At 52.0% G+C, this 57,671-nt stretch carries 39 protein-coding genes, 2 tRNA genes, 6 rRNA genes and 2 pseudogenes (2 of these 49 running past the window's edge); 28 read left to right on the top strand and 21 right to left on the bottom strand.

Annotated features, from left to right (window positions below; all coding sequences use genetic code 11):
* The 11 genes from ubiE to ACSHSR_RS02380 all read left to right on the top strand — a co-directional run.
* On the top strand, positions 1-545 hold the 3' portion of the coding sequence (gene ubiE / locus ACSHSR_RS02430; RefSeq protein ID WP_025011572.1) for a bifunctional demethylmenaquinone methyltransferase/2-methoxy-6-polyprenyl-1,4-benzoquinol methylase UbiE. The gene continues 211 nt to the left of window position 1, outside the view; only the last 545 of its 756 coding nucleotides appear in the window; the start codon falls outside the window, past its left edge; it ends in the stop codon at positions 543-545.
* A gap of 1 nt (position 546) precedes the next feature.
* Entirely contained in the window at positions 547-1,179 is a 633-nt protein-coding gene (locus ACSHSR_RS02425; RefSeq protein ID WP_479631215.1) for a ubiquinone biosynthesis accessory factor UbiJ, read from the top strand.
* Positions 1,176-2,825, top strand: a complete 1,650-nt coding sequence (ubiB, locus tag ACSHSR_RS02420) for a ubiquinone biosynthesis regulatory protein kinase UbiB (RefSeq protein WP_025011571.1) — start codon at positions 1,176-1,178, stop codon at positions 2,823-2,825. Before ACSHSR_RS02425 ends, ubiB begins: the two co-directional genes overlap by 4 nt.
* Before the next feature lie 59 nt (positions 2,826-2,884).
* The gene (gene tatA / locus ACSHSR_RS02415) at positions 2,885-3,130 is read left to right on the top strand and encodes a Sec-independent protein translocase subunit TatA (RefSeq protein ID WP_028781364.1); all 246 of its coding nucleotides are present in this window, start codon (positions 2,885-2,887) and stop codon (positions 3,128-3,130) included.
* Positions 3,131-3,136: 6 nt separating this feature from the next.
* Complete coding sequence (gene tatB, locus ACSHSR_RS02410; protein ID WP_028781365.1) at positions 3,137-3,544, top strand: Sec-independent protein translocase protein TatB; 408 nt, start codon at positions 3,137-3,139, stop codon at positions 3,542-3,544.
* 10 nt (positions 3,545-3,554) lie between these two features.
* Positions 3,555-4,310, top strand: coding sequence for a twin-arginine translocase subunit TatC (tatC, locus tag ACSHSR_RS02405; RefSeq protein WP_025011570.1), 756 nt, complete (start codon positions 3,555-3,557; stop codon positions 4,308-4,310).
* A gap of 48 nt (positions 4,311-4,358) precedes the next feature.
* Positions 4,359-4,862 carry a hypothetical protein gene (locus ACSHSR_RS02400; RefSeq protein ID WP_479631214.1) on the top strand — a complete coding sequence of 168 codons (504 nt, stop codon included), beginning with the start codon at positions 4,359-4,361 and terminating at the stop codon, positions 4,860-4,862.
* The gene (locus tag ACSHSR_RS02395) at positions 4,859-5,662 is read left to right on the top strand and encodes a TatD family hydrolase (RefSeq protein WP_109247129.1); all 804 of its coding nucleotides are present in this window, start codon (positions 4,859-4,861) and stop codon (positions 5,660-5,662) included. The genes ACSHSR_RS02400 and ACSHSR_RS02395 overlap by 4 nt, the downstream gene beginning before the upstream one ends.
* Positions 5,655-7,556 (top strand): sensor domain-containing diguanylate cyclase, encoded by a 1,902-nt coding sequence (locus ACSHSR_RS02390; RefSeq protein WP_123117031.1) that lies wholly within the window; start codon positions 5,655-5,657, stop codon positions 7,554-7,556. Before ACSHSR_RS02395 ends, ACSHSR_RS02390 begins: the two co-directional genes overlap by 8 nt.
* Positions 7,553-8,563, top strand: coding sequence for a porphobilinogen synthase (gene hemB, locus ACSHSR_RS02385; protein ID WP_025011566.1), 1,011 nt, complete (start codon positions 7,553-7,555; stop codon positions 8,561-8,563). The genes ACSHSR_RS02390 and hemB overlap by 4 nt, the downstream gene beginning before the upstream one ends.
* Before the next feature lie 203 nt (positions 8,564-8,766).
* Positions 8,767-9,303, top strand: a complete 537-nt coding sequence (locus ACSHSR_RS02380; RefSeq protein ID WP_028781367.1) for a thioredoxin family protein — start codon at positions 8,767-8,769, stop codon at positions 9,301-9,303.
* A gap of 86 nt (positions 9,304-9,389) precedes the next feature.
* Here ACSHSR_RS02380 and ACSHSR_RS02375 read toward each other — a convergent pair whose 3' ends face one another.
* Together ACSHSR_RS02375 and rhlB are read right to left on the bottom strand one after the other, a co-directional pair.
* Positions 9,390-10,319 (bottom strand): Ppx/GppA phosphatase family protein, encoded by a 930-nt coding sequence (locus ACSHSR_RS02375; RefSeq protein WP_144168506.1) that lies wholly within the window; start codon positions 10,317-10,319, stop codon positions 9,390-9,392.
* Entirely contained in the window at positions 10,320-11,633 is a 1,314-nt protein-coding gene (rhlB, locus tag ACSHSR_RS02370) for an ATP-dependent RNA helicase RhlB (RefSeq protein WP_025011564.1), read from the bottom strand.
* 153 nt (positions 11,634-11,786) lie between these two features.
* Here rhlB and trxA point away from each other — a divergent pair, with 153 nt between their 5' ends.
* The 3 genes from trxA to ACSHSR_RS02355 all read left to right on the top strand — a co-directional run bounded on the left by trxA (position 11,787) and on the right by ACSHSR_RS02355 (position 15,041).
* A complete protein-coding gene (trxA, locus tag ACSHSR_RS02365; RefSeq protein ID WP_025011563.1) occupies positions 11,787-12,113 on the top strand; it encodes a thioredoxin TrxA in 327 nt (108 codons plus the stop codon).
* A gap of 212 nt (positions 12,114-12,325) precedes the next feature.
* Positions 12,326-13,591 (top strand): transcription termination factor Rho, encoded by a 1,266-nt coding sequence (gene rho, locus ACSHSR_RS02360; protein ID WP_025011562.1) that lies wholly within the window; start codon positions 12,326-12,328, stop codon positions 13,589-13,591.
* Between the two features lie 124 nt (positions 13,592-13,715).
* Positions 13,716-15,041 (top strand): IS4 family transposase, encoded by a 1,326-nt coding sequence (locus tag ACSHSR_RS02355; RefSeq protein ID WP_479631213.1) that lies wholly within the window; start codon positions 13,716-13,718, stop codon positions 15,039-15,041.
* A gap of 41 nt (positions 15,042-15,082) precedes the next feature.
* Here the strand turns inward: ACSHSR_RS02355 and hemE are convergent, their stop codons facing one another.
* Complete coding sequence (gene hemE / locus ACSHSR_RS02350) at positions 15,083-16,147, bottom strand: uroporphyrinogen decarboxylase (RefSeq protein WP_028779575.1); 1,065 nt, start codon at positions 16,145-16,147, stop codon at positions 15,083-15,085.
* 634 nt (positions 16,148-16,781) lie between these two features.
* Here hemE and ACSHSR_RS02345 point away from each other — a divergent pair.
* Positions 16,782-17,264, top strand: coding sequence for an Rsd/AlgQ family anti-sigma factor (locus tag ACSHSR_RS02345; protein WP_025009241.1), 483 nt, complete (start codon positions 16,782-16,784; stop codon positions 17,262-17,264).
* A 116-nt stretch (positions 17,265-17,380) separates the two neighbouring features.
* On the opposite strand, the gene acnB is transcribed toward ACSHSR_RS02345, so the two are convergent.
* Complete coding sequence (acnB, locus tag ACSHSR_RS02340) at positions 17,381-19,978, bottom strand: bifunctional aconitate hydratase 2/2-methylisocitrate dehydratase (protein ID WP_479631212.1); 2,598 nt, start codon at positions 19,976-19,978, stop codon at positions 17,381-17,383.
* 392 nt (positions 19,979-20,370) lie between these two features.
* Here acnB and hxpB point away from each other — a divergent pair, with 392 nt between their 5' ends.
* Positions 20,371-21,033, top strand: coding sequence for a hexitol phosphatase HxpB (hxpB, locus tag ACSHSR_RS02335; RefSeq protein WP_107352325.1), 663 nt, complete (start codon positions 20,371-20,373; stop codon positions 21,031-21,033).
* A gap of 55 nt (positions 21,034-21,088) precedes the next feature.
* Here the strand turns inward: hxpB and ACSHSR_RS02330 are convergent, their stop codons facing one another.
* The 9 genes from ACSHSR_RS02330 to ampD form a co-directional block, all read right to left on the bottom strand.
* On the bottom strand, positions 21,089-23,143 hold the full coding sequence (locus tag ACSHSR_RS02330) for a M13 family metallopeptidase (protein ID WP_101060241.1): 2,055 nt from the start codon (positions 23,141-23,143) through the stop codon (positions 21,089-21,091).
* 151 nt (positions 23,144-23,294) lie between these two features.
* Positions 23,295-25,511 carry a patatin-like phospholipase family protein gene (locus tag ACSHSR_RS02325; protein ID WP_062793714.1) on the bottom strand — a complete coding sequence of 739 codons (2,217 nt, stop codon included), beginning with the start codon at positions 25,509-25,511 and terminating at the stop codon, positions 23,295-23,297.
* An 88-nt stretch (positions 25,512-25,599) separates the two neighbouring features.
* On the bottom strand, positions 25,600-30,042 hold the full coding sequence (locus ACSHSR_RS02320) for an EAL domain-containing protein (protein ID WP_479631211.1): 4,443 nt from the start codon (positions 30,040-30,042) through the stop codon (positions 25,600-25,602).
* A 171-nt stretch (positions 30,043-30,213) separates the two neighbouring features.
* Positions 30,214-31,644 (bottom strand): dihydrolipoyl dehydrogenase, encoded by a 1,431-nt coding sequence (gene lpdA, locus ACSHSR_RS02315; protein WP_025009237.1) that lies wholly within the window; start codon positions 31,642-31,644, stop codon positions 30,214-30,216.
* Between the two features lie 157 nt (positions 31,645-31,801).
* Entirely contained in the window at positions 31,802-33,781 is a 1,980-nt protein-coding gene (gene aceF, locus ACSHSR_RS02310) for a dihydrolipoyllysine-residue acetyltransferase (protein ID WP_208135280.1), read from the bottom strand.
* Positions 33,782-33,794: 13 nt separating this feature from the next.
* The gene (gene aceE, locus ACSHSR_RS02305; RefSeq protein WP_475623891.1) at positions 33,795-36,461 is read right to left on the bottom strand and encodes a pyruvate dehydrogenase (acetyl-transferring), homodimeric type; all 2,667 of its coding nucleotides are present in this window, start codon (positions 36,459-36,461) and stop codon (positions 33,795-33,797) included.
* Between the two features lie 72 nt (positions 36,462-36,533).
* Positions 36,534-37,286, bottom strand: a complete 753-nt coding sequence (gene pdhR, locus ACSHSR_RS02300) for a pyruvate dehydrogenase complex transcriptional repressor PdhR (protein WP_475623890.1) — start codon at positions 37,284-37,286, stop codon at positions 36,534-36,536.
* Between the two features lie 274 nt (positions 37,287-37,560).
* Complete coding sequence (gene ampE / locus ACSHSR_RS02295) at positions 37,561-38,412, bottom strand: beta-lactamase regulator AmpE (protein WP_025012050.1); 852 nt, start codon at positions 38,410-38,412, stop codon at positions 37,561-37,563.
* Positions 38,413-38,465: 53 nt separating this feature from the next.
* On the bottom strand, positions 38,466-39,044 hold the full coding sequence (ampD, locus tag ACSHSR_RS02290) for a 1,6-anhydro-N-acetylmuramyl-L-alanine amidase AmpD (protein WP_186265262.1): 579 nt from the start codon (positions 39,042-39,044) through the stop codon (positions 38,466-38,468).
* Positions 39,045-39,202: 158 nt separating this feature from the next.
* On the opposite strand from ampD, the gene nadC reads away from it, so the two are divergent.
* From nadC to ACSHSR_RS02240, 10 genes and pseudogenes are all read left to right on the top strand, one after another.
* Complete coding sequence (gene nadC / locus ACSHSR_RS02285; protein WP_025012052.1) at positions 39,203-40,063, top strand: carboxylating nicotinate-nucleotide diphosphorylase; 861 nt, start codon at positions 39,203-39,205, stop codon at positions 40,061-40,063.
* Between the two features lie 867 nt (positions 40,064-40,930).
* Positions 40,931-41,347 (top strand): pilin, encoded by a 417-nt coding sequence (locus ACSHSR_RS02280; RefSeq protein ID WP_208192727.1) that lies wholly within the window; start codon positions 40,931-40,933, stop codon positions 41,345-41,347.
* Between the two features lie 65 nt (positions 41,348-41,412).
* Positions 41,413-43,119 (top strand): type IV-A pilus assembly ATPase PilB, encoded by a 1,707-nt coding sequence (gene pilB / locus ACSHSR_RS02275; protein ID WP_335922355.1) that lies wholly within the window; start codon positions 41,413-41,415, stop codon positions 43,117-43,119.
* A gap of 158 nt (positions 43,120-43,277) precedes the next feature.
* Positions 43,278-44,546, top strand: a complete 1,269-nt coding sequence (locus tag ACSHSR_RS02270; protein ID WP_208192725.1) for a type II secretion system F family protein — start codon at positions 43,278-43,280, stop codon at positions 44,544-44,546.
* A 75-nt stretch (positions 44,547-44,621) separates the two neighbouring features.
* On the top strand, positions 44,622-45,536 hold the full coding sequence (locus ACSHSR_RS02265) for a prepilin peptidase (RefSeq protein ID WP_144164451.1): 915 nt from the start codon (positions 44,622-44,624) through the stop codon (positions 45,534-45,536).
* Entirely contained in the window at positions 45,537-46,148 is a 612-nt protein-coding gene (gene coaE, locus ACSHSR_RS02260; RefSeq protein ID WP_025012056.1) for a dephospho-CoA kinase, read from the top strand.
* Positions 46,145-46,885, top strand: coding sequence for a cell division protein ZapD (gene zapD, locus ACSHSR_RS02255; RefSeq protein WP_028779562.1), 741 nt, complete (start codon positions 46,145-46,147; stop codon positions 46,883-46,885). Before coaE ends, zapD begins: the two co-directional genes overlap by 4 nt.
* A 44-nt stretch (positions 46,886-46,929) precedes the next feature.
* Positions 46,930-47,142 carry a DNA gyrase inhibitor YacG gene (gene yacG / locus ACSHSR_RS02250; protein WP_025886789.1) on the top strand — a complete coding sequence of 71 codons (213 nt, stop codon included), beginning with the start codon at positions 46,930-46,932 and terminating at the stop codon, positions 47,140-47,142.
* On the top strand, positions 47,142-47,540 hold the full coding sequence (gene mutT, locus ACSHSR_RS02245; RefSeq protein WP_335899326.1) for an 8-oxo-dGTP diphosphatase MutT: 399 nt from the start codon (positions 47,142-47,144) through the stop codon (positions 47,538-47,540). The genes yacG and mutT overlap by 1 nt, the downstream gene beginning before the upstream one ends.
* A 77-nt stretch (positions 47,541-47,617) precedes the next feature.
* Positions 47,618-47,884, top strand: a pseudogene (locus ACSHSR_RS02240) (transposase); the annotation flags it as partial.
* Positions 47,885-48,336: 452 nt separating this feature from the next.
* Here ACSHSR_RS02240 and rrf (ACSHSR_RS02235) read toward each other — a convergent pair.
* The 4 genes from rrf (ACSHSR_RS02235) to ACSHSR_RS02220 form a co-directional block, all read right to left on the bottom strand.
* Positions 48,337-48,452 (bottom strand): 5S ribosomal RNA (gene rrf, locus ACSHSR_RS02235).
* A 37-nt stretch (positions 48,453-48,489) separates the two neighbouring features.
* Positions 48,490-48,565 (bottom strand) — tRNA-Val (locus tag ACSHSR_RS02230).
* 90 nt (positions 48,566-48,655) lie between these two features.
* Positions 48,656-51,548, bottom strand: a 23S ribosomal RNA gene (locus ACSHSR_RS02225).
* Positions 51,549-52,031: 483 nt separating this feature from the next.
* Positions 52,032-53,576: ribosomal RNA gene (locus ACSHSR_RS02220) — 16S ribosomal RNA — on the bottom strand.
* Between the two features lie 856 nt (positions 53,577-54,432).
* On the opposite strand from ACSHSR_RS02220, the gene ACSHSR_RS02215 reads away from it, so the two are divergent.
* On the top strand, positions 54,433-54,918 hold the full coding sequence (locus ACSHSR_RS02215; RefSeq protein WP_123115555.1) for a helix-turn-helix domain-containing protein: 486 nt from the start codon (positions 54,433-54,435) through the stop codon (positions 54,916-54,918).
* Positions 54,816-55,253 (top strand): annotated as a pseudogene (locus ACSHSR_RS02210) (transposase); the annotation flags it as partial. The gene ACSHSR_RS02215 and the pseudogene ACSHSR_RS02210, both read left to right, overlap by 103 nt.
* A 173-nt stretch (positions 55,254-55,426) precedes the next feature.
* Here ACSHSR_RS02210 and rrf (ACSHSR_RS02205) read toward each other — a convergent pair.
* From rrf (ACSHSR_RS02205) to ACSHSR_RS02190, 4 genes are all read right to left on the bottom strand, one after another.
* Positions 55,427-55,542: ribosomal RNA gene (gene rrf, locus ACSHSR_RS02205) — 5S ribosomal RNA — on the bottom strand.
* A gap of 40 nt (positions 55,543-55,582) precedes the next feature.
* Positions 55,583-55,658, bottom strand: a tRNA-Thr gene (locus ACSHSR_RS02200).
* Positions 55,659-55,708: 50 nt separating this feature from the next.
* Positions 55,709-55,824, bottom strand: a 5S ribosomal RNA gene (gene rrf / locus ACSHSR_RS02195).
* Between the two features lie 230 nt (positions 55,825-56,054).
* Positions 56,055-57,671, bottom strand: a 23S ribosomal RNA gene (locus tag ACSHSR_RS02190) (it continues 1,276 nt past the right edge of the window).
* The 16S, 23S and 5S rRNA genes sit together here with 2 tRNA genes alongside, the layout of an rRNA operon.

Here is a 57,671-nt window from a genome sequence, read left to right as displayed (position 1 = left end):
CCGGTGGTACCGGTGATTTGACCGCCAAGTTCTCTCACCTGGTGGGTGACAAGGGTCAGGTTATCCTGGCGGATATCAATGATTCCATGCTCAAAGTCGGTCGCAGCAAGCTGCGCGACAAGGGCATAGTGGGCAACGTCAGTTATGTACAGGCCAACGCCGAAGCACTGCCCTTCCCGGACAATCACTTCGATATCATCACCATCGCCTTTGGCCTGCGTAATGTGACCGACAAAGACGCGGCGCTGCGCTCCATGCAACGTGTGCTCAAGCCAGGCGGTAAGTTGTTGGTATTGGAGTTTTCCAAGCCACAGCATGAGATCATGCGTAAGGCCTACGATCTGTATTCATTCAAGATCCTGCCAAAGATGGGTCAGCTGGTTGCCAAAGATGCCGACAGCTACGAATACCTAGCCGAGTCCATCCGTATGCACCCGGATCAGGAAACCCTGAAACAGATGATGCAAGATGCCGGCCTGGAGCAGGTGGATTACATCAATATGACCGACGGCGTAGTGGCTCTGCACCGAGGCTATAAGTTCTGAAATGAATGAGCTGAGCCTGACATCCCAGTGGCGGCTGCTGTGCTGCGCCGCTCTGGAGATGGCGCTAGAGAAAGTCACCGACCAAGCCGAGGGCGAATATGCCCGGTTGAAATCGCTGCACGGTAAAGTCCTGTGTCTGCAACTCAGTCAACTGAACTGGCCGCTTTATTTAGTGTTTGCCAAAAAAATTCAGGTGCTTTCCAGCTATGAAGGTGAGGCAGCGGTCACCGTCAAAGCCGATGCCACCACCCTCTACCGCCTGGGCGAAGGCGAAAGCCTCACCGAGCTTATCAAACAAGATAAGCTGGTAATCGAAGGGGAACTCGCCTTGCTGCAAACATTCAGCCATTTTCTGCAGCAGGTCAGGTTTGACTTTGCCGAGCCTTTGTCCCGGTATCTGGGCGATGCCCCGACTCATATATTGTTAAGTGGTCTGCAGCGAGCCAAGGCAGATTTAAGCCGGGTTTTTAACAAGACCCAATCCCATCTGGCGCAATTAACCACCGAAGAGTACAGATTAGCCCCTCATCGGCTTGAATTTATTCACCATTGCGACAAAATTGACGAGCTTGGGGCCGCCACGGACGCTCTGGAACAACGACTCGCCAATTTGAAGGACAAGAAAAGCCCATGAGTTTCGCCAGTATCAAGAGAGGATATCAGGTTATCAGCATTGCCCTGCATTATGGTTTGGACGAGCTGTTGCCGAAAAAGTTGACCCCTTGGTACTTCAAACTCTGGCGCCGTAGTCTGTTCTGGCTGCGTAACAAACATAAATCCAAGGCCGGTGGTGAACGGCTGAAACTGGCCATGCAAGAGTTGGGGCCGGTTTATATCAAGTTCGGCCAGATGCTCTCCACCCGTCGCGATCTGCTCAGCGATGAATGGGCCCATGAATTGGCCATGTTGCAGGACAGAGTCCCGCCATTTGACTCCAAGCTGGCGCGGGAAGCCATTGAAGCCGAACTCAAGGCCCCCATAGAAACCCTGTTTGACGACTTTGACGATACCCCGCTGGCCTCGGCATCAATTTCCCAAGTGCACACGGCAACGCTCAAGTCCAACGGCAAGCCTGTGGTTCTCAAGGTATTACGCCCCAATGTAGAGCAAAACATTCTCGCCGACCTGCAGCTGATGAGCCAGAGTGCCAATCTGCTGGAAACCATTCTCGGCCCGGATAATCGCCTGCGCCCGGCCGAAGTGGTGGAAGACTACCGCACTACCATTCTGGGAGAGCTCAACCTTAAACTGGAAGCGCTCAACACGGTCAAGCTGCGCAACAATTTTATCGACTCCAACGCCCTCTATATTCCCTATGTTTATGAAGAGCTGTGCTATCCAAGGCTGATGGTGATGGAGCGCATCGAGGGGATCCCGGTTTCGGACGTTGCCGCGCTCAAGGCCCAGGGTACCAACCTCAAGCTACTGGCCGAGCGTGGGGTGGAACTCTTCTTTACCCAGGTATTTCGCGATAACTTTTTCCACGCCGACATGCACCCGGGCAACATCTTTATTTCCCGCGAGCACCCGGAAGATCCTTTCTATATTGGTCTGGACTGCGGCATCATGGGAACGCTCAACGACACGGATAAACGCTATCTGGCGGAAAACTTCCTTGCCTTCTTTAACCGTGATTACCGCCGTATCGCCCAGCTGTATGTGGAATCAGGTTGGGTTTCGGCCGATACCGACATTCAGGCCTTCGAGCAAGCAGTCAAAGTGGTGTGTGAACCTATGTTCAACAAGCCGCTGGATGAGATCTCCTTCGGCCATGTGCTGCTGGAACTGTTCCGTACCGCTCGCCGCTTCCACATAGTGGTACAGCCACAGCTGGTCTTGCTGGAAAAGACCTTGCTCTATATCGAAGGCTTGGGACGTCAGCTCTATCCTCAGTTGGATCTGTGGCAAACGGCCAAGCCTTTCCTCGAACAGTGGATGGCCGAACAGGTCGGTCCAAAGGCAATGTTCAAAAAAGTGCAAACACAATTGCCCTTCTGGTCTGATAAACTTCCAGAGTTTCCGGAGCTGATATATGACAATCTGAAGCTGGGGCGAAATCTCCTTGGAGCTCAGCAGCAGATGTTGGACAAATATCTGAAGCACCAGCAGAAAGCGCACAAGAGCAATTATTTGTTAATCACATCCGCAATTTTGTTGATCTGTGGCACGATTTCACTCAGTCAGGACGCTACACTGTGGCCTTCCTATGTCAGTATGGGAGCCGGAGCAATCCTGTGGTTTATTGGATGGCGATCCAGGCCCAAAATTAAGAAATTTTAATTAGTACATTTTAATTAAAGGTTCATAATTGAACCAAGATTATCTAAGAGGAAACCTTCATGGGTGGTATCAGTATTTGGCAACTTCTCATCATCGCGTTAATTGTAGTGCTGCTGTTCGGCACCAAGAAGCTGCGTTCACTGGGCGGCGACCTCGGCGGAGCAGTCAAGGGATTCAAGAACGCCATGTCCAGTGACGATGACAAGAAGGCCATCGAGGACACTTCTGCACAGAACACTCAGGCAGACCCCAAAGCACAGGCGGCTGATAAGAAGCCAGAGTCCAAGGACAAAGAACAGGCGTAATTCCCTATGTTCGATGGTATCGGCTTTATGGAGCTGCTGCTCATCGGGGTATTGGGGCTGGTCGTTCTCGGCCCCGAACGTCTCCCGGTAGCGGTACGTTCAATTACCGGTTGGATCCGTGCCATGAAACGCATGGCCAATTCGGTCAAAGATGAACTTGAGCAGGAGCTCAAGATCGAGCAGTTACATGCAGACCTGAAGAAGGCCGAGAGCAAGGGCCTCAGCAATCTGTCTCCCGAACTGCAGGAGTCTATCGACCAACTGAGAGAGGCGGCCCAATCGGTCAACCGTCCTTATCAGGTTGAAGACAGCAAATCTCCAGCCCAGGAAGCACCCAAGGCAGAAGCCGCTGTCGAGGAGAAGACACCTGCCACCGAGACGGCTCCCAAGCCGACAGGTACTGACACTAAATAATGGGTAAAGCATGTCGCAACAGCAGCCATTAATCAGCCACTTGCTGGAACTGCGCACTAAACTGCTCAGAGCTATAGCAAGTGTGCTCATCGTGTTTATCGCCCTGGTTTACTGGGCAAACGACATCTATCACTACATGGCGATCCCATTGATGCAGTCACTGCCGGATACCGGCAGCATGATTGCAACGGATGTGGCCGCACCGTTTTTCGCTCCCTTTAAACTGACGCTGGTACTGTCTTTTTTCATTGCTGTACCCTATGTGCTGTATCAGATCTGGTCCTTTGTTGCGCCCGGACTGTATAAACATGAAAAACGTCTGGTAGTCCCGCTATTGTTCAGCAGTACTCTGCTATTTTATTTGGGGATCGCCTTTGCCTACTATGTGGTGTTCCCGGTTGTATTCGGTTTCTTTACCAGTGTGGCTCCGGAAGGGGTTCAGGTTGCGACCGATATCAGCAGTTATTTGAGCTTTATTCTGAAGCTGTTCTTTGCCTTTGGTTTGGCATTCGAGATCCCGGTCGCCGTGATTTTGCTGTGCTGGGCCGGTGTCACCACTCCGGAAGACCTAAGAGCCAAACGCCCCTATATCGTTGTCGGCGCTTTTGTGGTGGGCATGTTACTGACACCTCCGGATGTTATTTCTCAGACTATGCTGGCCGTGCCAATGCTGTTATTGTTTGAGGGCGGACTCTTGGCTGCCCGTTTTTACAGCAAGGCTTCGGATGAATCAGACGAGGACGAGACCGAAGAAAAGCAAGCGTAATCAGCGGGCAGCAAGGGTAAAAACAAGAATAAAAGAAGGATGATATTCATGCGTTTAACCTGGATTGCTGCCTCTACTGCTGCACTGCTTTGTTTTCAGGCTCAGGCCGGAATAGAACAGCAATTGGCTCAGTGTGCCTCCCTATCTGACAAGCTTGACCGGCTCATCTGTTACGATGAGCTGGCTGCCAAAGTCACCCATGCAAAAGTCACCCCTACAGAGGCTGCAGTGGTTGCCGCTGCGCCTGCGGCCAAGAGTGTCCAGGCCGATCCTGTGGCCGACTTCGGTGCCGACAACCTGGAATCCACTATCCAGGCCAGCAAGAAAAACGAAGTTGCGAAGATTTTCCTGACCATCAGCAAGGTCGGTAAAGACCCCTATGGTGCCCTCAAGATCAGCTTCAGTAACGGTCAGGTTTGGAAACAAACCGACAGCCGCAATTTCCGCCTGGAATCCGGGCAGAAAGTTTATATCGAAAAAGCCGCCTTAGGCTCATTCCTGTTGGGAACTGAAGGGCGCAACAGCACTATCAGGGTCAAGCGTCTGCAGTGAATCAATACCTGGATATCGCTGTCAATCTGATTGGCAGCCACCTGGAACAAGATCTCAATCGAGTTATCAATGAAGCGGCGGACCAAGGTGTCTCGCCGCTTATCCTTATTGGCAGCCATCTGGATGAAAGCCGAAGTTGCATCCAGGTTTGCCGACAATACCCCAAAAAAATCTACACCACAGCTGGTGTCCACCCCCATCATGCCAGCCAGTGGCAGACAGAGAGCGCCGCCGAACTGAGGCAACTGGCCAGGCAACCTGGAGTCGTTGCCATAGGGGAATGCGGTCTGGACTACAACAGGGACTTTTCGCCGCGCCGGCAGCAGCGCCAGGCTTTTGAGGCCCAGTTGACACTGGCGGCAGAACTACAATACCCGGTACTGATGCACCAGCGCGATGCCCATGATGACTTTTTGGCTATTTTGGACGACTATCTGGAAGCACTACCGGCGGCGCTACTGCACTGCTTTACCGACGGCCCCAAACAGGCCGAGGACTATATTGCCAGAGATCTGTACCTGGGCGTGACAGGTTGGGTTTGTGATGAACGCCGGGGGCAGGACTTGGTAAACGCCCTGCCCTTGATCCCGGATAACAGATTATTGCTGGAAACCGACAGTCCCTATCTACTGCCACGCAGCATGAGACCCAAGCCCAAATCCGGCCGCAATGAGCCCAAATATCTGCCTTATATAGCCCAGGCTGTCGCCGACATCCGCGGTCAGTCGCTGGACAGTCTGGCACGCCAGTGCTATAGCAACAGCTTGCGTTTCTTTAAGCTGGAGAGCACCCATGGCTAATGCTTACTCTGTACTGCTGCTCTTCTGTAGTTTGCTATCTCTGGCGGTTAACGCCGAGCCCAGCGTCGAAGTTTCAGCCTCAAAGGGGCTGGATTCGGACTTGCGCCCCAGTGCCCGAGTAACAGAGCAAGGCCCAGATAGTCGCCTCAGCCAGGTGCTCAACCTGCCGGATTCAGCCTGGCACCCAGCGAATGACTACAGCTTTGTCGACATGGGAACCGATGGCCTCTGGTTCAACTTTAGCCTCTACGCCGATGAACCCGGCAGTTTCAACAGAATATTGGCCTTCAATAACCCCAGTATGGACAGGCTGGAGGTTTACCACTACGTCAATGGTCGTCTCAAACGTCAGTTGACTCTGGGAGATACCCAACCCTTTGGCCACAGAAGCATATTGAGTACCGACTTCCTCTACGCCTTTGACATCAGGCAGCAGGAACAGCACCAATTTTGGTTGAAGCTGACCACGGCCGGCAGCAGCTATCTGCCTATTCACCTCTGGGAGCCATACGCGCTACTGCAAAGCCATGAAACCCGCAATATGCTCAATGGCATACAGTTAGGTGCCCTGGCCGCTATAGGCTTGTTTGCACTGTTCATTGCAGTGACTACCCGCTCCTTCAGTTACAGCTATTACGCCGGTTATGTGCTCACAATGACCCTATTGGTTGCCTGCATCAATGGCACGGCATTTCGCTACCTATGGCCCAATGTGCCACAGTTGCAACAGTATGTGATCCCTTTGTTGGTTCCTCTGGTTATCGCCTTTGGGATCCTCTTTACCGAGAAGGTATTACAGCTCAAATATCACAGCATTCGCATGTTGAGGGCCTGTCGCTACACGGCGGCCTGCGCCATACTGCTGATGTTCGCGACTGTGCTTATCGATTATGCACTCGCCATCTATATTGAGATAATCTCAGTGATGTCAGTGAGTTTAATGTTGCTGATTTTCAGTATCCTGCAAGCGATGCGTGGCAATAAACTCGCCAAGCTCTACACCGTCTCCTGGAGTGGAATGACGCTGGGGATCTTCGTCTCCTGTCTCATGTATCTGGGTCTTATCAAACTGCCCTTGATGCCACAAACGCCAGTGTTATTGGGGCTCACTTTCGAAGTGGTGTTTATGGCAGCAGTGCTGGCAATACGCTACAACGATGAGCGCAAGGCCAAGCAAAGAATTCAGCAGGAAGCCCTGAAACAGGCAGAGCGGATCCGCGAAGCCAGGGAAGAAACCCTGAGGATGGAAGCCGAGAGCAACGAGAAGCTGGAGCGTATGGTGCAAGAGCGCACTCTGGAGCTGGAAATCGCGCTCAGAGAGCTGAACGAAGCCAACCAGAAGCTCACCGAGCAGGCCACAATAGACAGCCTTACCGGAGTTAAAAATCGTTCCACCTTCGACAAGCGTCTGCAGGCCGAAGGGCGGATCAGCCGTCGGCAACAGACGCCGCTGGCACTGCTGATGCTGGACATAGACAGGTTCAAGACCATTAACGACAAACATGGCCATCTGGCCGGCGATCAAACCCTTAAGAGTATTGCCGATACCCTCAAGAATATCCTCAGGCGTCCAAGTGATCTGGTATCACGTTTTGGCGGTGAGGAGTTTGCTATTATATTGCCCAATACTGATACTAGCGGGGCCTTGAGAGTGGCAGAACAGATACGTCACGCCATCTCGGCCTTGGATGTCAGTTGGGATAAACAGACTATCCCTCTGACGGCAAGTATCGGCGTCAGCGTCGCCATCATAGAGTCGGACATGCACATCACCCAGTTGCTGGAGCAAGCCGACAAGGCGCTGTATCGTGCCAAGAATTCAGGTAGGGATCGGGTCTACGCCTTCGATCCCGAGCAAGATACCCTTTCAGATCCAGCCAGGAGCCCAAAGTGAACATAATTACCAGTGCCTACCCACAGCGTCGTATGCGCCGTATGCGCAAGCATGAGTTCAGCCGCCGCCTGATGGCTGAAAACCAGTTGACGGTCAATGACCTCATCTACCCCATGTTTGTGCTCGAAGGCAACAAACGTACCGAGTCGGTGGCCTCCATGCCAGGCGTTGAGCGTTACAGCATAGATCTGCTGCTCAAGGAAGCCGAAGAGCTGGTAGAGCTGGGGATCCCCTTGATTGCCCTATTCCCCGTCACGCCGGCGGAGAAAAAGTCCCTGATGGCCGAAGAAGCCTACAATCCCGATGGTTTAGTGCAAAGGGCCGTTCGTGAGCTCAAGGCAGAGTTCCCTCAGCTGGGCGTGATGACAGATGTCGCGCTGGACCCCTACACCACTCATGGACAGGACGGCATCATCGATGAGACAGGTTATATTATCAATGACGTCACTACTGAAATTCTGGTGAAGCAGGCGCTGTCCCACGCCGCTGCCGGTGCCGATATGGTGGCTCCTTCAGACATGATGGATGGTCGCATAGGCGCCATACGTCAGGCACTCGAAGCCGCCGGCCATGTCAACACCCAGATCATGGCCTACAGCGCCAAGTATTCTTCTAACTATTATGGCCCCTTCCGCGATGCAGTCGGCTCTGCAGGCAACCTCAAAGGCGGCAACAAACACAGTTATCAAATGGATCCGGCCAACTCGGACGAAGCACTTCATGAAGTCGCCCTAGATATCCAGGAAGGTGCCGATATGGTAATGGTGAAGCCAGGCATGCCCTATCTGGATATAGTGCGCAGAGTCAAAACCGAGCTGGGTGTACCAACCTTCGCCTATCAGGTCAGCGGTGAATACGCCATGCATATGGCAGCAATTCAAAACGGCTGGCTGGCAGAAAAAGCCATAGTGATGGAATCTCTGTTGTGCTTCAAACGCGCAGGCGCCGATGGCATTCTCACTTACTTTGCCAAGCAAGCCGCCCAATGGTTGAAAGACGCCAAGTAAATTGAACTCCAAAGCCGCCTTCAAGGCGGCTTTTTTGTATTTGCCCCATTCCCGGTATGAGTTAATTCCCCCGCTGACTCCCCTGTTGGTTCAGATCAAAATTATTTAGTGATCTTGCTAACATACATAGTGTTTGTCTCTTTGCCATATCCCTCACCAATGGTTGAATCAGGGTATGGAGTCACCCCACCCGAGGTAGTATGATGCACCAGAATGTAAAAGCGTTACTCGCCACCACCGCGTTATTCTTCAGTTGCCAGGTTATGGCCAATGGCGGTTGTGGTTTCGAAGACAAACAGGAAGGCTTTATCGCCACCTGCAGCGAGGAGAAACAGGAAGTGATCTTAACGGGCGCAGTCGAAGCACAGAAACTGGTGACAGAATTACCCGAATTCAGCAGTGGCTACCAGAGTTATCAGGTAGAGACAGATGCCTTGGCTCCAATAAAAGCCGTCGATAAAGCTACAGAAATTGTAGTCATCATAGGTACCTGGTGCCCGGACTGCCACAGAGAAACACCACGCTTTATCCGTATCATGGAGCAAGTGGCCAACCCTAATATCCAGGTGCGTTATATCGGGGTAGATCGCCAGAAAAAGGATCCGGAGGGCCTGGCCGCCCAATATGACTTCCAGCGGATCCCAACCTTTATTGTGCTTCAGGATGGCAAAGAGATTGGCCGTATTGTTGAACGCCCGGAAGTCTCTCTGGAGCAGGATCTGGCCAAGATCCTTAAGTAATCTTTCAAGCCACTAGGCCGGGTAACCTATGGTGCACTCGGGCCGTAGCAGCCAAAAATGAGAAAAGGACCTGGTGAAGGTCCTTTTTACTGTGCCGGTGCTAAAGACTGCCTTTTGGCCAACATCTGCAACACCCCTTCGCGCAAAGCGCCGCCGGATAAATGCAGGCGTTCAATACCCAGCAGTTCAAACAGCGCCAGCAGAATAGCGATACCAGATGCAAAGGTCGGTGCCCGCTCGGGACACAGGCCGCTGATCCCATTCAGAGTCAGGCTCTCCTGAGCCAATAACTCCTGCTTCAGTGATTCCAATACCGTCAGGGTCAGAGTTTCCGATTCCTGCCTGTGTTGCAACACTTCAACCACTGACTGTACTGCTCCGGAAGCACCGACCACCGAATGCCAGCCCAGCGCTTTCAAAGTCGATTTGTGTTCAGCCAAGGCCAGATCCACCCTGTCTCGCACATCGTCAAAGTCCAGCGGTTGCAGGGGAGCTGAGGTGAAAAAGCATTGATTGTAGGTGACACAGCCTATGGGCAGGCTGGTTTTAAACAGCACCTTTTCACCGTCACCCACAATAAACTCGGTACTGGCGCCACCTATATCTATCACCAGGCGTCGCCCTTCACCATGAGTGGTCGCCACCATGCCTTGATAGATAAGTTCGGCTTCGCGCATACCACAGATGATCTCTATCGGGTGACCTAATATTTGCAAAGCACGACGATTGAATTCATCGGCATTGCTGATACAGCGAAGGGTTGCGGTAGCAATGACGGCCACATTGGCATCATCGACTTGATGCTCGACGAGCATATTGGCAAACATGGCCAGGCAATCGAGGCCACGTTCGAATGCCGCCAGGTTGAGACTGCCATCGGCCTCGATTCCCTCGGCCAACCTCACCTTACGTTTGTATTTGGCGAGAACCTTGGGCTGGCCGCCGACAGTGCGGGCAACCAGCATATTGAAGCTATTGGAGCCAAGGGTTATGGCTGCGTAGGCGGGTTTCGGCATTCAGGAATGTCTGCGGGTCCTGTCGTGACGAGGCGGACGACCGCCGCTACGATGGGCTCCCTGAGGACGTCCCTGGCCACGATCACGGGTATTACGTGGTCCGGCATGCTTACGATGAATACGAACCGGTGCTGGAATATCATCGAGCAAGGCTTCGGCATCGTAAGAGGTTACCGGAATCGAGTGCTTGATATAGTCTTCGATAGCCGGCAGGTTGAGGGCGTATTCTTCACAGGCAAAGCTGACTGAAACCCCTTTGGCACCGGCACGTCCGGTACGACCGATACGGTGAACATAGTCTTCACAGTCATCAGGCAGGTCGAAGTTATAGACATGGGACACATCAGAAATATGCAGGCCACGGGCCGCTACGTCTGTGGCCACCAAAATATCCAGATCACCCTTGGTGAACAACTCCAGGATCTTAAGACGTTTCTTCTGCGGCACATCACCGGTCAGCAGACCGACTCTGTGACCATCACCTTCGAGCCAGCCCCAGAGGTTCTCACACTGATGCTTGGTGTTGGCAAAGACTATCGCCTTATCCGGCCAATCTTCTTCAATCAGGGTAAGCAACAGTGGGATCTTGTCCTTCATCGAAGGATAGAACAGCTCTTCCTTGATGTTTTTTGAGGTCTTCTCTTCCGGTGCAATTTCGACTTTGACCGGATCATTCATATGATCATAAGCCAGCTCCTGCACCTTCATCGACAGGGTTGCCGAGAACAGCATGTTGAGCCTGTCTTTGGCATCCGGCATGCGGCGGAACAGGAAGCGAATGTCCTTGATAAAGCCCAGATCGAACATGCGATCCGCTTCATCCAACACTACGGCCTGAATGGCACTGAGGTTGATAACCCCTTGACGCACGTAATCTATGATACGTCCTGTAGTACCAATCAGGATATCCACGCCCTTGTCCAGCACCTTGCGCTGGGCATCATAGCCTTCGCCACCATAGACAATCCCCACCTTGAGTTTGGTGTGTTTGGACAGCAAGGTGGCATCTTTGGCTATCTGAATCGCCAATTCCCGGGTTGGTGCCATGATGATGGCTCTGGGCTGATTAAGTTGGCGTTCTGCGGGGATGTCGGTAGAAAGTAAGTGGTTAAAAGTTGCTACCAGAAAGGCCAGGGTCTTGCCCGTACCTGTCTGCGCCTGACCGGCGATATCTTTACCCTGCAAAAGTACCGGCAGGGAAAGCGCCTGAATAGGCGTACAATATTCGAAACCGTTTTCTGCAAGTGCCTGAATTACTTCAGGATGGAGTGGCAGTTCGGCAAATTTTTGTTGGGATAAATGTGTTTCGCTCATAGCGCAAGCATACCAGTTAGGGTTGCAATAAGATACTCGATCGTTTGAAATAGCGACAAGAAAAAAACGGTGACTTGAATTGCCGTTAATCCAACCCAATATACAGGTTAAGCCATTAACAGACCAGCAATGGCAACCCAACTGGAGAACATCATGAGCGATAAAATTGTGTACCTGAGCGACGACAGCTTTGAAAATGACGTCCTGAAATCAGAACTGCCTGTATTGGTAGACTTCTGGGCCGAGTGGTGTGGCCCATGCAAGATGATCGCTCCAATCCTGGACGATGTTGCCGAAGAATACGCCGGCAAACTAACCATCGCCAAATTGAACATAGATCAGAACAACGCTTCACCTGTTAAATACGGTGTTCGCAGTATCCCTACTCTGCTGTTGTTCAAAAACGGTGAACTGGTTGCCAATCAGGTTGGCGCCCTGTCCAAGACTCAGTTGAAAGAGTTCATCGACGCCCAGATTTGATCACTCAAATCAAATAAGTGACACCCGGCACGCCCCGAAATAAAAATGTGCCGGGTTCAGTTAAACTTCTGGACGCCCTGTCCTGATAGTGCTACTTTAATAACCAGATTCTTTCTACTAACCCACTTCTCGCTGTTCAATCAACATCCATCAAGTCCAATTTGAGAGATTGAGCGCGTAAGCTTTGTCGCGTGAAACAAGACCCACCAAAAATGAATTTAACTGAATTAAAAAACAAGTCTATTGCAGACTTAGTCGCACTGGCCGAAGAAATGAAGCTGGAGAATATGGCTCGTGCCCGCAAGCAGGATATCATCTTCTCTATATTGAAAGCCCACGCCAAGAGTGGTGAAGACATCTTCGGTGGAGGCGTTCTGGAGATACTTCAGGATGGTTTTGGTTTCCTGCGCAGTGCCGATGGTTCGTATCTGGCCGGTCCCGATGATATTTATGTCTCTCCAAGCCAGATACGTCGTTTCAACATGCGAACGGGTGACACTATTTTTGGCAAGATACGTCCCCCAAAAGAAGGCGAACGCTATTTTGCTCTGCTGAAAGTCAACGAAGTTAACTTCGACAAGCCTGAAAACTCCCGCAACAAGATCCTGTTTGAAAACCTTACCCCACTGCATGCAGAAGAACGTCTGCGTATGGAACGCGGTAACGGTTCCACCGAAGATATCACCGCCCGAATTCTGGATCTCTGCTCACCCGTGGGTAAGGGCCAACGTGGTCTGATTGTTGCGCCACCCAAAGCCGGTAAGACTCTGCTGCTGCAGAATATTGCCCAGTCCATCACCTACAACAACCCTGAAGTGGTGTTGATGGTGCTGCTGATCGACGAACGTCCTGAAGAAGTGACTGAAATGCAGCGTCTGGTTCAGGGCGAAGTGATCGCTTCCACCTTCGATGAGCCTGCAAGCCGTCACGTACAAGTTGCAGAGATGGTTATCGAAAAGGCCAAGCGCCTGGTTGAGCACAAGAAAGACGTAGTGATTCTGCTGGACTCTATCACCCGTCTGGCTCGTGCTTACAACACAGTTGTGCCTTCATCAGGCAAGGTACTGACAGGTGGTGTAGATGCCAACGCACTGCACAGACCCAAGCGTTTCTTCGGTGCAGCCCGTAATATCGAAAATGGCGGCAGTCTGACCATTATCGCCACTGCGCTTATCGATACCGGCTCCAAGATGGACGAAGTAATTTACGAAGAGTTCAAGGGTACAGGTAACCAGGAACTGCATCTGTCACGCAAGGCCGCCGAGAAGCGAGTGTTCCCTGCCATTGACTTCAACCGCAGTGGTACCCGCCGTGAAGAGAAACTGACTACACCGGATGAGCTGCAGAAGATGTGGATCCTGCGTAAGATCCTCAATCCAATGGATGAAGTCAGCGCGATGGAATTCTTGATCGATAAGCTGGCAATGACCAAGACCAATGAAGAGTTCTTCACTGCGATGAAACGCACCAAGTCTTGATCGACTGACTAGTAAACCATAAAAAAGCCACTCCAAGAGCTAATGCCGATCAGTTAAGACAGATCGCTTGACGATCTCACTGAAAGGATCAAAATCCGATGACCCCATGTCATCGGATTTTTTTATGCAACTTTCAGAAGCTTTGGCGCGTACTCATATCAATCGTCTTACCGAATTCACCTGTCTGGCCGATGTACTTGAGCCTGAGTTAATTCAGTCGTGCCTTGATTCACATGGTGTTGCCAGTTTAAGGCGACGTAAGTTACCTATGGATGCCATGATTTGGGCGGTGATTGGTATGGCTCTGTTCAGAGGCGAGTCCGTCCGCTCACTCATCAATAAGCTTGATATCGTCTTACCGCAAGAGGTGGATTACGTTGCGCGCAGTGCTGTCACGCAAGCGCGCAAGCGGCTGGGCTCTGACGTTGTTCAGGATGTGTTTAAGCGAAGTGCCAAGACCTGGCATGAAAGAGCAGAACATCCGCATTGGTGTGGGCTCAACCTCTACGGTGTCGATGGTATCGTATGGCGAACACCTGATAGTGAGCAAAACAATCAGGTGTTCGCCAAAACCGCCAACGCTTCTGGTGATGCTGCCTATCCTCAAATTCGCATGGTTTGCATGATGGAGTTAAGTAGCCACTTGGTATTGAACAGTGCCTTTGATTCTGTTGCTGTCAGTGAAATGAGTTTAGCCGCTGAACTGATATCAAGCATACCTAATAACAGCCTGACGCTGTTTGACAGAGGCTTTTATTCGTTGGGACTTTTGCACGCCTGGCAACAGGCTCAACCGAACAGCCACTGGCTGCTGCCGTTGAAGAAAGGGACGCAATATGAAGTGGTACGCTCTTTAGGAAAACACGACCAACTGGTGCAGTTAGCCACCACGCCTCAAGCCAGAAAGAAGTGGCCTATGCTACCTGACAATATTGAAGCTCGCTTACTGACAAAGACGATAAAAGGTAAGTCGGTTTCCATTTTGACCTCATTAACGGACCCATTGCGTTATCCGGGGGCAGAGATAGCGGATTTATATGCCCATCGATGGGAGATAGAAGTGGGCTATCGGGAGATGAAGCAGCATCTTCTGGAGAGTCGCTTTACGTTACGCAGTCAATTGCCAGAGCTGGTTATCCAAGAATTGTGGGGAGTACTGTTGGCCTATAACCTCATCAGATACAAGATGGTGTTGATGGCTAAGAGCTTACCGTCGTTACATCCGAACCAATTAAGCTTTAGAGATGCATCGAGTTATATCATTTTTAAACTGACTCAGCTGTCATCTCAAATGCCTGGGAATGTTCCGAGAGAGGTCTTGGACATAGTGCGTAATGCGAGGCAGTTCAAGCTTGATGGGAAACGGGATAGAGCCTATCCACGTGCGTTAAAAATGAGTAAAAACAAGTATCCCATTAAGCCTAAGAAAAATGCCGTTCACACTAAGTGAACGGCATTACCGCAATGCGGGCTTTTTTATTGAGCGAATGCTTACTTGTGGTACTGGGCAGACAGCTCGTGTACCGACTTGACGAAGGCTCCGGCGTGCTCAGGATCCACATGCTGGTGGATGCCATGGCCCAGGTTGAATACATGGCCCGTACCTTGACCATAGCTGGCCAGGATCTGTGCCACTTCCTCACGAATACGCTCAGGAGATGCGTACAGAGTCGATGGGTCCATATTGCCCTGCAGGGCCACCTTGTCACCCACACGCTTGCGGGCATCGCCAATGTCTATGGTCCAGTCCAGACCCAGAGCATCACAGCCGGTTTCAGCCATGGCTTCAAGCCACAGACCACCGCCTTTGGTAAACAGGGTCACTGGTACCTGACGGCCTTCGGCATGACGATTCAGACCATCGATTATCTTCTGCATGTAACGCAGTGAGAACTCGCGATAGGCCGCATGAGACAGCGCGCCGCCCCAAGAGTCAAAGATCATCACGGCTTGAGCGCCGTTGGCAATTTGGGCGTTCAGATACAGGGTTACGGAATCTGCCAGCTTGTCCAGCAGCATGTGCAGGGCGGCAGGCTCGGCATACATCATCCGCTTGATCTTTTCGAAGGCCTTGCTGGAACCACCTTCAACCATATATGTGGCCAGTGTCCATGGTGAACCGGAGAAACCGATCAATGGCACTTCACCCTTGAGTTCACGGCGAATGGTGCTGACGGCCTTCATCACATAACCGAGCTCATCTTCCGGATCCGGTATAGCCAGCTTCTTGATGGCTTCAATGGTGTCGGTTGGACGCTCAAAGCGAGGGCCTTCACCGGCTTCGAAATACAGGCCCAACCCCATGGCATCAGGCACAGTCAAAATATCGGAAAACAGGATTGCCGCATCCAGTTCAAAACGACGCAGCGGCTGCAGGGTAACTTCACAAGCCAGTTCGGCATTACGGCACAGCGCCATAAAATCACCGGCTTCGGCGCGGGTAGCGCGATATTCTGGCAGATAGCGGCCAGCCTGGCGCATCATCCAAACTGGGGTAACATCAACAGGTTGCTTGAGCAGCGCACGTAAATAACGATCGTTTTTTAATTCTGCCATTGGGCTTATTCCTACTCCGATTGAGATCTGCTGGGGCGGTAGTTTAGCATTTGCGGCTGTATTGTAACCTGTGTCTGAGTATTTATGTGACCACAGGCATGGATAAATACTATTCCAGTGAGAAGTTTGCGTACTGCCAAGCCATCCAGGCCGCTCCACAGGCAAGCCGATAGGCACCAAGCCATGGGTGTGAACCAAAAGCAGTAATCAAACAGATAAACGGAATACAGGGGAACTTGATGAAGCTCAAGACTTGCCGACACAATCGGCACGGGATCACATTCTCACAACAAAAGTATAAAGATTGAGGCGTCAGACTAATGTCTTATGACAGAAAAAAGTTGCACAGGTTCCCACCCTTTGGTATAAAAAGTCTGCGCTAGCAAGAACAATCAAGAAGCTCGTCACATCGAGCCTGTTAAAACTTTCCTCGCCCAGCTGTAGTTTCTACCGCTGGGCTTTTTATTTCCCATTCCGCGCCTGAATACACAATTTAACATTTGAGTTGTTTTTGTATACAAAACAACTGGTTTGTCCATGTGTAAAAAAGTCGTCTACACACCAAAAAGAGTTGATCACTGGCTAACTTGTCACCTAAATTAGGAACAAGTGCGGCGATAAGGATGAGAAGATCATGCTGAAACAACTTGAACAGGCCGAGCAAAAATGGGGCGGAGCCAATGCTCTGGTGGATCAATGGTTGAACAACCGCAGAAAGTTACTGGTTTATTACTGTAAGTTGGCCGGACTGGCTCCTTATGAAAACCGTGACAAGTCCCTGCCCTGTGTCGATCAGGTTCGCAGCTTCTGCAATCTGCTGGTGGATTATGTCTCGGAAGGTCATTTCGAAGTCTTCAACAAGGTAGTCGACGCCTGTGACGAACAGGGACAATCGAACAAGGCACTGGCACAGCAGTTGCTGCCCAAGATTGTCGAGACCACAGATCAGGCCCTGGACTTCAGCGACAAGTATTCCGAGCTGGAAAGCGACGATCTGCTCTACCAGCTGGATAAAGATCTCGCCGAACTGGTGCACGCCCTGGAGACCCGCTTCCAGTTGGAAGACAGAATGTTGGAAGTGCTGCACAATAAGAAGTTGGCGCCGACCATCAACTGATCCCTTAACGAGTCTGCAGCTTATCGCCGTTCCTTGCGCCTTATTGCACTCGCTTGCAGCTCGTTTCAGACACAAAAAAGCCAGCTCTATGAGCTGGCTTTTGTTATTGCGATAACTTAAACCGCTGACAGGAAGATCACTTCACCGGCCTTCTTGGTGTAAGACTCCAGTTGGTCGAAGTTCAGGTATCTGTAGGTATCGGCCGCTGTTGCGTCCAGCTCCTTGGCATATTCCTGATACTCTTCAGGGCTTGGCAAACGTCCCAGCAGCGCTGCAACGGCAGCCAGCTCGGCAGAGGCCAGGTACACATTGGCACCTGTACCCAGACGGTTCGGGAAGTTACGGGTAGAAGTCGAAACGACAGTCGCGCCTTCGGCAACCCGTGCCTGGTTACCCATACACAGAGAACAACCTGGGATCTCGATACGGGCACCGACGCGGCCGAAGATACCGTAGTAACCTTCTTCGGTCAGCTGATCCTTATCCATTTTGGTTGGTGGAGCAATCCACAGACGAGTAGGCAGCGTCTTGGCGAACTTGTCCAGCATCTTACCCGTGGCGCGGAAGTGACCTATGTTGGTCATACAGGAACCGACAAACACTTCATCAATCTGGGTGTTGGCTACCTGAGACAGCAACACGGCGTCATCGGGATCGTTCGGAGCACACAGAATAGGCTCTTTGATCTCATTCAGATCGATCTCAATAACCGCTGAATACTCGGCATCCTTGTCGGCTTCCATCAGTTCAGGGTTCGCCAACCACTCTTCCATGCCCTTGATACGACGTTCTATGGTACGACGGTCGCCGTAGCCTTCGGCAATCATCCACTTGAGCATGACTATGTTGGAGTTCAGATACTCGATGATAGGATCTTTATCCAGCTTGATGGTACAACCGGCGGCAGAACGCTCGGCAGACGCATCAGACAGTTCGAATGCCTGCTCAACCTTGAGGTGCTCCAGACCTTCGATTTCGAGAATACGGCCGGAGAAGATATTCTTCTTGCCCTTCTTCTCAACGGTCAGCAGACCCATTTCGATGGCCTTATGCGGAATCGCATGCACCAGATCACGCAGAGTGATACCAGGCTGCATCTTACCCTTGAAGCGCACCAGCACAGACTCAGGCATATCCAGTGGCATAACACCGGTAGCGGCGGCAAAAGCCACCAGGCCGGAACCGGCTGGGAAAGAGATACCGATTGGGAAACGGGTGTGCGAGTCACCACCTGTACCTACGGTATCAGGCAGCAGCATGCGGTTCAGCCAAGAGTGAATAACACCGTCACCTGGACGCAGGGAAACACCGCCGCGGTTCATGATGAAGTCAGGCAGAGTGTGGTGAGTATTTACGTCAACAGGCTTGGGATAAGCGGCAGTGTGACAGAAAGACTGCATGGTCAAATCGGCGCTGAAACCGAGACAGGCCAAGTCTTTCAACTCGTCACGTGTCATAGGGCCGGTAGTGTCCTGAGAACCGACAGAAGTCATCTTGGGCTCACAGTATTGACCAGGGCGGATACCTTCTACGCCACAGGCCTTACCTACCATCTTCTGCGCCAGGGTGTAACCCTTGCCGGTATCGGCAACGTCACCTGGACGCACGAAGACATCGGAGGCTTCCAGACCCAGAGCTTCACGGGCCTTGTCGGTCAGACCGCGGCCGATGATCAACGGAATACGGCCACCGGCACGCACTTCGTCCAGCAGCACATCAGTCTTGAGTTTGAATTCAGAAATAACTTCGTCGCTATCGTGACGGGTCACTTTACCGGCATAAGGGTAGATGTCGATAACATCGCCCATCTCCATATTGCCCACATCCAACTCAATCGGCAAAGCACCGGCATCTTCCATGGTGTTGAAGAAGATAGGGGCTATCTTGCCACCGAGGCAGAAACCACCGGCACGCTTGTTGGGCACGAATGGAATATCATCGCCCATGAACCACAGCACAGAGTTGGTCGCCGACTTACGGGAAGAGCCTGTACCGACCACGTCGCCCACATAAACCAGTGGGAAGCCCTTGGTCTTGAGTTCTTCAATCTTCTTGATTGGGCCTACTACGCCTGGCTGATCCGGCTCAATACCGTCGCGGGCGTTTTTCAGCATCGCCAAGGCGTGCAGTGGGATATCGGGACGTGACCAGGCATCAGGAGCCGGAGACAGGTCGTCGGTGTTGGTCTCGCCTGTGACCTTGAATACGGTCAGAGAGATTTTATCGGCCAGCTTGGGGCGGCTGAGGAACCACTCGGCATTGGCCCAGGACTCAACCACTTGCTTGGCATAGGCGTTACCCGCCTTCATCTTCTCAACCACATCGTGGAAGGCATCGAACATCAGCAGGGTATGAGACAGAGCCTTGACCGCCAGCGGGGCCATCTGCTCGTTGTCCAATTGGCGGATCAGGGGTTCGATGTTGTAACCGCCCTGCATGGTACCCAAGAGTTCCAGCGCACGCTCGGCGCTCAGGATTGGGGATTTCACCTCACCCTTGGCAACGGCATCCAGGAAACCGGCCTTAACATAGGCGGCTTCGTCAACACCTGGGGGAATACGATTTTCGAGCAGGTTAAGAATAAATTCTTCTTCGCCTGCAGGTGGGTTTTTCACTAATTCAACAAGCTCAGCCACTTGATGTGCATCCAATGGCTTAGGGACTACGCCCTCAGCAGCACGCTCTTCGACGTGTTTACGATATGCTTCTAGCACGGCAACATTCCTCTTTGTTAGGCGCTCTTACGACTGCACGTCTTCATGAATGAAGCTGACAGCCCCACAGGATCGACCCGTAAATTCCGGCCTGCAGTATACTACAGCTTTGCAAAAGTATGAATGAGATCACACTAAGGCAACTGAGAAATCGTGGCAAAATCCCAAGGTCGGCGACACACTAAGCCCCTCATTAAACAAAGGAAATTAGACAATAGTTTGAAAAAATGATTTTTTCATTTAAATACAAATAATTAGATTGTAGTAATCGAATTAAATTCAAACGCCTTCAGCCAAGCATCTCCTAATCTCCCCTGCCGGGATAATTTTGCATCCCGGGGCCGCTTTTCGTTATCCTGCGTCCAAATCCGCGCCGTTTTTGAGACTTTTCCATGCAAGCACCCGCAATACAGGCCGTTATTTTTGATATGGATGGGATATTGATCGACTCAGAGCCCGTCTGGCAGCAAGCCGAGTATCAGGTTTTGCAGCAGCTGGGGATGACTGTCAGCCGTGAAGCCATACAGCAAACCACTGGCCTGCGAATCGATCAGGTGGTGGACTTCTGGTTACAGCGCTTTCCCAAGGTCAAAGTAGAACCTCAATATATCGCCGATCAAATCATAGCGGCGGTAATCGCCTATATCCGCCGCGATGGCAAACCCATGCCTGGTGTTGTCGATGCCCTCAGCGCCTGCCGCAGCCGAGGCCTGAAAGTGGGCCTGGCCACCTCTTCCTCCTGGGATATTATCGATGCCGTGCTTGGCAAACTCGCCATCACAGAAGCCTTCGATGCGATACAATCGGCTCAGGATTTTCCACTCGGTAAACCCCACCCTGAGGTTTATCTCTTCTGCGCCGCCAAACTGGCACTGCCACCAAGCCGCTGCCTGGCGGTGGAAGACTCTTTCAATGGCCTGATAGCCGCTCGCGCCGCCAATATGCAGACCTTGATAGTCCCGGCAGCCGAGCAGCGCCAGGATCCCCGCTGGGCTGCGGCGCATCATCAGCGTGATAGCCTGGAAGCCCTGCCGGCACTGCTTGATACCCTGTAAGTCCGAATACAACAGAGCCAGGCATCTGCCTGGCTCTGTTTTCTGGTAATCCGCCTTACCAGATCTTCACTCTGTCCTCTTCCGACAGATACATCTTGTCAGTCGGCTTGAGGTCGAAGGCTTTGTAGAAACCTTCCACGTTGCGGGGAGTGCCCATGGCGCGGTAGTGGCTGGGTGAATGCGGGTCAGTCAGCAGACGACGTCCCAGCTCCTCGTCACGGTAGTTGCGGCGCCACACCTGTGACCAACCGACGAAGAAACGCTGATCGCCGGTCAGGCCGTCCATTACCGGTGCTTCTTTACCGTTGAGGCTCAGGTGATAAGAGCGCAGGGCAACGGTCAAGCCACCCAGATCGCCTATGTTCTCGCCCAGAGTCAGGTCACCGTTGACGAACTTGCCGGGCAGAGCTTCAAACTGGCTGTACTGGGCAGACAGCTGCGCGCCGCGCTTCTGGAACTCTTCGCGGTCTTTGTCTGTCCACCAGTTGCGCAGGTTACCGTCGCCGTCATACTTGGCGCCCTGATCATCAAAACCATGGCTGATCTCGTGGCCAATCACCGCGCCTATGCCACCATAGTTCACCGCGTCATCGGCTTCCATGTTGAAGAAAGGCGGCTGCAGAATGGCGGCCGGGAACACGATTTCGTTCATCACAGGGTTGTAGTAGGCGTTCACCGTCTGCGGTGTCATGTGCCACTCGCTGCGATCGATTGGCTTGCCCAGCTTAGCCAGCATGTCCTGGTATTCGAAACGGGCATAACGCTGGTAGTTACCCACCAGATCGTCAGCCTTGATCTCCAGATTGCTGTAGTCTTTCCACTTGTCCGGATAACCTATCTTGTAAGTAAACTTGGACAGTTTTTCCTGAGCCGCTTTCTTGGTCTCAGGTGTCATCCACTCCAACTCATCGATGCTGACTTCAAAGCCCTTGATCAAGTTCTTGATCATCGACTCCATCCGCGCCTTGGCTTCCGGCTGGAAGTGACGGGCAACGTATTCTTTACCCACCAGCTCACCAATCACTTGATCGGCGCCATCGACGGCCCGCTTCCAGCGTGGTTTTTGCTCCTGAATACCCATCAAGGTTTTGCTGTGGAAATCAAAGTGCAGATCGACAAACTGCTGGCTCAGCAAGCCGGCATAGGAGTCCACCAGATGGAATGCCAGGTAGTCTTGCCAGGCTGAAACAGGGAACTTGCCGAACTCGGCGCCCAGCTTCTCAAAGTAGGAAGGTTGACGCACTATCACGTCCTGGGTCTTGCCGGTGAGACCGGCAGCTTTGGCGAAACCGTCAAAGTCAAAGCCGCCCATCAACTGCTGCAGCTCTTTCAGGCTCATCTTGTTGTAGGCCTTGTTGGCGTCGCGAGACTCGACCCGGCTCCACTGGCTCTGGGCAATAAAGAGTTCAATGTTGGCGACATTGGCTGCGGCGGCATCTGCGTGAGGGTAACCGGCGGCGCTCATCAGATTGCGGACATATTCACGCATCGCTTCGCGGTTGGCGACAAACTTGGGATCGTCCTTGAGGTAGTAATCACGATCCGGCAGTGTCAGGCCACTCTGGTACAGGTAAACCCCGTACTGGCTGGAATTCTTGGCATCGTTGTTAACGTAAAAACCAAAGGGAATGCCGGAGCCATCGGTCAGCAGTTTGCCCATCAGCGCGGCAATATCGGCGTGGCTGGCGGTTTTGGCGATATCTGCCAGTTGCCCCTTGAGCGGCGCAATCCCCAGTTGGTCAGTCAGAGTGCTATCCATATAGGCGGCATAGAAATCGCCTATCTTCTGCTCCACTGAACCTTCGGCCTTATTGGGCTTGGCGGCGGCTTCTTCGATAATCTGTTTCAGGGCTGCCTGGCTTTCTTCATAAAGAACAGAGAAAGCACCATAGTTGGATTTGTCGGCCGGGATAGGCGTAGTGGCCAACCACTTACCGTTGACGCTGTAGTAGAAATCGTCCTGATGGCGAACCTGATGGTCAAAGTTTTCCAGCTCAATACCGGAGGCCTTTTTCACTTCTACTTGCGACTGCGGCGCTTGCTGGCTGGCACAGGAAGCCAGACCAAGGCTGAGGGCGATGCCCAATGCCAGGGTGCTTATTTTGCTCATTTTCTTCCCCGAATTTGTGATTGTTCAGATAGTTATATTGTTACAAAGATACCAGTTTCAAACCTTAGCACTCCCTGTGACCAGTCTGTAGTGGATTTTTGTAAATATCTATGAACACTACAGAGCGGGTCACAGACGGGCCAGGCCCGCATTAGAAGTTTTTGCCGATAAACAGGTAGACAGCATTTTCGCCATTATCGCTGAAACCAAAGCCCAGTGCCGCCGGCCCCAGTTGGGTATCTGTGCCCAGGAACAGGCTGCTGGAATAGATGAGATCGTTAAACATCACATGTTCATCCAGCCCCCAGACATTACCCGCTTCCAGACTGGCCCCCAGGTATAGAGGGAAGTCCTTCATCCCCAGCGCATCACGGCCGAGATCATACTGATAGATAAAGGCACCAAACACCTTCTGGGCGCCGGCAATAGAGTTCTTGTGGTAGCCGGAAAGATTAAGGAAACCGCCGAGGTCGGAGACATAGAGAGTAAAGTTGCCATCTTTATCCACGGTTGAATAAGAGGCCTTACCGACGAAGGAATGATTGCCGACACTGACCACCCCTTTCCAGTCTGCTTCAATCTGCAGCGAGTGCTCGGGATCTGTCTTGAAGTCGCCCTCCTCATACTCCTCATTGCGCAGGTAGATATTCAGGGTGAAGCGATTGCCCGAGGTGGGGAAGCTGATGCTGTCCAGAGTGTCGTAGCCAAACTTGAAATAGGCGCCGTAAGTGTTGAACTTGAGATCTTCAAAGAAGGCCTCGTTGGACACCACCCCCGACTCACCTGTCAGCCCCAGCTCAATCCGGCCCTGTTTGACATAGTTGTACCCCAAACCCAGGTCGATTCTGTGGCTCTTGCGATCCAACTCGAAGTAGAGTTTGTTGGCATCAAACAGATCCCAGCTCTTGATCTCGTACTGGTAACGGGCGCGGGCATAAAACTGCTGATCCCGGTCCAGAGGTTGATAAAACTCGGTGCCGAGCAACTTCTCGAAGCCCATTTTCACTTCATTGCGCCACTCACCGCCATTTTCGGTCAGGTCTGTCATGGTCAAAGCAGCATCCAGAGTCACTGCCGAGTCCAACGAAAAATCGTCTTCCCAGTTAAAACCAAACTGGAAGTAGTTGGGGCCCCAGGACTTGGCCTTGGTGGTCACGGTTAACACCCGGCCTTCATCTGTGTCCTGAAACTCGGCGCTGACCCGCTCGAACTTGTTCAGCGAGTAAAGCCGGGCAATGCTTTCGTTCAACTGCTGCTTGGTGACTCTGTCACCCACCTCGATATCCAGTATGTCATCCAGCAGCGAATCACTGACTTTGGACTGATTGTTAAGGACTATGCGGGTAACGGGCCTCTCCAGATTATCGAGCCAGTCACGACTGGCGTCGCGCTTTTGCTGCACATAAGCACGGTATTCCTCGGGAGGCACCGCCAGTTGGCTCAACCTGGCCGTATGCTGCACCGCGGCCGTCACCCCGGCTTCCAGCGCCTTGGGCATATCGGCAAAGTCTGTGGTGCTGAGCTTATCTATGGCCGGACGGATCAGGATATCGTCTTTGGTCAATAAGGCCTTTTGCCGCTCTGTACTGGCATTGGTCAGCATGGTGGACAACTGGTTCAACACGGCTATGGTGCCGTTGAGCTGATCCTTTTTCACCAATGGCGATCCAATATCGACGGCAATAATGACATCCGCGCCCATGGCCTTGACCACATCCACGGGCATATTGTTGGCAATGCCACCATCCACCAGCAACTTGCCATCGATTTCAGCCGGTTGCAGCGCTCCCGGCACCGTGGCCGAAGCCTGCATCGCTTCCACCAAGCTGCCACTGCTGATCACCACAGGCAGACTGGTTTCCAAGTCGGTGGCCACTGCTCGGTAGGGAATGGACAATTCGTTGAAACTGTTGAACTCCCGCACCAGATCTGTGGTGTTGCGATACAGCTGCGACATGGTTTGCCCGAGGAGCACGCCACTCGGCGACTGTACTTCACCGCCGCGGATCCCCAGGTTAAGCGGAATATTGTATTGATCTCTTTGCTGCTTATCACGATAGCTCATGGCCTGGCGTGGAATGGTATCCGAATACCCCTTGGACCAGTCTTCATTCATCATGATGGTTTCAATTTCAGTGGCACTGTAACCCAGCGCATAAAGGCCGCCGACATAGGCGCCTATGCTGGTACCGGCGACATAGTCGACCGGGATATTGTTGGCCTCGAGCATTTTGAGAACCCCGACATGCGCCGCGCCCTTGGCACCACCGCCACTGAGAACCAGGCCCACTTTGGGACGTTCGGCCGCCACGGCAGCCACACTCAACAGAGTGCCTATCAAAACCAGTAAGCGCAGAGAGGTCTTCATACCTAGCAAGAGTTCCAGAATTAGAGTCGGCATATTCTAACAAAGAATTTACAGTAAAGAGAAAGTTCCAAGTGAGTATAAGCAGCGATTATTGGTGGTGCGTCTCGTAAAACCAGGATGCCAGTTCGGCGGCCGGCACAGGTTTGGCAAAGTAATAGCCCTGAATGATGTGGCAGCCTCTGTGAGTGACCTGTTGTAACTGCTCCCGGGTTTCCACCCCTTCGGCCACGACCTTGAGCCTGAGGTTACGGGCCAACTCGACAATACTGCTGACAATCGCCTGATCGGCACTGTTGCCGGCAATATCCTTGAGGAAGGAGCGATCTATCTTCAGAGTGTTGACTTCAAAGTGGCGCAGATAAGCTAAAGATGAGTAGCCGGTACCAAAGTCATCGATAGCGACTTCTATGCCGTGGGCTCTCAGCTGTTTCAAATGCTGACGGGCAATGTGCAGCTCTTTCATCAACACCCCTTCGGTGATCTCCAGCGCCAGATATTCGGCCGGCATCCCGGTTTCTTCGAGGATATTGAGTACGCCACTGATAAATTCCGGGTGACGGAAATGCACGGCGCTGACATTCACCGACAACTTGAATGGCTCGGCCGCACTCTGACTCCAGCGGGCACCATCCTCACAGGCCTGACGCAGCACCCAACGGTCGATGGCCACAATCAAACCACAGGACTCGGCCACCTTGATGAAAATATCCGGCCGCACAAAACCTTCGCTCGGATGATGCCAGCGCAGCAAGGCCTCCATGCCGATAAACTTTTGCTGCTCCTTGACGTCAAACTGGCCCTGATAATAGAGCTCAAACTCGCCCTGCTCTATGGCGTGGCGCAACATGGCCTCCAATTTCAAGTGGTACAGCGCCTCGGCATTACGCTCACTCGAGTAGTATTGGAAGTTGCCGCGCCCCTCTTCCTTGGCATGATACATGGCCTGATCGGCGTTCTTGATCAGCGCCTCCGGCTGCCTGGCATCGTCGGGCCAGATGCTGATCCCTATACTGGTGGAAATAAAAAACTCCCGTCCATAGAGTTCGAACGGCTGAGCTATTTGCGCCAACAGGCGCTCACATAGACGGTTGAGCTTATCTATCTCGGCTTCATTCACCAGGATCACAAACTCATCACCTCCGAAACGACACAGCACCTGCTCCTGATCCATCACAGACTGCAGCCTATTGGCGGCCTCCACCAACAGGGCATCCCCCATACTGTGGCCGTAAGAGTCGTTGACATGCTTGAACCTGTCCAGATCCAGAAACAGCAAGGCCAGTTTCTGCTGTTTGTCATCGGCTCTGTCTATCGCCTGCTGCAAGCGGTTGGCAAACAGCGAGCGATTCGGCAAGCCGGTCAGCACATCATAGTTGGCCAGACGGCGCAGATCGGCTTCGGTGCGTTTCCGCTCTGTGATGTCGGAGAACACCACCACATAGTGCTGCACCCGTTCCTTGAGATCCTGCATAGAGGAGATATTGAGCCACACGGGACAACGCGACCCGGCCACGCCGACAATTTCCAGCTCGCCGGTCCAGGATTCCACCCCTTGCAGCAGAGTGGCGACTTTGTCTTTGTGGAAGTTTTCGCTAACCACCAACTCGCCAAAGTGTCGTCCTTGCAGGCTATGTCTATCCTGACCCACTATCGACTCAGCCGCTCTGTTGGCTACCTTGATGACCTCATCGGCATCCAGAATAAACACCCCTTCAGAGGTGTTTTCAAACGCCTGAGCCAGCAACTCGACTTCGTCTTCCAACTGGCGCTTGATGGTAATGTCGGAGTAAATCCCGGCAGCCTTGCTGACCTTGCCGGAAACCGGATCATGACTGACAGGCCTGCCGCGCACCCTGAGCCAGCCCCAACTGCCATCACGGCGGCGATAGCGGTATTCAGACTCGAACCTGTCGCTCTCTCCTTCGACCATCTTGTTCCATTCATCCAGCGCAGTGGCCTGGTCGTCCGGATGCACCGGCAGCTTGTCTATGGCGATAAGAATAAAGTCTTCGTCACTGCCCAGCACGCCACCGCGATTATCCAGATGAAACAGGCCTGTATCGCGACGCCACTCCCAGAGATCCGATTCACTGCCCCTGAGCGACTGCCTCAGCCTGTCATCGCTCTGGCGCAGCGCCAGGTTCATGGTCATAAAACGCCGCACCTGGCGCTGACGCAGCAAGACTATGGTGAACACCATAGCCAATAATGCCACCACCAACAGACCTTTGAACCAACGACTCTGCCACCAGAACAGGTCAACAGTGAAAGGGAAACGGAAGGGTTCCGACTGCCAGATACCGTTATTTTGGCTAAGCACCTCCAGCTGGTAGGCACCGGGGATCAACCCTGAAAGGTTGATCTGTGACTGATTTTCCAGCAGTAAATAGTTCAGCTCATCCTCGCCAGGACGTCGTAAACGGTACTTGAGGCTGATAGGCGCATCGTCCAGATAATCCATACTGGTCAACTGAAAGCTGAGCATTCTGGCACCCGGGGCAATGAGCTGTCCCGGCGTAGGCACCAAACTCAGCTCTGTCTTGTTGTCATAGTAGGCGGCAATGGATTCGAGAATGGCGCCGTGCCTTGGAATACGGTTTACCAAAGAATCGACATCCAGCAACATCACTCCATCCGGAGTGCCCACATAGAGCCCATGCTGTGGTTCATAGAAATAGGCCCCTTCGTTGAGCTCCTTGCCCAGCAAGCCATCGTCGTCGTTGAATACCTTGATTTCACCACTGTGTTTGTCCTGACGGATCAGCACATAGGTACAACCAACCATACGGTAGTCGCCGGTATCCTGCAGGAAAAATACGGTATTGCAGTCCAGTTGCCACTCTTGCGTCAAACGGCGGATCTTCATGGTCTGCAAGTCCAGCTCTATCAGGCCTCCCTGACGGGTAGCCAGCCAGAAGCGGTCTGGGCTCAATTCCAGCAGTTGGCTCACCGTGGGCATATGCGGCAAGTCATCAAATACTGTCGCCAACGAGCGAAAACCGCCGCCCTGCTCCAGATAACCGAACGACTTGTTGCCACCGACCCACAAACGTTCGCTGCTGTCGCGGTAAACGCTATAAATAATCGGATTACTGCCGCTGTATTCGGCGCCGGGCAAATTCCTCTTATTGATGCTGCCCTGCTCCTTGTCCCACTCATAGAGACCATTGCTGGTTGCAAACCACCAGAGATTGCCCTCATGCAGGGTATTGAGCACTGTCTTATGACTCAGGGACTGCCCGCTGCCGCTCCACTCTCCCAAGGGTTGCCCTTCGAGAGTCTGCTTATTCATCACAAACAAACCATTGGTGGAAGAAAGCAGCAGGTGTTCTGAATCCAGATTATCTATCTTGTAGATGCTGTCATTGACCTCCATCCCTCTGGGAACCGCCGTTTTTGTCTGCTGAGTCTTGCGGTTAACGGCAATCACGCCCGAGTCGGTTCCCAGCCACAACATCTCGTCGTCGGCCAATATGGTCCACACCATTTCATCACTGAGCTTATAGGGTTCAGAGGCGCTGAAACTATCCAGTAAAAACTCGGGGGAGTCGGCCACCACAGCCAACGAGTGTCCTGTACCACCGACCCAGATCAAACCATTGCTGTCCACCTGCAGGGCGTTGATGTATTCGATACCGGCCCTGAGCTTTAACTGCTCTTTGAACTGTTTTAATTTGCGGGTGCGCGGAGACCATTTCAGCAACCCCTGCTTGCTGGCAATCCACAGGTTACCCTTGAGATCTTCGGTGATCACACTGGTGAAAAAGGGAATTTCGGCCACGGCCTCTATGCGGTTGCTTTCAAGGTTAACCCGATAGAAGCCTTTACTGGCCGCCATCCAAATCTGGTTGTTACTGTCGAGGAACAGGGCGTTGAGGCGGCCATAACTGCCCTGCCATGACAAGCGCTGTTTGACGCTGCCATTTTGCGATCTCAGCTCCACACCATAGGCGTTACCTAGCAGCAAATCACCGTTCTCAAGCTGCAGAATTTGACTCCATAGCAGGTCACTGTCGTAGGGTAGGTCAAACAGTTTCTGCAGCTGTTGCAGGTCCTGATTCAAGCGCCAAACCTGGCCTTTTTCGGTTAACAACAGCCAGTCACCGGCCGCCGATTTCAAACTCTTCATTAGGCCGCCACCCTGATACTCGGGGAACAACTCATCGCTGCCAAACTGACGGAAACGGTTATCGGCTATATGGTAGAGGTAGGCATGAGACAGAGTGCTCACCAACATCTGCTGTTGCCCGAGAGACTTGACCAGGGGCAGATATTCATCGGCCATCCGCGACTCCAGGCCGTCACGGTCCAAACGGCGGATATTGGCGTTACTGAGGCGATACAACCCCTGCTCGGTGGAGAGCCAGATAAATCCCCGCTCATCCATACTGATGTCGAGAATACTGGTATTGATCAAGCCGTCTCTGGAGGAGAACACTCTTTTAACCAACTCATCGGCATATGCCGGTGCTGCCCCCAAACAAAGGCAGAGCAATAACCCAAGACCTGCTGTTATTAGTTTTCTTATCATCGGCTGATGAATAACCTTGGTGACCAATCTTGAATGTACCAGCTAGGCCGCTGAATTTCATCTTGCAAACAACAATTCATTTACATACCCGAGCCAAAGCACAAAAAAATCGGGCCCAGTCAACTGAGCCCGATTTCAATACTTCCTGGGGACAAACGCCCAATCAGCAGATTACTTTTTCTTTTTTGCCTTTGGGTTAGGCAGATCTGTGATTGAACCTTCGTAGATCTCGGCTGCCAGCCCTACAGACTCGTGCAGAGTCGGGTGAGCGTGGATGGTCAGCGCCAGATCTTCGGCATCACAACCCATTTCGATGGCCAGGCCGATTTCACCCAGCAACTCACCGCCGTTGACACCCACAATGGCGCCACCGATCACTCTGTGAGTCTCTTTGTCGAAAATCAGCTTGGTCATACCTTCGCTGGCATCGGAAGCGATAGCACGGCCGCTGGCTGCCCATGGGAAGGTCGCCGTTTCGTAAGCTATGCCCTGCTCTTTGGCTTCTTTCTCAGTCAGACCAACCCAGGCCACTTCAGGATCTGTGTAAGCGATAGATGGGATGACTTTAGGATCGAAGAAGTGCTTCATACCGGCAATCACTTCTGCAGCCACGTGGCCTTCATGCACACCTTTGTGAGCCAGCATTGGTTGACCCACGATATCGCCCACGGCGAAGATGTTGGCCACATTGGTACGCAGCTGCTTGTCGACATTGATAAAGCCACGCTCATCAATCTTGACCCCAGCCTTGTCGGCATCGATCAGCTTGCCATTGGGAGTACGGCCAATGGCCACCAGCACTGCGTCGTAACGCACTGGCTCGGCAGGCGCAGCCTTACCTTCCATAGACACATAAATACCGTCTTCTTTGGCTTCAACCGCTGTCACCTTGGTTTCCAGCATCAGGTTGAATTTCTTCTTGATCTGCTTGGTAAAGACCTTAACCACGTCTTTATCGGCCGCTGGGATCACCTGGTCGAACATTTCAACCACGTCGATTTCACTGCCCAGAGACGAGTAAACAGTACCCATTTCCAGACCTATGATACCGCCGCCCATGACCAGCATCTTGCCTGGGATCTCTTTCAGTTCCAGTGCATCGGTAGAGTCCCAGATACGTGGATCTTCATGAGGAATGAAAGGCAACTGAATTGGGCGAGAGCCGGCAGCTATGATGGCGTTGTCAAAGTTAACCACTGTGGTTTCACCGTCGGCACCTTTCACTTCGAGGCTGTTGGGGCCAGTGAACTTACCGAAACCGTTAACCACCTTCACTTTACGCATCTTGGACATACCGCCAAGACCATTGGTCAGTTGGCCGATCACTTTCTCTTTAAAGCCACGCAGCTTGTCGAGATCGATCTTTGGCTCGCCGAACACGACACCGTGATCCGATACCGCCTTGGCTTCTTCAATCACTTTGGCTACATGCAACAGGGCTTTGGAGGGAATACAACCCACATTCAGGCATACGCCACCCAGAGTGCTGAAACGCTCAACAATCACTGTCTCCAGGCCTAAATCTGCCGCGCGAAAAGCCGCAGAATAGCCAGCAGGGCCAGCACCTAATACCACTACCTGAGTTTTGATTTCGTTACTCATTTTTTCCTCTGATTTCTTTCATTCCGTTGGGGACTGCCAGCCCAACCTGCGATGCGCCAGCTCGAAAGTGCTTGTCTCGTAAGGTGGGCGCATTTTAACCCGTGTTTGACACTGATCACAATAAACAAAAGGCCGCCCCGAGGGGCAGCCTGTTGTGTTAGAGGATCATTGTACGAATATCGGACAAGATACCTGACAGAGTGACGCTGAAGCGCGCCGCCAGGGCCCCGTCGATCACCCGGTGATCATAAGACAGTGACAGTGGCAACATCAGCCTTGGCTCAAACTCTTTGCCGTTCCACTTGGGCTTGATCTCAGACTTGGACACCCCGAGAATCGCCACATCCGGATAGTTGACGATAGGCGTAAACGCGGTACCGCCGATACCACCCAGGCTGGAGATAGTGAAGCAGCTGCCTTGCATGTCGGCTGCCTTGAGCTTGCCGTCGCGGGCCTTGATCGAAATTTCGGTCAGCTCGCGGCTGAGCTCGATAATGCCTTTCTTGTCCACATCACGCACCACAGGCACAACCAAACCGTTTGGCGTATCGACCGCCACCCCGATGTGGAAGTACTTCTTGCGGATCAGCGATTCACCGTCCGGGCTCAGGCTGGAGTTGAATACCGGGAACTGCTGCAGCGTCTTGGCAACCGCCTTCATCATGAACACCAGCGGAGTGATCTTCACATTCAGCTTCTGCTTGGCAGCCAGTTCGTTCTGCTGCTTACGGAAAGCTTCCATCTCTGTGATATCAGCCTCATCGAACTGAGTCACATGGGGAATGGTCACCCAGTTGCGGTGCAGGTTAGGGCCGGAGATCTTCTGGATCCGAGTCAGTGGTACTTCTTCCACTTCACCGAACTTGCTGAAGTCCACCTTAGGTGCATCGATAACCTGCAGACCACTGCCGCCGCCGACTGAGGTCGCCGCCGTAGCCTTGGGCCGTGACAGCTCATATTTCACATAGGCCTGCACATCCTCTTTGAGGATACGGCCCTTGCGACCTGTACCTTTCACCTGAGTCAGGTCAACACCGAACTCTCGGGCCAGGCGACGTACCGCCGGAGAAGCGTGTACCGCACCTGTGTTAGGCTGGGCACCCGCACTCGGATGATGCGGCACAGGTGGACGACTCTGCGCTGCAGGCGCGGCCGCCGGAGCCGGAGCTGCTACCTCTGCCTGAGCAGGAGCTTCTGCCGGTGCAGCAACAGAAGCCACCGCGGCGCCTTGGGTCTCAACCGTGGCAATCACGCTGCCCTGAGACACCTTGTCACCCACTTTGACGGTCAGAGAAACCAGCTTGCCACCGAAGGGCGCCGGCACTTCCATGGTTGCCTTGTCGGTTTCCAGCGTGATCAGCCCTTGATCGGCACTGATCTCATCACCTACCGCCACCAGCACTTCGATAACGTCCACATCGGCAGCATCACCGATATCGGGAACGGCAATCTCTTTCACTTCAACTGTGGCAGGCGCAGCTGCCTGAGCGGCCGCTGGCTGTGCGGCTTCAGAAGCCGTTGCTTGTGGTGCTTGCGGTGCTTCGGCAGAGGCACCAACTTCCAGCAGCAATACCAAAGAGCCCTGGGAAACCTTATCGCCAACCTTCACTTTCAGTGACTTGACTGTACCCGCCTGAGGCGAAGGTACATCCATGGTCGCCTTATCGGTTTCCAGCGTGATCAACCCGGCATCGGCTTCGATAGCCTCACCTTCGCTCACCAGCACCTCAATAACATCGACATCTGCGGCATCGCCAATATCCGGCACTGTCACTTCGATGACCTGGCTGCCGCCGGCTGCAGGTGCGGCCGGCGCCGCCTGTGCTGGAGCGGGAGCCGCTGCCGGGGCAGGCGCAGCTTCAGCCTTGGGCGCTTCTGCAACAGGTGCAGCTTCTGCGCCTTCGGCAGCCATCAAGGCTATCAATGTGCCTTCAGACACGCTGTCGCCAACGGCCACTTTCAGCTCTTTGAGCACACCGGCGAATGGCGCAGGAATATCCATGGTCGCCTTGTCGCTTTCAACGGTAATAATGGAGTCTTCAGCCGCCAGGCTGTCACCCACATTGGCACAGATCTCAATAACCTGTACCTCGTCCCCGCCAATATCGGGAACCAGTACTTGTTTCATATCAGCCATTCTGCTTCCCCTCTTACGCGTGCTGTGGGTCGATCTTGTCGGCGTCGATGCCGTATTCGGCAATGGTCTTGGCCAGAACATCTACCGGCAGCTCGTTGCGATCCACCAGCGACTTGAGCGCAGCAACCACGATGAACTTGGCATCCACTTCGAAGTGGTGACGCAGGTTGGCACGGCTGTCAGAGCGACCGAAACCGTCGGTACCCAGCACCTTGTAGTCACAAGGCACGTAAGCGCGCAGCTGCTCGCCGTAGATCTTCATGTAATCGGTCGCGACAATGGCAGGCGCATCTTTGGCCAGCACTGTGCTCACATAAGGCACCTTGGCGGTTTCTGTTGGGTGCAGCATGTTCCAGCGCTCAACCGCCTGGCCATCACGCGCCAGTTCGTTGAAGCTGGTAACGCTGAACACATCTGTGCTGATACCGAAGTCTTTCGCCAGCGCCTGTGCCGCCTTGCGCACTTGCTCGAGGATAGTGCCGCAACCCATCAGCTGGACTTTGCCTTTGCCGGAACCGGCAACGCTTTCCAACTTGTAGATACCCTTGACTATGCCCTCTTCCACGCCTTGTGGCATTTCAGGCTGAACATAGTTCTCGTTCATTGTGGTCAGGTAGTAGAAGATATCTTCCTGATCTTCGCCATACATGCGGCGAATACCATCCTGAACGATAACGGCAATTTCATAACCATAGGTTGGGTCATAGCTGATGCAGTTAGGAATGGTGTTGGCCAAAATATGGCTGTGGCCATCCTGGTGCTGCAAGCCTTCGCCGTTCAGCGTAGTCCGGCCGGAAGTACCACCGACCAGGAAGCCACGGGCGCGCATGTCGCCGGCGGCCCAAGCCAGATCGCCGATCCGCTGGAAACCGAACATGGAGTAATAGATATAGAAAGGGATCATCGGCGTATCATTGACCGAGTAGCTGGTCGCAGCCGATACCCAAGAGGACATGGCGCCCAGTTCGTTAATCCCTTCCTGCAGTACCTGACCGGACTTGTCCTCACGATAGTAAGCAACCTGATCCGCATCCTGAGGCACATATTTCTGGCCTTCGTGAGCGTAAATACCCACTTGACGGAACAGGCCTTCCATACCAAAGGTACGGGCCTCATCCGGGATGATAGGTACTATCTTCTTACCTATGCCCTTGTCTTTCAGCAAGGCGGTCAATACCCGCACAAAGGCCATGGTAGAAGAGATCTCACGGCCATTGGAGCCTTTGAGAATCGCATCGAAAATCTTCAGTGAAGGCACTTGCAGCTCTTCGCTGAACTTCTGCCGACGGGCAGGCAGATAACCCATCAGGGCCTCACGGCGTTCCTTGAGGTATTTGACCTCCTCGGAATCCGGTCCCGGATGGTAGAAGGGGATCTCTTCCAGCTTGTCATCAGGGATTGGAATGTTGAAGCGGTCACGGAAGTGACGAATGGCTTCAATATCCATCTTCTTGACGTTGTGGGCAATGTTCTTGCCTTCACCGGCATCACCCAGACCATAACCTTTCACTGTCTTGGCCAGGATTACGGTTGGGCGACCCTTGGTCTTCTTGGCTTTATCGAGCGCGGCGTAAATTTTTACCGGATCGTGGCCACCGCGGTTCAGGCGCCAGATGTCATCGTCTGACATGTTGGCTACCATCTCGGCAGTTTCAGGATACTTACCGAAGAAGTGTTCACGGGTCCAGGCTCCGCCTTTGGCTTTACAGTTCTGGTATTCACCGTCAACAGTTTCGTTCATCAGTTGCAGCAGCTTGCCGCTGGTGTCACTGGCCAACAATGGATCCCAGTAACGCCCCCAGATAACCTTGACCACTTCCCAACCGGCGCCGCGGAATTCACCTTCCAGCTCCTGGATGATCTTACCGTTACCGCGTACAGGGCCGTCGAGACGCTGCAGGTTACAGTTAACGATAAACACCAGGTTATCCAGCTCTTCACGAGCGGCCAAACCGATGGCACCCAGCGCTTCCGGCTCATCACACTCGCCGTCGCCCAGGAAGCAATATACGGTTTGCTCGGAGCAATCCTTGATGCCACGGTCAGTCAGGTACTTAAGGAAGCGCGCCTGATAAATCGCCTGGATAGGGCCCAGACCCATGGAAACCGTAGGGAACTGCCAGTAATCAGGCATCAGCTTGGGATGCGGATAGGAGGACAGGCCTTTGCCATCCACTTCCTGACGGAAGTTGGCCAGCTGTTCTTCGCTCAGACGACCTTCGAGGAAAGAACGGGCATAGATGCCGGGGGCGATGTGACCCTGGAAGTAAACCAGGTCGCCGCCGTCTTTCTCGTTGGGAGCACGGAAGAAGTGGTTAAAGCACACATCATAGATAGTGGCACTGGATGAGAAACTGGAAATATGACCACCAAGCTCCAGATCTTTCTTGGAACCACGCAGTACCATAGCCAACGCGTTCCAACGCACAATGGCGCGAATGCGACGTTCCATCTCCTGATTGCCCGGCATATGAGGTTCTTGCCCGGCAGGAATGGTATTCAGGTAAGCAGTAGTGGCAGTGTAAGGCAGGTGAGTACCGTTACGGCGAGCCTTATCGATCAGCTTTTCCAACAGGTAATGAGCACGTTCGGGACCTTCCTGCTCCAATACGGCCTGCAGGGATTCTACCCATTCCTGTGTCTCTAACGGATCCAAGTCTTGTAGCATATTTTCAGACATGACACTGTCCTTCTATACATTGTATTAATAGTGATTACGACGTCCTAAGGTGGGCACTGGGCCGCCCCTGGGCTACACGCCGCTCTTCAAACGGCGCAAGCTACGCTGCAACCGGCTATCTTCTTCCCGTACCGACAACATGACTTCCTCGATATAACTCAAGTGGTCATTGGACGCTTCACGCGCGGCTTCGGGATCGCGGCGAATAATAGCGGCCAGCAAAGCCCGCCTATGTTTATTCGCCATGGATGAAGCTTCTTCACGACGACTCAGAAGCTCCAGGTTTTGCGCCACATTTTGATGCAGCACAGGAGTTAAACTCAGTACCAGATGCAACATGGCAACATTGTGTGATGCCTCGGCCACAGCCCGGTAAAAATGCACAATGGCAGCGGCTTGCGCTTCGATACCCTCGGCGTCTTCCACTTCCTGGATCATCCGCTTGATATTCTGCATATCGGCGTCTGTTCCGCGCAGGGCGGCAAAATAGGCCATCATGCCTTCGGTGGCATGACGGAACTCCAGCAAGTCGTATTGACTCTCCGGATCACCCTGCATAAGTTCGACTATGGGATCGGCAAGACTCTGCCATAACTGTTCTTTGACGTAGGTACCGCCGCCCTGACGGCGCAGCAGTAATCCTTTGGCTTCCAGCTTTTGAATCGCTTCCCGCAGTGAGGGGCGGGATACTTCAAATTGCAACGCCAACTCGCGCTCAGGAGGTAACTTCTGACCCGGCTGTAGGCTGCCTTCAAGGATCATCTGTTCCAACTGATTCATGATGACGTCAGAAATCTTTGGCTGACTGATTTTGCTATAAGCCATCTGGCCCTCAGCTCCTATTGTAAATTGGTCTTACCAATTTCTACGAGTGAGCGCACTTTATCAAATCACACTTTTAAAGTCCAGTTAGTGATCTGCATCAAGTCAACTCACGATGTGTGAGCATAGCCTATATTTTTTCTTCTGGGGTCAGACCAATTAACAAGCCTCAACCTGCCTATTCCTTCACCGCAGCTCAACCTAAGAAAGCTGCAACAAACTCACCTTCCCTGCAGCGGTTAACCCATCGAAGCGCCCAAGCCGGTTCAGCGCTTGCTTAACTGACCAGACCAAAGATGGTCAACAGCGACAAAATAGTGATCAGCAAGGTCGAGTTGCGCTTACTGAGAGCCAGCAGTGCCAAGGTAGATTGTACTGAAACCGGCACATCTTCATCTTCCGGCAGGGTTTCGGCGGCCAGGGCCACTTCTGTCACTATTTCTCTCGGCTTAGAGTCCAGACTCAATGCCAGTTGGCACCAACGGGGAAAAGCATTGCTGAAATGGCCGCACAGCACATAGCCAAAACCTATTATCCGTGCCGGCAACCAGTCAAGCCAATACAGCAGGGTATGTACCACGGGCCACTCTTTGCCCAGGCGCTGACGCCTTTCATCAAAAAAACGCACGCTGCAATAAAACACGGCACCCACAGGACCAAACAAGATAAGGAACAGCGCCACGGCGCCATAATAACGATAGTTGAGCCAGGCTACGCTCTGCCCCACCCGGCTGCCCAGTTCACGCTCGCTGACCGCATCCAGGCACTCACTGCAATCCAGCTCACCGGCAAAATGAAAACTGGCCTGCACATCACCACGGCAGGCAGCCTGCACATAACGCTTAAACAGGCGTCTTTGATACTGATGGGAAAAACACACTACCGCCAGCGCCACCCACAACAGCAGCGAAGGCAAACCCCAGAACCATCCATTCACTACCCATAGTGCCACTGCTACTGTCACGGCAGGCAATAGCAGCGCCAGTATCATACCGCCCACAGTACCCAACTGGCTGTCGGTAAACATCTGCTTTTGATACCAGCGCAGCCCACTGTCCAACTGCCAGCGGGCAGGCAACAGCTTCAAACGTTCAACAATAATTGCGACCAACAGGGAAAACAGTGCCATCTTTTCTTCTCCTTGCTATCTTGAGGCCTGCGGCCATAACAGAGCTACACCAGTCACAACGCCTGTAAATATCTTTGCCAATCAAATCCCGGGCCTGGGTCTGTCTTGCGCCCCGGCGCGATATCGCTATGACCCACTATTCTCTCTTTGGTGATATCCGGGTAAGCCTGCTGCAAACTCTGGGTCAGGGTAATAAGTTTATGATACTGCTCTTCGGTAAAGCCGGAATCATCTGTGCCCTCCAGCTCTATACCAACGGCAAAATCATTGCAGCCGCTGCGACCTTCAAAGTTCGATACCCCGGCGTGCCAGGCGCGCTGATCCACAGAAACAAATTGGCGCAACTCGCCATCACGGCGAATCAGAAAATGTGCCGAAACTTCCAGTCCTTTCAGCCCGGCGAAACTGGCATCGGCCTCAGTGTCCAGAGTACCCAAAAATAGCTGCTCTATATAAGGCAAACCAAAGCGGCCGGCCGGCAGACTGATATTATGGATCACCAAAAGGCTCACCTCGCCATCGGGCCTGTGATTAAAGTGAGGTGAAGGGCTGGGCTCAGCCTCTTTATACCAGCCTTCAACCCATAGCTTATGCGCCAAATGCTCACTCTCCTGACTCTGATAACCATACATACAGCAGCGCCTTGGCTGTAGTCACATTGGCTCAAAATAACTTCGAGCCTAGCCAGGGCCAATTGTGCCTCCAACACAATACCAGCAGCGCCCCTTATTATGCTAATCTAGCGGCATAAATTTCCCCAATAATCCCGAGTCAATCAAGGACGCGCATCATGCTCGAAAATGATATCAGGGTCAGTGTCAAAGCGGCACTGGACGAAGACCTTGGCCACCAGAAGGCCTCCGAGGGCGATATCACCGCCCTGTTGATCCCCGAAGATAAACACGCCGAAGCCACCCTTATTACCCGCGAAGAAGGTGTCTTTTGCGGTAAGGCCTGGGCCGAGCAGGTATTCAATCAGCTCGGAGGTGAAGTGGCGCTGCACTGGCATGTGGATGATGGCGACCTTGTGCTGCCCAATCAGCTGCTGTGTGAACTCTCCGGCCCGGCGCGCCTGTTGCTCACCGGCGAGCGCACCATGATGAACTTTATTCAAACCCTCTCAGGGGTAGCCAGCCTGACCAAAGTCTACTGCGACAAGCTGGTCGGCACCCAGTGCCGCTTGCTCGATACCCGCAAGACGCTTCCCGGCCTGCGCACGGCGCAGAAATATGCCGTCACCTGCGGCGGCGGCAAAAACCACCGTATCGGTTTGTTCGATGCCTTCCTGATCAAAGAAAATCATATTATGGCCTGTGGCAGTATCGCCAATGCCATCTCCGCAGCCCGTGAGCTACGCCCCGAAAAACCTGTGGAAGTGGAAGTAGAGAATCTGGAAGAACTGGCTCAGGCACTGGAAGCCGGCGCCGACATAGTCATGTTGGACAACTTCGATGTCACCATGATGCTGCAGGCAGTTGAGCTCAATAACGGTTTCAAGGCCAAAGGGCTTGGCGCCAAACTCGAAGTCTCCGGTGATGTCACGCTGGAAACCATAGCGGCTTTCGCCCAAACCGGAGTCGACTATATCTCGGTCGGAGCTCTGACCAAGCATGTGCGAGCCATGGATCTCTCCATGCGCCTCAAGGGCTGATAACCTCTTTTAGGCATGCCCTGATATCTATGGGTATGCCTTTCCAGTCTGGGCCCAACGGATAGCGGTTAAACCTGCAGCTGAAGCAAGCCGTGGCAAAGTACTTGGCGCCAATCGATAAGTTCCAAGAAGTCGTACCAAGCTGTACTTTGCCAGACAGGCCCCCTCATAATCGACAAAACACCACCATATTCAAATAGCTAGAACAGCTATTCAGCAATATGTCAGTAAGCATCAGTCAATGATGCTCTCAATCAGCAGCTTGGCCAGTCCTGATACCGGTTGCAAACAGGTAAATGCTTGCTCACAACCCACCCAATCCCCAAGAAACAAAATTGCAACAATTGTATTTAAGCAAATGATAAAATTACCTGTTTTTTTGACAACGCCACTTCCCTGACACTTAATTCAGTAACTGTCAAAATACTGTTGCCGGTAAAACTTGGTGATCAGTAACATTTTTGATTTTTTTCCGAAATTTACGCTGCTTTTTACCGATTGTGGATTCCATTTTCAGTAACTTTATACTAACTTTTATGGCAGGCGAGATGGCCGTTGTTGGCCAACCTCACCGACAAGGTAACCACCCAAACTGATATTTGTTTATGGCATATCACAGTTACAACTGTAAAATACATGCTTTGAGTAAATACTCAGTTCCTTGAGGTGCGGTTTGCCGGAACGACATACGATAAACTTAAATGGTTTTGCTGAACTGATTGAGTCTGATCCAACACGCTCTGGGGCATAAGCCACCGGAGCTGGAATCGCCAGCAACGCAACTGAGCAGGTTTCAGGCTGGTAGGAATAAGAGTAACAGGGACTAAGTTACCGATTCGCTCAAGACGGCAACGATGGAGAAAGCAAATGAAAGGTATCAAACTTAACAAACGCGTTCAGGGTTTCACCCTGATCGAACTGATGATCGTAGTAGCCATTATCGGTATTCTCGCGGCAATCGCACTGCCTGCTTACCAGGATTACACAAAGAAATCACGATTTGCAGAAGTTAATACTGCTGTTGATGGCATGAAAACAGCTGTGACAGTATGTTTCCATGATCTTGGGACATTGACAGGCTGTTCAGCAGGAAGCAATGGTGTTCCAACTGCCCCTGCCGCTACAGATAATTTGGCCTCTATAACTGTCGTTGACGGGTTAATTACTGGAACTGGTACAGCTGCAGCTGGAGGTTACACCAACGTCATAACAGTAACTGATACTAACGGCGTGTTAACGTTTCCTCAGTCTGGCACATGTAAAGCTGCGAATTTCTGCAAATAAGTAAGTTATAGTACCCTGACAGCTCTAGACTAGAGAGTTAGGGTAAAACCGTTAAGTGCACTGAGATGCCAACAACAGGACTTCACTTAGGACTTTCGACTCTGTTTGTCAGAAAAGGGCTACTCGATGAGAGTAGCCTGTCGGATGCCATTAAACAGTCGCAAAAGAACAAACAAGCTCTGGTCACCACTCTGGTGACCAGTCAACTTTTATCCGCCCGTACCATCGCCGAACTCTGCTACGAAGAGTATGGCACCCCACTGCTGGATCTCAATGAGTTTGATTTAAGCAGTATTCCGGAAGAGTTTCTCAACAAAAAACTTATCGAAAAACATAGGTGCCTGCCGTTATTTAAGCGTGGCAACCGCCTCTATATCGCCACCTCAGATCCCACCAATATCGCTGCACTTGAGGATTTTCAGTTCAGCGCCGGCCTCCATGCTGAAGCAATACTGGTAGAGGAGGATAAGCTCAGTAAAGCGCTGGAAAAAGTGCTTGAAGAAGACCTGAGTTCGCTGGAACTGGATGGTCTCGATGAGGAGTCCCTCGCAGGTATCGAGGTCACCGACACCGACAAACGTCAACAGGAAGAGAATGAAGGCAAGGATGACGCCCCCATAGTCATCTATATCAATAAGATTTTGACCGATGCCATCCGCAAGGGCGCATCAGATCTGCATTTCGAGCCCTACGAGAAGCGCTACCGCATTCGCTTTCGTATCGATGGCATCCTCCACGAGGTGTCCGAACCACCGATTTCTCTCTCGGGCCGTATATCGGCCCGCTTGAAAGTAATGTCCAAATTGGATATCGCCGAGCGCCGGGTACCTCAGGATGGCCGCATCAAGATGAGGCTGTCGCGTAACAAGAGTATCGATTTCCGGGTAAGTACCCTGCCCACCCTTTGGGGTGAAAAGATAGTGATGCGGATCCTCGACTCCTCTTCGGCGCAATTAGGCATCGAAAAACTCGGCTATGAGGAAGACCAAAAACAAGCCTATCTGGAAATGCTGGCAAGACCCCAGGGGATGATCTTGGTAACAGGCCCTACCGGCTCAGGGAAAACCGTATCCCTTTATACTGGCCTCAATATCCTCAATACCGAAGAGCGCAATATCAGCACCGCCGAAGACCCGGTAGAGATCAATCTGGAAGGGGTCAACCAGGTACATATCAACCCCAAGGCAGGGTTAACCTTCGCCTCGGCGCTGCGCTCCTTTTTGCGTCAGGACCCGGATGTGGTGATGGTGGGGGAAATCCGCGACCTGGAAACCGCCGAAATCGCCATCAAGGCGGCGCAAACCGGCCACTTGGTACTCTCAACCCTGCATACCAACTCATCGGCCGAGACTCTCACCCGCCTGCTCAACATGGGCGTCCCAGGTTACAACATTGCCAGTTCAGTCAATCTGATTATTGCCCAGCGTCTGGCCCGCCGCCTTTGCCCCGAATGCCGCCAACCGGAAGATATCCCCGAGCATGAACTGCTGCAACTGGGCTTCACTCAGCAGCAGATAAACGCAGGCTTTACCCCTTACAAGCCCTGTGGCTGCGATCTCTGCTCCGGTGGCTATAAGGGCCGGGTCGGTATCTATGAGGTAATGAAGATGTCCGATGAAATCGCCAGAACCATTATGGAGGGCGGTAATTCGCTGCAGATTGCCACCACCGCCAAACAGCAGGGGATGCGCGATCTGCGCCTTTCCGGCCTTTTAAAGGTGATTCAAGGCGTCACCAGTATCGCCGAGATAAATCGGGTCACCAGCTATTGATTGGCTCATTAGGTTAGGCCTATTGGATATCCGAAGCGATATTACTCTGGGACTAGCCAAATAGATAACTGCCAGAGAGCCAGTGAATAAGCATTCGCCTGTGACTCTGACTAAAATTAACTGCAGGCGAGCAAATAAGCATATTGCAAGGAAATACTATGGCAACCGCAACGGCGACAGCTAAAAACAATAAAGCCAAGAATAAAGGCGCCAAGCCCCAGCCCAAGATCCACACCTTTACCTGGAAGGGGCAGAATCGTGACGGCAAACTCAGCTCCGGCGAACTGCGTGGTACCAGCATCACAGAGATAAAAAACCTGCTTAAGAGCCAGGGCATCAATCCCAAGACGGTACGTAAAAAATCCGCTTCTCTTTTCGGTGGTGATAAAAAAATCAAACCGATGGATATCGCGGTGATCACCCGTCAGATAGCTACTATGCTGGCTGCCGGCGTACCGCTGGTCACTTCTATCGAGCTGATCGCTCGCGGCCATGAGAAAAACAGAGTGCGGGTGCTGCTTGGCACTGTATTGGCCGATGTCCAGGCCGGTATTCCACTCTCCGACGCCCTCCGCCCTCACAGAGTCTATTTTGACGACCTCTATGTCGACTTGGTGGCCGCCGGTGAACATTCAGGCTCCTTGGACGCCGTATTCGACCGTATCGCCACATACCGGGAAAAAGCTGAAGCCCTTAAGTCAAAAATTAAAAAGGCTATGTTCTACCCTGCCGCTGTAGTAGTGGTTGCTATAGCAGTTACTGTGCTGTTGCTTTTGTTTGTAGTACCTCAATTCGAAAGTATATTTGCCGGCTTTGGCGCCGAGTTGCCTGCCTTTACCCAGTTAATTGTCAATATCAGCCGCGGCCTTCAGAGTACCTGGTATCTATTTCTAGCAGCCATAGTTATCAGTGTTTGGCTGTTTGTCCGTGCCCATCGTAACTCAGAACACTTTCGTAACCGTATCGATGAAATGGTACTGAAGATCCCTTTAATTGGTGAAATTCTCCATAAAGCTGCCATGGCCCGTTTTGCCCGCACCTTGGCCACCACTTTTGCCGCCGGGGTGCCGCTGATTGATGGCTTGGAGTCTGCCGCCGGCGCCTCCGGCAACTATGTCTACCGCAAGGCGCTGTTGAATGTGCGTACCGAAGTGATGGCCGGAATGCAGATGAACGTGGCCATGCGCACTACCAAGCTTTTTCCCGACATGCTGATCCAGATGGTGATGATAGGTGAAGAGTCAGGCTCATTGGATAATATGCTCAACAAGATTGCCAATATCTACGAGATGCAGGTAGACGATGCCGTAGATGGGCTCTCCAGCCTAATAGAACCTATTATGATGGTAGTTATCGGCACCCTGGTTGGTGGCCTTATCGTCGGCATGTACCTGCCTATCTTCCAGATGGGTAACGTGGTAGGTTAAGGCTGGCTATTCGCCGAAATGTAATAACAAAAACTAGTACTTAGATAATAATTTTTTAGGGCAGCTTAATATCGCATGTCAGAATTTATTGCCGTATTGAGCCACAACCAGTGGCTCTTTCTTGTTCTCTGCTTTTTGTTTGCTTCTGTAATAGGCAGCTTTCTCAATGTGGTGATCCACCGCCTGCCGGTAATGATGAAGCGCGAATGGCAGCAGGAATGCAATCAATACCTGCAGGAATATCAACCCGAATTCGCCAAACAGCTGGGTGAAGCCAAGCTTAATGCACCAATAGATAACTATCCGGCCAAATACAATCTGATACTGCCGAAGTCTGCCTGCCCCAAGTGTGGCGCCCATATCAAACCCTGGCACAACCTCCCCATAATCGGCTATTTGTTGCTTGGCGGTAAATGCGCCTCCTGCAACACAGCTATTTCAGCGAGATACCCGATATTTGAGCTGCTGACCGCCCTGCTTATCAGTACTCTCGGGTGGTATTTTGGCCCGACACTGCAGTTTGTTTACGCCACTATTCTCACCTTTGGATTGATAGCCCTCAGCGGGATAGATTTGGATGAAATGCTGCTGCCGGATCAGATTACCCTGCCGCTACTGTGGCTTGGTTTACTGGTTAATATCTCGGGCACCTTTACTAATCTGACCGATGCCACCATAGGGGCCGCTGCCGGCTATTTAAGCCTCTGGTCGGTCTACTGGCTATTTAAACTGCTCACCGGCAAGGAAGGCATGGGCTATGGCGATTTCAAGCTGATGGCATTGTTTGGTGCCTGGCTTGGCTGGCAGATGTTACCTCTAATTATTCTGCTCTCTTCTCTGGTCGGTGCCCTAGTAGGCGTTTTACTTATTCTGTTCAAGAACCTTAATCGGGGTAACCCTATCCCCTTTGGCCCTTATATTGCTATCGCTGGTTGGGTCGCTTTGGTGTGGGGACAACAGATTGTCGACTGGTATTTGGGAACACTCTAAATGGCCGAATTTATTGTAGGGCTCACCGGCGGTATCGGCAGCGGCAAAACTACGGTCGCCAATCTGTTTGCCGAGCAGGGAATCGTCCTGGTCGATGCCGATATCATTGCCAGGGAGGTGGTCGCCAAAGACTCAGATGGCCTCAGACAAATTGGCGATAAATTTGGCCCTCAGATGCTGACTCCTGAAGGCAATCTAAATAGAGCGGCGCTGAGGGAACAGATATTTCATCATCCGGAAGACAGGGAATGGCTCAATGCCCTGTTGCATCCCATGATACGTTCTCGCATGTTGGCACAGGTTAAGGCGGCAAACTCCCCTTATGTCATCATGGTGGTGCCTCTGCTTTTTGAGAATGGCCTGGATAAACTGGTGAATCGCACTCTGGTGGTAGATATTTCACCAAAATTACAGTTACAGCGAACTATTGAGCGGGACAAGGTGTCTAAGGAACAGGTTCAAAACATTATCAATAGCCAGAGCGACCGCAATAGCCGACTCAACAAGGCTGATGATGTGATTGACAATCAGGGAGAAATCACCGCGCTACAAGCTCAAGTACTGGCGCTGCATAATAAATACTTACAGCTGGCAGATCCTATACACCCATGAACACGACAGAACTGATATTCGAACAGCCGTTAAATGAAAAGATCCGCAGCTATTTGCGTCTGGAATATCTCGCCCGTCAATTGGACAATAACCTCCAGCAAGATCATCAACATAGATGCTTCTACCCACTATTCTCCCTCTGTGAACTCACCGAACGCTGTGATTACCGCAGCGAAGTCATCAAAGATATCGACCGCCAATTAATCCAACTGCAAAGCTGGCAACAGCAGGACGATGTAGACCAGCAGCAACTCCAGTACTATCTCGAGCAATTCTCCCACGCCAGAGAAGAACTGCAACGTCCACAGCGCCCCGGCAGTCAGCTTAAGCAAGACAGATTCATATCGGCGCTCAGACAAAGATTCAGCATGCCTGGTGCTTGCTGTAACTTCGATCTGCCACAACTGCACTTTTGGCTGGCCAAGCCTTGGGAAGAACGCTGTCAGGAGTACCTCCAATGGACCAGTCACTTCAGCAGCCTACTACAGCCCATCAGTCTGCTGTTGCAACTTACCCGTATGAGCTGTGAATATCGTGATGCTGTAGCCCATGCCGGCTTTTACCAAGGCGACAGCCAACAAAGCTTGTCGCTGGTCAGAGTCAAGCTGGATGCAGAGCAAGGCTGCTACCCCACCATTAGTGGTCACAGAAACCGCTTTGCCATTCATTTTGTACAGTTCGAACAACAAAAGCATTCCGACAAAACCGTCAAATTCCTACTGGCGACCTGCGGCTAAACTCTTTACCATGGGCGCCATCAGTTAGCCCAAGAGACACAAAAATGCCTATCACTGTTAAGTGCCCCACCTGTCAAAAAGAGGTGGAATGGGCCCCCGAATCCAAATTCAAGCCCTTCTGTAGCGAGCGCTGTAAACTCATCGATCTCGGTGATTGGGCCTCGGAAAAACATGCCATCCCGGTCAAGCCAGAGTTTGATGAACAACTGCTGGATGAACTGGGCTACGATGAAGGTAATTTCTTCAAGGATCAGTAATGACAAAAAGAGTACATGTAGCGGTCGGTATCATTAAATCCGGCGAGCAGATCCTATTGGCCAAGCGTCATGGGCATCTGCACCAGGGAGGAAAATGGGAATTTCCAGGAGGTAAAGTCGAAACCGGCGAAACAGTCACCCAAGCTTTAGCCAGAGAACTGGCAGAAGAAGTCGGGCTCAACATAGCCGCCTCTACCCCTTTTATGCTGTTGTCTTATGACTATCCAGATAAGCAGGTGTTACTGGATATTCACCTGGTCACTGAATTCAGTGGTAATGCCTATGGCGTAGAAGGACAGGAAGTCGAATGGGTGCACTTAAATAAACTCCAGGAATATACTTTCCCGGATGCCAACCGACCGATTCTTGATAAAATCCTTACAGAGTTTTCAAACTAACCCCTAAGCCAGCCGCCTAAGCTGGCTTTCTTGTTATCCCTATCTTTCAGATTCAGATATCCCAAATCCCCCCAACAGTGGTCATCGTTGATGGTGCAGGCTGGCATACTATGGATACGGCAATACCTTTCTCAAGTCTCACTTTGATTAAGCTACCCACCTATTCCCCAGAGCTGAACCCGATGGAGCAAGTTTGGCAATGGCTCAGACAACACTGTCTTTCCAACCGAGTATTCGATTGCTACGAGCAAATTGTTGAGCAAGTATCCCGAGCCTGGAATACCTTCATTGAGGATACTGGTCGGGTGAAATCTCTGTGCTTCAGAGACTGGATGAATCTGACCAAACAAACGGGTCGAGCCATTCTCAATATCTCCACAGCACCATCTCACATGGGGGCGAAAGACATCTGCTCATCAAGCACAGCTTGATAGATGGCTGTAGCGCGAAGCAGCTTGGCTGCGAGCTGAGGGGCCCGCACTGCGTAAGCAGCTTTGGGCTGCATGTTAAGTCGTTCTCGCTGGTAGCGAGACAAACAGAAAAGCCCTAGCATTCAGCTAGGGCTTTTTGTTTGTTAGGCGTCTGGCGATGGCCAGCTTCGAGCAAGCTCTCCGCGTTCGTCTGTCGCATCAAACTGAGTTTGATAAACGCGACAACCTCACCCTACTCCACATGGAATTGTGCCTTACTGCGTTCGGACTCTTTATCTTCCCCATGTGAGAGTGGACACGTCAAAATGCAATTAAAACGAAAAATCCCCAACACAAAGTGCTGGGGATTTTTCATTTTATTAGGCGTCTGGCGATGACCTACTCTCACATGGGGAGACCCCACACTACCATCGGCGCGATTGCGTTTCACTTCTGAGTTCGGGATGGGATCAGGTGGGACCACAATGCTATTGTCACCAGACATATTTGAGAATTTGGAAAGCTGTTGCTTTGAAATATGGTGGTCGCTACTGGGATCGAACCAGTGACCCCCTCCTTGTAAGGGAGGTGCTCTCCCGGCTGAGCTAAGCGACCGGTATTCTTGGCTGTGCTCTTTTCAGAGCCTGAGTTCAAACTTCAATCAAGTATCGACTTCTTCAAGTCCGTAAAACCCATCTGGGTTGTATGGTTAAGCCTCTCGAGTCATTAGTACAGGTTAGCTCAACGCCTCGCAACGCTTACACACCCTGCCTATCAACGTCCTGGTCTCGAACGGCTCTTCAGAGGGCTCCAGGCCCTAGGGATGACTCATCTTGGGGCTCGCTTCCCGCTTAGATGCTTTCAGCGGTTATCGATTCCGAACGTAGCTACCGGGCAATGCCATTGGCATGACAACCCGAACACCAGCGGTTCGTCCACTCCGGTCCTCTCGTACTAGGAGCAGCTCCCCTCAATCATCCAACGCCCACGGCAGATAGGGACCGAACTGTCTCACGACGTTCTGAACCCAGCTCGCGTACCACTTTAAATGGCGAACAGCCATACCCTTGGGACCGACTTCAGCCCCAGGATGTGATGAGCCGACATCGAGGTGCCAAACACCGCCGTCGATATGAACTCTTGGGCGGTATCAGCCTGTTATCCCCGGAGTACCTTTTATCCGTTGAGCGATGGCCCTTCCATTCAGAACCACCGGATCACTATGACCTGCTTTCGCACCTGCTCGACGTGTCTGTCTCGCAGTTAAGCTGGCTTATGCCATTACACTAACCGTACGATGTCCGACCGTACTTAGCCAACCTTCGTGCTCCTCCGTTACTCTTTGGGAGGAGACCGCCCCAGTCAAACTACCCACCAGGCACTGTCCCTAACCCCGATTAGGGGCCCAGGTTAGAACATCAACACTACAAGGGTGGTATTTCAAGGTTGACTCCAACAAGACTGGCGTCTCATCTTCATAGTCTCCCACCTATCCTACACATGTAGGGTCAATGTTCAGTGCCAAGCTATAGTAAAGGTTCACGGGGTCTTTCCGTCTAGCCGCGGGTATACGGCATCTTCACCGCAATTTCAACTTCACTGAGTCTCGGCTGGAGACAGCGTGGCCATCATTACGCCATTCGTGCAGGTCGGAACTTACCCGACAAGGAATTTCGCTACCTTAGGACCGTTATAGTTACGGCCGCCGTTTACCGGGGCTTCGATCATGAGCTTCTCCGAAGATAACCCAATCAATTAACCTTCCGGCACCGGGCAGGCGTCACACCGTATACGTCATCTTGCGATTTTGCACAGTGCTGTGTTTTTGATAAACAGTTGCAGCCACCTGGTATCTGCGACTCCCGTCAGCTCAGAGAGCAAGTCTCATCACCAACAGGAGCGTACCTTCTCCCGAAGTTACGGTACCATTTTGCCTAGTTCCTTCAGCCGAGTTCTCTCAAGCGCCTTGGTATTCTCTACCCGACCACCTGTGTCGGTTTGGGGTACGATTCCTGCTAACCTGAAGCTTAGAAGATTTTCCTGGAAGCATGGCATCAACCACTTCATCCCCTTAGGGACTCGTCGTCAGCTCTCAGTGTATGTGTGCCCGGATTTGCCTAAGCACACCACCTACTACCTTAAACGCGGACTACCAACGCCGCGCCGGCCTAGCCTTCTCCGTCTCTCCATCGCAGTTAGCAGAAGTACGGGAATATTAACCCGTTTCCCATCGACTACGCCTTTCAGCCTCGCCTTAGGGGTCGACTCACCCTGCCCCGATTAACGTTGGACAGGAACCCTTGGTCTTTCGGCGAGGGGGTTTTTCACCCCCTTTATCGTTACTCATGTCAGCATTCGCACTTCTGATACCTCCAGCGTGGGTTACCCCTTCGCCTTCAACGGCTTACAGAACGCTCCTCTACCGCACTGATGCAAGCATCAGTACCCGTAGCTTCGGTGAATTGCTTAGCCCCGTTACATCTTCCGCGCAGGCCGACTCGACTAGTGAGCTATTACGCTTTCTTTAAATGATGGCTGCTTCTAAGCCAACATCCTAGCTGTCTAAGCCTTCCCACATCGTTTCCCACTTAGCAATTACTTTGGGACCTTAGCTGACGGTCTGGGTTGTTTCCCTTTTGACGACGGACGTTAGCACCCGCCGTCTGTCTCCCGGATAGCACTCTTTGGTATTCGGAGTTTGCAAAGGGTTGGTAAGTCGGGATGACCCCCTAGCCTTAACAGTGCTCTACCCCCAAAGGTGTTCGTCCGAGGCGCTACCTAAATAGCTTTCGAGGAGAACCAGATATCTCCCGGTTTGATTGGCCTTTCACCCCCAGCCACAAGTCATCCGCTAATTTTTCAACATTAGTCGGTTCGGTCCTCCAGTTGATGTTACTCAACCTTCAACCTGCCCATGGCTAGATCACCGGGTTTCGGGTCTACACCTAGCAACTAAACGCGCAGTTAACACTCGGTTTCCCTACGGCTCCGCTATTCGCTTAACCTCGCTACTAAATGTAAGTCGCTGACCCATTATACAAAAGGTACGCAGTCACGGTCTCAAGAACCGCTTCCACTGCTTGTACGTATACGGTTTCAGGTTCTATTTCACTCCCCTCACAGGGGTTCTTTTCGCCTTTCCCTCACGGTACTGGTTCACTATCGGTCAGTCAGGAGTATTTAGCCTTGGAGGATGGTCCCCCCATATTCAGACAACATATCACGTGTGCCGCCTTACTCGATTTCATCTCTGGTTAGTTTACGTGTACGGGGCTATCACCCTGTGCCGCTGTGCTTTCCAACACATTCCACTAACACCCCAAAGACTTAAGGGCTAATCCCCGTTCGCTCGCCGCTACTTGGGGAATCTCGGTTGATTTCTTTTCCTAAGGGTACTTAGATGTTTCAGTTCCCCTCGTTCGCCTCACTAAGCTATGTATTCACTTAGTGATGACAGCTTATGCTGCCGGGTTTCCCCATTCGGACATCGCTGGCTCAAATGCTTGTTACTAGCTCACCAACGCTTTTCGCAAGTTACTACGTCCTTCATCGCCTCTGACTGCCAAGGCATCCACCGTATACGCTTGGTCGCTTAACCATACAACCCGGATGAGTTTTCATCTCGCTTGTCAGTACTCATGTTGTCGTTATTGTGCTTTTCATTCGTCAGTCATGTAGCGCTGCTACACTCCTTCCTCACTCAAATCACCGCTTAGACACCATGTCGCCTGACTGCGCTACCTTATCGGTAACATAGCGGAAAACACGGGTTGTATTGCAACCAGCTTAGGTTTACTTGTCTCACCTCCGGGTTAAGGAAGTGGACTCGCCTTGAAGAATTTCCAAAACACTTGATTGAAGTGTTTGAGAACTCAATTTGTATGCATCAATTCCTACTCCTAAGAGTGGTCTTGATGTCTACTATCAGCTTTCCAAATTGTTAAAGAACTCATTGACCTACCAGGGTCAACGGCCTGCTCTATGAACAAGCAATCTGTGTGAACACTCAAAAGGTACACGGATGTACCGAATGTCGAAAATGCAGGAGCAGTTTTCGACCAAGCACCAATTATCGCTTAGGTAAGGAGGTGATCCAGCCCCAGGTTCCCCTAGGGCTACCTTGTTACGACTTCACCCCAGTCATGAACCACACCGTGGTAAACGCCCTCCCGAAGGTTAAGCTATCTACTTCTGGTGCAGCCCACTCCCATGGTGTGACGGGCGGTGTGTACAAGGCCCGGGAACGTATTCACCGTGGCATTCTGATCCACGATTACTAGCGATTCCGACTTCATGGAGTCGAGTTGCAGACTCCAATCCGGACTACGACCAGCTTTATGGGATTAGCTCCACCTCGCGGCTTCGCAACCCTCTGTACTGACCATTGTAGCACGTGTGTAGCCCTACTCGTAAGGGCCATGATGACTTGACGTCGTCCCCACCTTCCTCCGGTTTATCACCGGCAGTCTCCCTAAAGTTCCCGGCATTACCCGCTGGCAAGTAAGGATAGGGGTTGCGCTCGTTGCGGGACTTAACCCAACATTTCACAACACGAGCTGACGACAGCCATGCAGCACCTGTCTCACAGTTCCCGAAGGCACTGAGGTATCTCTACCAGATTCTGTGGATGTCAAGAGTAGGTAAGGTTCTTCGCGTTGCATCGAATTAAACCACATGCTCCACCGCTTGTGCGGGCCCCCGTCAATTCATTTGAGTTTTAACCTTGCGGCCGTACTCCCCAGGCGGTCTACTTAATGCGTTAGCTTGAGAGCCCAGTGTTCAAGACACCAAACTCCGAGTAGACATCGTTTACGGCGTGGACTACCAGGGTATCTAATCCTGTTTGCTCCCCACGCTTTCGTGCCTGAGCGTCAGTCTTTGTCCAGGGGGCCGCCTTCGCCACCGGTATTCCTCCAGATCTCTACGCATTTCACCGCTACACCTGGAATTCTACCCCCCTCTACAAGACTCTAGTTTGCCAGTTCGAAATGCGGTTCCCAGGTTGAGCCCGGGGCTTTCACATCTCGCTTAACAAACCGCCTGCGCACGCTTTACGCCCAGTAATTCCGATTAACGCTCGCACCCTCCGTATTACCGCGGCTGCTGGCACGGAGTTAGCCGGTGCTTCTTCTGCGAGTAACGTCACAGATGTAAGGTATTAACTTACACCCTTTCCTCCTCGCTGAAAGTGCTTTACAACCCGAAGGCCTTCTTCACACACGCGGCATGGCTGCATCAGGGTTTCCCCCATTGTGCAATATTCCCCACTGCTGCCTCCCGTAGGAGTCTGGGCCGTGTCTCAGTCCCAGTGTGGCTGATCATCCTCTCAGACCAGCTAGGGATCGTCGCCTAGGTGAGCCTTTACCTCACCTACTAGCTAATCCCACCTGGGCTTATCCATCAGCGCAAGGCCCGAAGGTCCCCTGCTTTCCCCCGTAGGGCGTATGCGGTATTAGCAGTCGTTTCCAACTGTTATCCCCCACAAATGGGCAAATTCCCAGGCATTACTCACCCGTCCGCCGCTCGTCATCTTCAAAAGCAAGCTTTTGAAATGTTACCGCTCGACTTGCATGTGTTAGGCCTGCCGCCAGCGTTCAATCTGAGCCATGATCAAACTCTTCAATTAAAGTTTTGGTTGAACCCGAAGGTTCTGCTCAATGAATTCTGTTCGTATGAACACTCTTCATCGAGTTAAATCGTTTTGTCGATTTCTCAATGCCTGTGAGTGTCCACACAGATTTGCTTGTTTATCTTGTTAAAGAGCAATCCCTTAGGCGCTGCGGCCATCGGGTCAGGGCTGCGTATTCTACGCTTTCCTGCTGCGGCGTCAAGAGGTAATTACCATCTTTTTTTCGCCTGTCGTTGAAAGGACTCGAGAGCCGTTTTTCTTCGACCCTGTCACGTCGTTCGCGTTGCCGCTGTGCCGTGTCAGTGGGAGCGCATTATAGGGAGCCAAAACTTTTGTGCAAGGGCTTTTTAAAAGAAAAACTCAATTTATTGGTCGACTGTAGAAACCCCGTTCAACTACACAGCTTACCTACCAATTAACCACAGACTTATCCACAAACCTATTTGTATAAACAATTCTGGTAGTCGTACTTAGGGGAAAGATTCAACTCATGCATTACACCTTATTAGTCATGAAACCAGTCAGAAATAATCGAGATTCTGCATAATTACTAAAATGTTTTCTCATCCAGTACAGGGTTGTGCCCAAGTTCATAGCCTCGAAGCCAGAATCCCAAACTTTAGCTGCGCGGCTCATCGACTCTGAATACCCGACATGTTCATACAGCCGATGATAAATAACTGCGCCTACTGACAAACCACATTGCTCTGCTTGCAGCCTGGGGAAACTTAGAGCATTGGTGAATAGCTAGAGATAAACGATTAATGCCTACCACTCTGCAAAGGCAAACTAAAAGGATATTCATTAGCTCAGTTGCGGCGACTGCATTTATCAAGAATACGCACGGACAACTATGTCATTAACAGCCCTGCTCGGTGTGAGTCGCACCAGTGTTAATGCTTGGGTCGCAAATTACCTGGCTGATGGACGCGATGGTTTGCTTGATAAACCTAAATCCGGACGACCCAATCAACTCTCTCCTCATCAATTAGAGCAACTTAAAAAGTTTATCGAGAAGAATGCTATCAAGCAGGACGGTGGACGCTTAATAGCTGAAGATATCAGAGTTTATATCTGTAACGACCTGCATGTGAGCTATAGCTTGGCCAATGTGTACCGCTTACTCCATGCGCTTGATTTCAGTCTCATCCCGGGTCATCTTCCACTGAGCGTGTGGATGTGTGGTTCCAAGACGAAGCCAGATTTGGTCAACAAAACCAAACGACAAGACTTTGGGCAAAACGGGGTAGCCGTCTCCGTGTCGTCGAACAGCAGCAATTTGATTATGGGTATCTGTTTGGGGCAGTGTGCCCAAGTAGCGGTAAAACGGAAGCATTGATTACGCCCTTGGTCAACAAAGATGCCATGATGCTTCACCTTGAATTGATATCGTTGGCAACCGAGAGCGACCGGCATGCAGTGGTCATCGTTGATGGCGCAGGCTGGCATACTATGGATACGGCAATACCTTTCTAAAATCTCACTTTGATTATACCCGCCTATTCTCCAGAGCTGAACCCGATGGAGCAAGTTTGGCAATGGCTCAGACAACACTGTCTTTCCAACCGAGTATTCGATTGCACGAGCAAATTGTTGACCAAGTATCCCGAGCCTGGAATACCTTCATTGAGGATACCGGTCGGGTTAAATCTTTGTGCTTCAGAGACTGGATGAATCTAACAAGATAATTAATCAAATTGGCATTAGCCGTCTGGCGATGGCCAGCTTCGAGCAAGCTCACTGCGTTCGGACTCTTTATCTTCCCCATGTGAGAGTGGACATTTCAAAATGCAATTAAAACGAAAAATCCCCAACACAAAGTGCTGGGGATCCATCGTTTATTAGGCGTCTGGCGATGACCTACTCTCACATGGGGAGACCCCACACTACCATCGGCGCGATTGCGTTTCACTTCTGAGTTCGGGATGGGATCAGGTGGGACCACAATGCTATTGTCACCAGACAAATTTTGTTGCTGCTATTTAGTGCCTAGCAGCTGAATATGGTGCTGATACCCAGAATCGAACTGGGGACCTCATCCTTACCAAGGATGCGCTCTACCGACTGAGCCATATCAGCGAATTCAACTTTGATTTCACTTTATCTAAAGTAAAAATCAGAAATTTGGCGTCTGGCGATGACCTACTCTCACATGGGGAGACCCCACACTACCATCGGCGCGATTGCGTTTCACTTCTGAGTTCGGGATGGGATCAGGTGGGACCACAATGCTATTGTCACCAGACATATTCTTACTGGTTAATTGTCCGTCTGACGGTATTGTTTCCTCGCTACGCTGCTCATGTACTTCAGTACACTGCGCGGTTCGCTCGTCACGGCTTTGTCAGCCAAACAATTACCTGCGTCATTAACCTTTATTCTTCAATTCAGAAAGCTGTGCTCTTCTTCAGAGCCTGAGTTCAAACTTCAATCAAGTATCGACTTCTTCAAGTCCGTAAAACCCATCTGGGTTGTATGGTTAAGCCTCTCGAGTCATTAGTACAGGTTAGCTCAACGCCTCGCAACGCTTACACACCCTGCCTATCAACGTCCTGGTCTCGAACGGCTCTTCAGAGGGCTCCAGGCCCTAGGGATGACTCATCTTGGGGCTCGCTTCCCGCTTAGATGCTTTCAGCGGTTATCGATTCCGAACGTAGCTACCGGGCAATGCCATTGGCATGACAACCCGAACACCAGCGGTTCGTCCACTCCGGTCCTCTCGTACTAGGAGCAGCTCCCCTCAATCATCCAACGCCCACGGCAGATAGGGACCGAACTGTCTCACGACGTTCTGAACCCAGCTCGCGTACCACTTTAAATGGCGAACAGCCATACCCTTGGGACCGACTTCAGCCCCAGGATGTGATGAGCCGACATCGAGGTGCCAAACACCGCCGTCGATATGAACTCTTGGGCGGTATCAGCCTGTTATCCCCGGAGTACCTTTTATCCGTTGAGCGATGGCCCTTCCATTCAGAACCACCGGATCACTATGACCTGCTTTCGCACCTGCTCGACGTGTCTGTCTCGCAGTTAAGCTGGCTTATGCCATTACACTAACCGTACGATGTCCGACCGTACTTAGCCAACCTTCGTGCTCCTCCGTTACTCTTTGGGAGGAGACCGCCCCAGTCAAACTACCCACCAGGCACTGTCCCTAACCCCGATTAGGGGCCCAGGTTAGAACATCAACACTACAAGGGTGGTATTTCAAGGTTGACTCCAACAAGACTGGCGTCTCATCTTCATAGTCTCCCACCTATCCTACACATGTAGGGTCAATGTTCAGTGCCAAGCTATAGTAAAGGTTCACGGGGTCTTTCCGTCTAGCCGCGGGTATACGGCATCTTCACCGCAATTTCAACTTCACTGAGTCTCGGCTGGAGACAGCGTGGCCATCATTACGCCATTCGTGCAGGTCGGAACTTACCCGACAAGGAATTTCGCTACCTTAGGACCGTTATAGTTACGGCCGCCGTTTACCGGGGCTTCGATCATGAGCTTCTCCGAAGATAACCCAATCAATTAACCTTCCGGCACCGGGCAGGCGTCACACCGTATACGTCATCTTGCGATTTTGCACAGTGCTGTGTTTTTGATAAACAGTTGCAGCCACCTGGTATCTGCGACTCCCGTCAGCTCAGAGAGCAAGTCTCATCACCAACAGGAGCGTACCTTCTCCCGAAGTTACGGTACCATTTTGCCTAGTTCCTTCAGCCGAGTTCTCTCAAGCGCCTTGGTATTCTCTACCCGACCACCTGTGTCGGTTTGGGGTACGATTCCTGCTAACCTGAAGCTTAGAAGATTTTCCTGGAAGCATGGCATCAACCACTTCATCCCCTTAGGGACTCGTCGTCAGCTCTCAGTGTATGTGTGCCCGGATTTGCCTAAGCACACCACCTACTACCTTAAACGCGGACTACCAACGCCGCGCCGGCCTAGCCTTCTCCGTCTCTCCATCGCAGTTAGCAGAAGTACGGGAATATTAACCCGTTTCCCATCGACTACGCCTTTCAGCCTCGCCTTAGGGGTCGACTCACCCTGCCCCGATTAACGTTGGACAGGAACCCTTGGTCTTTCGGCGAGGGGGTT

It is taken from the genome of Shewanella sp. VK101 (genome assembly GCF_056497865.1).
Note: the sequence above shows the minus strand (reverse complement) of the source record. Positions and strands in the feature narration are given on the sequence as shown.

What these genes read in the sequence shown, in the direction of transcription:
- ACSHSR_RS02425 (WP_479631215.1), top strand. Translation starts at nt 547, where the DNA reads ATGAATGAGCTGAGCCTGACATCCCAGTGGCGGCTGCTGTGCTGCGCC.
- ubiB (WP_025011571.1), top strand. Translation starts at nt 1,176, where the DNA reads ATGAGTTTCGCCAGTATCAAGAGAGGATATCAGGTTATCAGCATTGCC.
- tatA (WP_028781364.1), top strand. Translation starts at nt 2,885, where the DNA reads ATGGGTGGTATCAGTATTTGGCAACTTCTCATCATCGCGTTAATTGTA.
- tatB (WP_028781365.1), top strand. Translation starts at nt 3,137, where the DNA reads ATGTTCGATGGTATCGGCTTTATGGAGCTGCTGCTCATCGGGGTATTG.
- tatC (WP_025011570.1), top strand. Translation starts at nt 3,555, where the DNA reads ATGTCGCAACAGCAGCCATTAATCAGCCACTTGCTGGAACTGCGCACT.
- ACSHSR_RS02400 (WP_479631214.1), top strand. Translation starts at nt 4,359, where the DNA reads ATGCGTTTAACCTGGATTGCTGCCTCTACTGCTGCACTGCTTTGTTTT.
- ACSHSR_RS02390 (WP_123117031.1), top strand. Translation starts at nt 5,655, where the DNA reads ATGGCTAATGCTTACTCTGTACTGCTGCTCTTCTGTAGTTTGCTATCT.
- ACSHSR_RS02380 (WP_028781367.1), top strand. Translation starts at nt 8,767, where the DNA reads ATGCACCAGAATGTAAAAGCGTTACTCGCCACCACCGCGTTATTCTTC.
- ACSHSR_RS02375 (WP_144168506.1), bottom strand. Translation starts at nt 10,319, where the DNA reads ATGCCGAAACCCGCCTACGCAGCCATAACCCTTGGCTCCAATAGCTTC.
- rhlB (WP_025011564.1), bottom strand. Translation starts at nt 11,633, where the DNA reads ATGAGCGAAACACATTTATCCCAACAAAAATTTGCCGAACTGCCACTC.
- trxA (WP_025011563.1), top strand. Translation starts at nt 11,787, where the DNA reads ATGAGCGATAAAATTGTGTACCTGAGCGACGACAGCTTTGAAAATGAC.
- rho (WP_025011562.1), top strand. Translation starts at nt 12,326, where the DNA reads ATGAATTTAACTGAATTAAAAAACAAGTCTATTGCAGACTTAGTCGCA.
- ACSHSR_RS02355 (WP_479631213.1), top strand. Translation starts at nt 13,716, where the DNA reads ATGCAACTTTCAGAAGCTTTGGCGCGTACTCATATCAATCGTCTTACC.
- hemE (WP_028779575.1), bottom strand. Translation starts at nt 16,147, where the DNA reads ATGGCAGAATTAAAAAACGATCGTTATTTACGTGCGCTGCTCAAGCAA.
- ACSHSR_RS02345 (WP_025009241.1), top strand. Translation starts at nt 16,782, where the DNA reads ATGCTGAAACAACTTGAACAGGCCGAGCAAAAATGGGGCGGAGCCAAT.
- hxpB (WP_107352325.1), top strand. Translation starts at nt 20,371, where the DNA reads ATGCAAGCACCCGCAATACAGGCCGTTATTTTTGATATGGATGGGATA.
- ACSHSR_RS02330 (WP_101060241.1), bottom strand. Translation starts at nt 23,143, where the DNA reads ATGAGCAAAATAAGCACCCTGGCATTGGGCATCGCCCTCAGCCTTGGT.
- ACSHSR_RS02325 (WP_062793714.1), bottom strand. Translation starts at nt 25,511, where the DNA reads ATGAAGACCTCTCTGCGCTTACTGGTTTTGATAGGCACTCTGTTGAGT.
- ACSHSR_RS02320 (WP_479631211.1), bottom strand. Translation starts at nt 30,042, where the DNA reads ATGATAAGAAAACTAATAACAGCAGGTCTTGGGTTATTGCTCTGCCTT.
- lpdA (WP_025009237.1), bottom strand. Translation starts at nt 31,644, where the DNA reads ATGAGTAACGAAATCAAAACTCAGGTAGTGGTATTAGGTGCTGGCCCT.
- aceF (WP_208135280.1), bottom strand. Translation starts at nt 33,781, where the DNA reads ATGGCTGATATGAAACAAGTACTGGTTCCCGATATTGGCGGGGACGAG.
- aceE (WP_475623891.1), bottom strand. Translation starts at nt 36,461, where the DNA reads ATGTCTGAAAATATGCTACAAGACTTGGATCCGTTAGAGACACAGGAA.
- pdhR (WP_475623890.1), bottom strand. Translation starts at nt 37,286, where the DNA reads ATGGCTTATAGCAAAATCAGTCAGCCAAAGATTTCTGACGTCATCATG.
- ampE (WP_025012050.1), bottom strand. Translation starts at nt 38,412, where the DNA reads ATGGCACTGTTTTCCCTGTTGGTCGCAATTATTGTTGAACGTTTGAAG.
- ampD (WP_186265262.1), bottom strand. Translation starts at nt 39,044, where the DNA reads ATGTATGGTTATCAGAGTCAGGAGAGTGAGCATTTGGCGCATAAGCTA.
- nadC (WP_025012052.1), top strand. Translation starts at nt 39,203, where the DNA reads ATGCTCGAAAATGATATCAGGGTCAGTGTCAAAGCGGCACTGGACGAA.
- ACSHSR_RS02280 (WP_208192727.1), top strand. Translation starts at nt 40,931, where the DNA reads ATGAAAGGTATCAAACTTAACAAACGCGTTCAGGGTTTCACCCTGATC.
- pilB (WP_335922355.1), top strand. Translation starts at nt 41,413, where the DNA reads ATGCCAACAACAGGACTTCACTTAGGACTTTCGACTCTGTTTGTCAGA.
- ACSHSR_RS02270 (WP_208192725.1), top strand. Translation starts at nt 43,278, where the DNA reads ATGGCAACCGCAACGGCGACAGCTAAAAACAATAAAGCCAAGAATAAA.
- ACSHSR_RS02265 (WP_144164451.1), top strand. Translation starts at nt 44,622, where the DNA reads ATGTCAGAATTTATTGCCGTATTGAGCCACAACCAGTGGCTCTTTCTT.
- coaE (WP_025012056.1), top strand. Translation starts at nt 45,537, where the DNA reads ATGGCCGAATTTATTGTAGGGCTCACCGGCGGTATCGGCAGCGGCAAA.
- zapD (WP_028779562.1), top strand. Translation starts at nt 46,145, where the DNA reads ATGAACACGACAGAACTGATATTCGAACAGCCGTTAAATGAAAAGATC.
- yacG (WP_025886789.1), top strand. Translation starts at nt 46,930, where the DNA reads ATGCCTATCACTGTTAAGTGCCCCACCTGTCAAAAAGAGGTGGAATGG.
- mutT (WP_335899326.1), top strand. Translation starts at nt 47,142, where the DNA reads ATGACAAAAAGAGTACATGTAGCGGTCGGTATCATTAAATCCGGCGAG.
- ACSHSR_RS02215 (WP_123115555.1), top strand. Translation starts at nt 54,433, where the DNA reads ATGTCATTAACAGCCCTGCTCGGTGTGAGTCGCACCAGTGTTAATGCT.